Annotated in this window: 51 protein-coding genes (2 of these 51 cut by a window edge); 29 read left to right on the top strand and 22 right to left on the bottom strand. The window is 38.1% G+C overall.

What is annotated here, in order from left to right; all coding sequences use genetic code 11:
• Positions 1 to 694 carry the 3' portion of a ZIP family metal transporter gene (locus tag BLW74_RS15310; RefSeq protein ID WP_089693683.1) on the top strand. Its footprint begins 35 nt before the window's first position, so the window shows 694 of its 729 coding nt (coding positions 36–729); its start codon lies beyond the left edge, outside the window; the stop codon is at positions 692 to 694.
• A 75-nt stretch (positions 695 to 769) separates the two neighbouring features.
• On the opposite strand, the gene BLW74_RS15315 is transcribed toward BLW74_RS15310, so the two are convergent.
• On the bottom strand, positions 770 to 2,155 hold the full coding sequence (locus tag BLW74_RS15315) for an OmpP1/FadL family transporter (RefSeq protein WP_228424931.1): 1,386 nt from the start codon (positions 2,153 to 2,155) through the stop codon (positions 770 to 772).
• 54 nt (positions 2,156 to 2,209) lie between these two features.
• Positions 2,210 to 3,322, bottom strand: coding sequence for a dermokine domain-containing protein (locus BLW74_RS15320; protein ID WP_167358443.1), 1,113 nt, complete (start codon positions 3,320 to 3,322; stop codon positions 2,210 to 2,212).
• Between the two features lie 143 nt (positions 3,323 to 3,465).
• Here BLW74_RS15320 and proS point away from each other — a divergent pair, with 143 nt between their 5' ends.
• The 5 genes from proS (at position 3,466) to dnaJ (ending at position 9,834) form a co-directional block, all read left to right on the top strand.
• Positions 3,466 to 4,941, top strand: a complete 1,476-nt coding sequence (proS, locus tag BLW74_RS15325; protein WP_089693687.1) for a proline--tRNA ligase — start codon at positions 3,466 to 3,468, stop codon at positions 4,939 to 4,941.
• A gap of 119 nt (positions 4,942 to 5,060) precedes the next feature.
• Positions 5,061 to 6,392 carry an OmpA family protein gene (locus BLW74_RS15330; RefSeq protein ID WP_089693688.1) on the top strand — a complete coding sequence of 444 codons (1,332 nt, stop codon included), beginning with the start codon at positions 5,061 to 5,063 and terminating at the stop codon, positions 6,390 to 6,392.
• A 114-nt stretch (positions 6,393 to 6,506) separates the two neighbouring features.
• Positions 6,507 to 7,841 (top strand): Nramp family divalent metal transporter, encoded by a 1,335-nt coding sequence (locus tag BLW74_RS15335; RefSeq protein ID WP_089693690.1) that lies wholly within the window; start codon positions 6,507 to 6,509, stop codon positions 7,839 to 7,841.
• Positions 7,842 to 8,077: 236 nt separating this feature from the next.
• Positions 8,078 to 8,614, top strand: coding sequence for a nucleotide exchange factor GrpE (locus BLW74_RS15340; protein ID WP_089693692.1), 537 nt, complete (start codon positions 8,078 to 8,080; stop codon positions 8,612 to 8,614).
• Positions 8,615 to 8,715: 101 nt separating this feature from the next.
• On the top strand, positions 8,716 to 9,834 hold the full coding sequence (dnaJ, locus tag BLW74_RS15345) for a molecular chaperone DnaJ (protein ID WP_089693695.1): 1,119 nt from the start codon (positions 8,716 to 8,718) through the stop codon (positions 9,832 to 9,834).
• A gap of 151 nt (positions 9,835 to 9,985) precedes the next feature.
• Here the strand turns inward: dnaJ and BLW74_RS15350 are convergent, their stop codons facing one another.
• Positions 9,986 to 10,870 (bottom strand): DUF808 family protein, encoded by an 885-nt coding sequence (locus BLW74_RS15350; protein WP_089693696.1) that lies wholly within the window; start codon positions 10,868 to 10,870, stop codon positions 9,986 to 9,988.
• A gap of 155 nt (positions 10,871 to 11,025) precedes the next feature.
• Between BLW74_RS15350 and BLW74_RS15355 the strand changes: the two genes are divergently transcribed.
• From BLW74_RS15355 to BLW74_RS15365, 3 genes are read left to right on the top strand one after another with little or no spacing between them, the layout of a single operon-like run.
• A complete protein-coding gene (locus BLW74_RS15355; RefSeq protein ID WP_167358444.1) occupies positions 11,026 to 11,508 on the top strand; it encodes a tetratricopeptide repeat protein in 483 nt (160 codons plus the stop codon).
• Between the two features lie 57 nt (positions 11,509 to 11,565).
• Entirely contained in the window at positions 11,566 to 12,954 is a 1,389-nt protein-coding gene (locus tag BLW74_RS15360) for a serine hydrolase domain-containing protein (RefSeq protein WP_089693701.1), read from the top strand.
• Positions 12,955 to 13,006: 52 nt separating this feature from the next.
• Complete coding sequence (locus tag BLW74_RS15365; RefSeq protein WP_089693702.1) at positions 13,007 to 13,876, top strand: alpha/beta hydrolase; 870 nt, start codon at positions 13,007 to 13,009, stop codon at positions 13,874 to 13,876.
• A 147-nt stretch (positions 13,877 to 14,023) separates the two neighbouring features.
• Here BLW74_RS15365 and BLW74_RS15370 read toward each other — a convergent pair whose 3' ends face one another.
• From BLW74_RS15370 to BLW74_RS15385, 4 genes are all read right to left on the bottom strand, one after another.
• The gene (locus tag BLW74_RS15370; RefSeq protein WP_089693704.1) at positions 14,024 to 14,719 is read right to left on the bottom strand and encodes a DedA family protein; all 696 of its coding nucleotides are present in this window, start codon (positions 14,717 to 14,719) and stop codon (positions 14,024 to 14,026) included.
• An 84-nt stretch (positions 14,720 to 14,803) separates the two neighbouring features.
• Positions 14,804 to 15,916, bottom strand: a complete 1,113-nt coding sequence (gene prfB / locus BLW74_RS15375; protein WP_089693706.1) for a peptide chain release factor 2 — start codon at positions 15,914 to 15,916, stop codon at positions 14,804 to 14,806.
• Positions 15,917 to 16,149: 233 nt separating this feature from the next.
• Entirely contained in the window at positions 16,150 to 16,344 is a 195-nt protein-coding gene (locus BLW74_RS15380) for a hypothetical protein (RefSeq protein ID WP_089693707.1), read from the bottom strand.
• A gap of 107 nt (positions 16,345 to 16,451) precedes the next feature.
• A complete protein-coding gene (locus BLW74_RS15385) occupies positions 16,452 to 17,804 on the bottom strand; it encodes an ATP-binding protein (protein ID WP_089693709.1) in 1,353 nt (450 codons plus the stop codon).
• 116 nt (positions 17,805 to 17,920) lie between these two features.
• On the opposite strand from BLW74_RS15385, the gene BLW74_RS15390 reads away from it, so the two are divergent.
• From BLW74_RS15390 to BLW74_RS15400, 3 genes are all read left to right on the top strand, one after another.
• A complete protein-coding gene (locus BLW74_RS15390; protein ID WP_089693711.1) occupies positions 17,921 to 18,823 on the top strand; it encodes an ABC transporter ATP-binding protein in 903 nt (300 codons plus the stop codon).
• A gap of 2 nt (positions 18,824 to 18,825) precedes the next feature.
• Positions 18,826 to 19,671 carry an ABC transporter permease gene (locus tag BLW74_RS15395; RefSeq protein WP_089693713.1) on the top strand — a complete coding sequence of 282 codons (846 nt, stop codon included), beginning with the start codon at positions 18,826 to 18,828 and terminating at the stop codon, positions 19,669 to 19,671.
• 120 nt (positions 19,672 to 19,791) lie between these two features.
• Positions 19,792 to 20,421 (top strand): hypothetical protein, encoded by a 630-nt coding sequence (locus BLW74_RS15400; protein ID WP_089693715.1) that lies wholly within the window; start codon positions 19,792 to 19,794, stop codon positions 20,419 to 20,421.
• A gap of 42 nt (positions 20,422 to 20,463) precedes the next feature.
• On the opposite strand, the gene msrB is transcribed toward BLW74_RS15400, so the two are convergent.
• From msrB to BLW74_RS15420, 4 genes are all read right to left on the bottom strand, one after another.
• Entirely contained in the window at positions 20,464 to 21,561 is a 1,098-nt protein-coding gene (gene msrB / locus BLW74_RS15405) for a peptide-methionine (R)-S-oxide reductase MsrB (RefSeq protein WP_089694154.1), read from the bottom strand.
• A gap of 17 nt (positions 21,562 to 21,578) precedes the next feature.
• The gene (locus tag BLW74_RS15410) at positions 21,579 to 22,022 is read right to left on the bottom strand and encodes a DUF417 family protein (protein ID WP_089693717.1); all 444 of its coding nucleotides are present in this window, start codon (positions 22,020 to 22,022) and stop codon (positions 21,579 to 21,581) included.
• A gap of 79 nt (positions 22,023 to 22,101) precedes the next feature.
• Positions 22,102 to 22,371, bottom strand: a complete 270-nt coding sequence (locus tag BLW74_RS15415; protein WP_089694156.1) for a hypothetical protein — start codon at positions 22,369 to 22,371, stop codon at positions 22,102 to 22,104.
• Between the two features lie 5 nt (positions 22,372 to 22,376).
• On the bottom strand, positions 22,377 to 22,931 hold the full coding sequence (locus BLW74_RS15420; protein ID WP_089693719.1) for a sigma-70 family RNA polymerase sigma factor: 555 nt from the start codon (positions 22,929 to 22,931) through the stop codon (positions 22,377 to 22,379).
• A gap of 263 nt (positions 22,932 to 23,194) precedes the next feature.
• Here BLW74_RS15420 and alaS point away from each other — a divergent pair, with 263 nt between their 5' ends.
• The 6 genes from alaS (at position 23,195) to BLW74_RS15450 (ending at position 33,894) form a co-directional block, all read left to right on the top strand.
• A complete protein-coding gene (alaS, locus tag BLW74_RS15425; protein ID WP_089693721.1) occupies positions 23,195 to 25,798 on the top strand; it encodes an alanine--tRNA ligase in 2,604 nt (867 codons plus the stop codon).
• Positions 25,799 to 26,128: 330 nt separating this feature from the next.
• A complete protein-coding gene (locus tag BLW74_RS15430) occupies positions 26,129 to 27,607 on the top strand; it encodes an alkaline phosphatase PhoX (RefSeq protein WP_089693723.1) in 1,479 nt (492 codons plus the stop codon).
• Positions 27,608 to 27,672: 65 nt separating this feature from the next.
• The gene (locus tag BLW74_RS15435; RefSeq protein ID WP_089693725.1) at positions 27,673 to 29,487 is read left to right on the top strand and encodes a cytochrome-c peroxidase; all 1,815 of its coding nucleotides are present in this window, start codon (positions 27,673 to 27,675) and stop codon (positions 29,485 to 29,487) included.
• A 290-nt stretch (positions 29,488 to 29,777) separates the two neighbouring features.
• A complete protein-coding gene (locus BLW74_RS15440; protein WP_228424933.1) occupies positions 29,778 to 32,105 on the top strand; it encodes a hypothetical protein in 2,328 nt (775 codons plus the stop codon).
• A gap of 74 nt (positions 32,106 to 32,179) precedes the next feature.
• The gene (locus BLW74_RS15445) at positions 32,180 to 32,416 is read left to right on the top strand and encodes a hypothetical protein (RefSeq protein ID WP_089693728.1); all 237 of its coding nucleotides are present in this window, start codon (positions 32,180 to 32,182) and stop codon (positions 32,414 to 32,416) included.
• An 8-nt stretch (positions 32,417 to 32,424) separates the two neighbouring features.
• Complete coding sequence (locus tag BLW74_RS15450) at positions 32,425 to 33,894, top strand: M20/M25/M40 family metallo-hydrolase (protein ID WP_089693731.1); 1,470 nt, start codon at positions 32,425 to 32,427, stop codon at positions 33,892 to 33,894.
• Positions 33,895 to 34,887: 993 nt separating this feature from the next.
• Here the strand turns inward: BLW74_RS15450 and ilvA are convergent.
• From ilvA to folP, 7 genes are all read right to left on the bottom strand, one after another.
• Positions 34,888 to 36,150: a threonine ammonia-lyase gene (gene ilvA / locus BLW74_RS15455; RefSeq protein ID WP_089693732.1), complete on the bottom strand. Its 1,263-nt coding sequence runs from the start codon at positions 36,148 to 36,150 to the stop codon at positions 34,888 to 34,890.
• A 9-nt stretch (positions 36,151 to 36,159) separates the two neighbouring features.
• Entirely contained in the window at positions 36,160 to 37,206 is a 1,047-nt protein-coding gene (gene ilvC / locus BLW74_RS15460; protein WP_089693734.1) for a ketol-acid reductoisomerase, read from the bottom strand.
• Between the two features lie 44 nt (positions 37,207 to 37,250).
• Positions 37,251 to 37,532, bottom strand: coding sequence for an ACT domain-containing protein (locus BLW74_RS15465; RefSeq protein ID WP_089693736.1), 282 nt, complete (start codon positions 37,530 to 37,532; stop codon positions 37,251 to 37,253).
• A gap of 10 nt (positions 37,533 to 37,542) precedes the next feature.
• Positions 37,543 to 39,267 carry a biosynthetic-type acetolactate synthase large subunit gene (gene ilvB, locus BLW74_RS15470; protein WP_089693738.1) on the bottom strand — a complete coding sequence of 575 codons (1,725 nt, stop codon included), beginning with the start codon at positions 39,265 to 39,267 and terminating at the stop codon, positions 37,543 to 37,545.
• A gap of 5 nt (positions 39,268 to 39,272) precedes the next feature.
• The gene (gene ilvD, locus BLW74_RS15475; RefSeq protein ID WP_089693740.1) at positions 39,273 to 40,955 is read right to left on the bottom strand and encodes a dihydroxy-acid dehydratase; all 1,683 of its coding nucleotides are present in this window, start codon (positions 40,953 to 40,955) and stop codon (positions 39,273 to 39,275) included.
• 180 nt (positions 40,956 to 41,135) lie between these two features.
• Complete coding sequence (locus BLW74_RS15480) at positions 41,136 to 42,008, bottom strand: aminotransferase class IV (protein ID WP_089693742.1); 873 nt, start codon at positions 42,006 to 42,008, stop codon at positions 41,136 to 41,138.
• Positions 42,009 to 42,375: 367 nt separating this feature from the next.
• Positions 42,376 to 43,242, bottom strand: a complete 867-nt coding sequence (folP, locus tag BLW74_RS15485) for a dihydropteroate synthase (RefSeq protein ID WP_449506054.1) — start codon at positions 43,240 to 43,242, stop codon at positions 42,376 to 42,378.
• Between the two features lie 302 nt (positions 43,243 to 43,544).
• Between folP and BLW74_RS15490 the strand changes: the two genes are divergently transcribed.
• The 4 genes from BLW74_RS15490 (at position 43,545) to tpiA (ending at position 46,475) form a co-directional block, all read left to right on the top strand.
• Positions 43,545 to 44,111 carry a DUF1599 domain-containing protein gene (locus tag BLW74_RS15490; RefSeq protein WP_089693744.1) on the top strand — a complete coding sequence of 189 codons (567 nt, stop codon included), beginning with the start codon at positions 43,545 to 43,547 and terminating at the stop codon, positions 44,109 to 44,111.
• Position 44,112: 1 nt separating this feature from the next.
• Positions 44,113 to 45,222: a BT_3928 family protein gene (locus tag BLW74_RS15495; RefSeq protein ID WP_089693746.1), complete on the top strand. Its 1,110-nt coding sequence runs from the start codon at positions 44,113 to 44,115 to the stop codon at positions 45,220 to 45,222.
• An 87-nt stretch (positions 45,223 to 45,309) separates the two neighbouring features.
• The gene (locus BLW74_RS15500; RefSeq protein WP_089693748.1) at positions 45,310 to 45,657 is read left to right on the top strand and encodes a tellurite resistance TerB family protein; all 348 of its coding nucleotides are present in this window, start codon (positions 45,310 to 45,312) and stop codon (positions 45,655 to 45,657) included.
• A 59-nt stretch (positions 45,658 to 45,716) separates the two neighbouring features.
• A complete protein-coding gene (gene tpiA / locus BLW74_RS15505) occupies positions 45,717 to 46,475 on the top strand; it encodes a triose-phosphate isomerase (protein ID WP_089693750.1) in 759 nt (252 codons plus the stop codon).
• Between the two features lie 73 nt (positions 46,476 to 46,548).
• Here tpiA and BLW74_RS15510 read toward each other — a convergent pair whose 3' ends face one another.
• From BLW74_RS15510 to dnaG, 4 genes are all read right to left on the bottom strand, one after another.
• A complete protein-coding gene (locus BLW74_RS15510; RefSeq protein WP_089693751.1) occupies positions 46,549 to 47,985 on the bottom strand; it encodes a tetratricopeptide repeat protein in 1,437 nt (478 codons plus the stop codon).
• Positions 47,986 to 48,309: 324 nt separating this feature from the next.
• Positions 48,310 to 49,578, bottom strand: coding sequence for an esterase-like activity of phytase family protein (locus tag BLW74_RS15515; protein ID WP_089693753.1), 1,269 nt, complete (start codon positions 49,576 to 49,578; stop codon positions 48,310 to 48,312).
• Positions 49,579 to 49,706: 128 nt separating this feature from the next.
• Complete coding sequence (clpP, locus tag BLW74_RS15520) at positions 49,707 to 50,393, bottom strand: ATP-dependent Clp endopeptidase proteolytic subunit ClpP (protein ID WP_089693755.1); 687 nt, start codon at positions 50,391 to 50,393, stop codon at positions 49,707 to 49,709.
• A 112-nt stretch (positions 50,394 to 50,505) separates the two neighbouring features.
• Complete coding sequence (gene dnaG / locus BLW74_RS15525; RefSeq protein WP_089693757.1) at positions 50,506 to 52,494, bottom strand: DNA primase; 1,989 nt, start codon at positions 52,492 to 52,494, stop codon at positions 50,506 to 50,508.
• Positions 52,495 to 52,595: 101 nt separating this feature from the next.
• On the opposite strand from dnaG, the gene tsaE reads away from it, so the two are divergent.
• The 7 genes from tsaE to BLW74_RS15560 form a co-directional block, all read left to right on the top strand.
• Entirely contained in the window at positions 52,596 to 53,003 is a 408-nt protein-coding gene (gene tsaE / locus BLW74_RS15530; protein WP_089693759.1) for a tRNA (adenosine(37)-N6)-threonylcarbamoyltransferase complex ATPase subunit type 1 TsaE, read from the top strand.
• A gap of 68 nt (positions 53,004 to 53,071) precedes the next feature.
• Positions 53,072 to 54,262, top strand: coding sequence for an alanine dehydrogenase (locus BLW74_RS15535; protein WP_089693761.1), 1,191 nt, complete (start codon positions 53,072 to 53,074; stop codon positions 54,260 to 54,262).
• Positions 54,262 to 54,633, top strand: a complete 372-nt coding sequence (locus BLW74_RS15540) for a DUF4258 domain-containing protein (RefSeq protein WP_089693763.1) — start codon at positions 54,262 to 54,264, stop codon at positions 54,631 to 54,633. Before BLW74_RS15535 ends, BLW74_RS15540 begins: the two co-directional genes overlap by 1 nt.
• Before the next feature lie 15 nt (positions 54,634 to 54,648).
• The gene (locus tag BLW74_RS15545) at positions 54,649 to 55,422 is read left to right on the top strand and encodes a histidine kinase (RefSeq protein ID WP_089693765.1); all 774 of its coding nucleotides are present in this window, start codon (positions 54,649 to 54,651) and stop codon (positions 55,420 to 55,422) included.
• Positions 55,397 to 56,107, top strand: a complete 711-nt coding sequence (locus BLW74_RS15550; RefSeq protein WP_089693767.1) for a LytR/AlgR family response regulator transcription factor — start codon at positions 55,397 to 55,399, stop codon at positions 56,105 to 56,107. The genes BLW74_RS15545 and BLW74_RS15550 overlap by 26 nt, the downstream gene beginning before the upstream one ends.
• Before the next feature lie 110 nt (positions 56,108 to 56,217).
• The gene (locus BLW74_RS15555; RefSeq protein ID WP_089693769.1) at positions 56,218 to 56,607 is read left to right on the top strand and encodes a hypothetical protein; all 390 of its coding nucleotides are present in this window, start codon (positions 56,218 to 56,220) and stop codon (positions 56,605 to 56,607) included.
• Between the two features lie 96 nt (positions 56,608 to 56,703).
• Positions 56,704 to 57,671: the beginning of a cation:proton antiporter gene (locus BLW74_RS15560; RefSeq protein ID WP_394331232.1), read on the top strand. Its footprint extends 1,312 nt past the window's final position; 968 of the gene's 2,280 nt are visible here — the first part of the coding sequence; it begins with the start codon at positions 56,704 to 56,706; the stop codon falls past the right edge of the window.

Below are 57,671 nucleotides of genomic sequence, written 5' to 3' on the forward strand. Positions count from 1 at the left end.
AACAGGAGTATTCCTTGGAAAACACTTTGGTAAAAAAGAAAAGCTGGCCAAAAATCTGCTGATATTAAGTGCCGGTTTTTTGATTACGATCTGTCTTAACGAAGTCTTCCCGCAGGTGTATGCCTCTACGGGAAGCCACAATCTTGGGATCTTTGTAATTGGAGGCGTTCTTCTTCAGATGATTCTCGAAGCGCTTACCAAAGGATTTGAACACGGACACTTCCATCATCACAGCGAACATAATATACTGCCTGTTGCTTTAATGGTAGGATTATTTATCCATGCTTTCATTGAAGGGATTCCTCTTGCTAACGAAACACATGAGATGTCGCCTTATCTTTGGGGAATCGTATTTCACAACCTTCCGATTTCATTTATTCTGGGAGCATTTTTATTCAACAGGAAAGGAGAATCCAAAAGTTCGTCATCCTATCCGTCTATTCTTATTGTAGCTTTATTTGCATTAGCTTCTCCGATGGGCATGCTATTAGGTAATTATTTTAATCCTGATCTTCAGCCCTATTTTCTGGCTATTGTAGGAGGAATTTTCCTTCATATTTCTTCCGTTATTATTTTTGAAAGCAATAAAAATCACAATATAGACTGGGTAAAGATCGGGCTGGTTGTTTTAGGTGTTTCACTTGCACTCATGATGCATGTTTTCCATCAGCATCCCGCTGCCCATACTCATTAGAATTAAATAATAAAATAAAAAAGGCTCCGGAATTCCGGAGCCTTTTTGTTATATATAGCCTTATGCATTCAAAGCTTAGAATTTCCACCCTAAAGTAAGGAAGAAATTGTTTCTGTTGCTTTTTACATCACTCACAGCGTAAGAATCACTTTCGAAGATTTTAGTGCTGGAATAATAAGAGGAATCAAAATTATCACCCATATATCCTCTCATGAAAGGGTTGGCATACTTCGATGAGATATTCTGATAAGAGGCATCTATATAGAATGATTTGAAATCATATCCAATACCGAATGAAAGTGTATTTCTGTCGCTTAAAATCAGATTACTGTAAGACTGATCTCCTACACTTCCCGCATCATTAAATCTGCTGATGGTAAGGGCATCGAAAGGACTTGACTGATAAGAATACCCTCCTCTCAATCTGAACTGCTGTACTCTGTACTCAGCTCCTACTCTTACTTCCGAAAGATTTTTATAGTTCTCTTTGAAGAAGTCATTAAGCTCTCTTTCTGCACCTCCATATACCTTATAATCAGGTTTTGTAAGGCCAAGGGTATAATCTACGTTCAAAGAGAAGTTTTTACTGGCTACAAATGCAGCACTCACGGTTGCTTTAAGCGGTGAAGTGAATTTTCTGTTTTCAGCCCCTATATCATCTCCATATGTAGCATCGTTATAGAAATAGTAATTTCTGTCAATATTCCAGAAAGTAGGCGTTTCAATGGATGCTCCCAATCTGAAATTAGGACTCAGCTTTCCAATAACCCCTAATGAAGCAGAAAAACCTGAAGAGCGCTCTGAATAAGGAGTGTCCTGCTTGCTGAACGCTTCTGTGGAATTATTGGTTAGATTTCGGTAAAATAAAGTATCATACTGATCCAATGAAGCATTGAAAAAATTAAAACCAGCTCCTAAGTATAAGTTGTGGTTATAATTGGCTCCTACCCCAAAGCTCATCTTTGACAGGTTACCGTATCTTTCATACATATGCCCTGCCAATGCAGCATCTTTTGTGACGTCAGCTTTATCAAAAGCATACACGATATTATTATTTCCAGGTGACTGAATTACGTTATCAAGCTGCTGGTTAGAAAAGTTAATACCGATATTGATGAATTTCCATTTAGTCTCAGTCATTAAAGGAAAGGCGATTATCCCTCCTGCGTTTCCAAGATCTCCTCTGGTTTTAGTATAGTCCATTGTAGCTCCTCCTAAAGAACTGCTGTTTTTATTTCCCAAAATAGATAAAGTTCCTGATACCTCTCCTGAAATAGCCACTCCTAAACCTGCCGGGTTGGTAAGCAAAGCATTTGCATCACCACCAAGCGCACCATTAGATCCCGCCATTGCGTTAAACTTAGCAGTCCCCACCATAGGAGTATTTGAGTAAACATCCACAGTATTTCTTATCACAGAAACGTCCTGAGCCTGCGCATAAAATGCAGCAGAAATACTCATTAGTACTAAAGATTTTTTTAACATTATTTCTTAATAGTTTATTAGTTTGAACAATTATCTGAAGCCGCCTCTGCCTCCGCCGCCGGATCTCATTCCGCCACCGCCGCCGGAACCGCCTCTGAAGCCGCCGCCTCCGCCATTGAAACCTCCACTGGATCTGAAGCCTCCCGAATCATTAGATCTGAAGCCTCCATTATATCTGGGCTGTGACTGCTGATAATTATAGTTAGGTCTTGTTTGTGGAGCTGAGTTACGGAATCCACCGTTTGATTGTGAATTTCTGAAACCTCCCGAATTACTGTTTCTGAAGCCTCCTGAATTGCCATCTCTGAATCCGCCATTGCTGTTTCTGAAACCACCACTGGAATTAGCATCTCTGAAACCACCATTATTTGAGTTTCTGAAACCGCCATTTCCATTACTGTTTCTGAAACCGGAATTGTTGGTATTTGTTCTGTAAACAGCATTAGCCACTCCGGTATTCTGGAATCCGCCACCACTTACACCACTTCTTCTGTAAACAGGTCTGTTGTAGTAACCACCACCCCAGTAGCCTCCTCCGTATCCCCAATATGGGTTTCCGTAGTAGCCGCCCCAGAATGGATCATAATAACCTCCATAGCCGTATCCCCAGTATGGACTTCCCCATCCGAAAGAGCCTCCCCAGCCCCATCCGAATGATCCGCCCCAACCCCAGGAAAGGCTGGCACCCCAGCCCCAGCCACGGTTCATACCCCAGCCCCAATACGGGCTGTAACCACCATACCATCCCCATGGAGATCCCCATCCCCAGGAGTTGTCATAGTAGTTGGTTTGGGAACCTGCATAAAGCCCCCAGTCTGAATCTGTGGCATTGGTATTCCAGTTGGTATTGGTAGTACCCCAGTCATTATATCTGTTTTGCTGTTCTCTGGAATTCGCCTGTGCATTTTGAATCACATTGGAATCCTGATAATAGTCATAATATTCTCCTACTCTGTTTCCGCTATCATTAATGATAACTCCTTCAGGTAGCGTATCCTTATTGGGGTCGTAATACACCCCGTCCGTCTCGCTATACCCTCCCATCTGAGCACCACAAGACACAAGCAATAATCCGCCTGATATTGCCAATATCCCTTTGGATCTTAGCAGACCAAGCAAATTTTTATGTATATTTCTTTTCATGATAACGTAAAAATTTTTAATTTAAATTATATTTGCAATCTGTACCAAAAATGTACCAAACACTGGTAAAAAAATCTATCAAAAATAGATTTTTATTTTTAGATAACAATAATGTACAAAAGTTAAAAAAATTTTAAAAAATAATGGCAAAATTAACCTCAAGAAGCGAAGATTACAGCAAATGGTATAATGAGCTGGTTGTAAAAGCTGATTTAGCTGAAAACTCAGGCGTGCGCGGATGTATGGTGATCAAACCGTATGGCTATGCGATCTGGGAAAAAATGCGTGATGAAATGGATAAAAAGTTCAAGGAAACAGGTCACGTTAACGCATACTTCCCGCTTTTTGTGCCCAAGAGCTTGTTTGAGGCAGAGGAAAAGAATGCAGAAGGTTTTGCAAAAGAATGCGCTGTTGTTACCCACTACAGATTAAAAACCGATCCGGACAATCCATCAAAACTGATTGTTGATCCGGATGCTAAACTGGAGGAGGAGCTCATTGTTCGTCCTACTTCAGAAGCAATTATCTGGAATACTTACAAAAACTGGATTCAGTCTTACAGAGACTTACCGATACTGATTAACCAATGGGCAAATGTTGTTCGCTGGGAAATGAGAACACGTCTTTTCTTAAGAACTGCAGAATTTCTTTGGCAGGAAGGGCACACTGCTCATGCTACAAAAGACGAAGCGATTGAAGAAGCCGAAAAAATGAATAAAGTATATGCGGATTTTGCAGAGAACTTTATGGCCATTCCGGTAATTCAGGGGCTGAAAACTCCTTCTGAAAGATTTGCAGGGGCAGATGAGACGTACTGTATTGAAGCATTAATGCAGGATGGAAAAGCCTTACAGGCAGGAACCTCTCACTTCCTTGGGCAGAATTTCGCTAAAGCATTTGACGTAAAATTCACTAACAAGGAAGGAAAAATTGAGCATGCATGGGCTACATCATGGGGAACTTCAACGCGTCTGATGGGTGCTTTGATTATGACTCATTCTGATGATTTCGGACTGGTATTACCTCCTACTCTTGCCCCGATTCAGGTCGTAATTGTTCCGATCTTTAAAGGTGAAGAGCAGTTAGAACAAATCAGTGAAGTAGCGTTGGATATTCAGGCTAAACTGAGAGCGAAAGGTATTTCGGTGAAGTTCGACAATGATACTCAGAACAAACCGGGGTGGAAATTTGCAGAATACGAATTAAAAGGAGTTCCTGTAAGAATTGCCATGGGACCAAGAGACCTTGAAAACAAATCTGTAGAAATTGCAAGAAGAGATAATCTTACCAAAGAAGTTCGTTCTATTGAAGGTCTTGATTCTTATATCGAAGAATTATTGAAAACAATTCAGCAGGATATTTATAACAAAGCTTTTGAATTCAGAAAAAATAATATTACCAAAGTAGATACTTACGAAGAATTTAAAAAAGTTCTTGAAGAAAAAGGCGGCTTCATCTATGCACATTGGGACGGAACAGCGGAAGAAGAAGAGCAAATTAAGGATGAAACCAAGGCAACAATCAGATGTATTCCTCTTGACGATGACGTAGAAGAAGGAATTTCTTTAATATCCGGAAAACCTTCTAAGAGACGTGTACTATTCGCAAAAGCTTATTAAAAATTTTAATTATTTAGAATAAAATCATTAAAATCTAAAGAAATATTCAAAAAAAAATGACGTTTGGACGGATTTTTGTTTAAATTTATGTCAACATTAATCAAAAAAATTTATTTATTATGTCTTTAAATGTCATTGATTTAATTAAAGGACAATTAGGTCCCGCTTTGGTTTCGCAGGCTGCATCGCAGTTTGGGGAAAGTGAATCCGGTATTTCTAAAGCAATTGGCGGATTATTGCCTGCCGTAGTAGGTGGTCTGGCCAATAACGCAGATAAGCCTGGCGTTGTGGATGCTATTACACAAGCCTCATCAAGTGGAATTTTAGGTAATTTGTTAGGCGGATCGTCCAGTAATCCTATTATCTCTAACTTGTTAACTACAATTTTCGGAGATAAGGTAGGTGCACTGGTAAATTCCATAGCAAGTTTTTCGGGGATCAGCAACAGTTCTGCGGGTTCTTTGTTAAACCTTGTAACAGGAGCAACAGTAGGTACAGTAGGAAAATATGCGGCAGACAATAATTTGGGTGCTTCCGGTATTTCCAGCTTACTGAATGACCAGAAAGGCATTGTTTCTTCTTTACTTCCTGCAGGTCTTTCTTTGGCTTCTTTCGGATTAGGCGCCGAAAACTGGTTTGGCCAGGCAAAAGAAACGGTTTCTTCGGTAACTTCTACTGCTAAAGATAACATCGCAGAAGGTGTAGCTACAGCAAGAGAAAATGTTTCTGAAGGAGCAAGAGAAGTAAGAGAAAGATTTGAAAATAATAACAACAATAATCAAGGCGGAGGTTCAATCTGGAAATGGTTGCTTCCGCTTTTATTATTGATAGCAGCTGCTTATTTCCTGTGGAAACAGTGTGAGAAAAAACAGACAACGACTACCACTACCACCACGTCTGACTCTGCCAGCACAGGTTCAACAACAGATACTGCAGCCACAGCTACAACTACAACAACAGCTCCGGCTACCGTTAAAACCGATGAGGACATTGATCTTAACGGTGTTATGCTGAAAGGTTATAAAGGAGGAATGGAAGATCAGATGATTGCCTTCCTGAAATCCGGTGGTTACAAAAATGCTGCTGACGATTCTGCATTGAAAGATAAGTGGTATGATTTCGACCATGTTAACTTTAAAATGGGAAGCTCTACTGAGCTTGAAGCAGGTTCGCAAGGACAATTAGACAACTTGGTAGCAATCCTTAAAGCTTTCCCTGATGCAAAAATCAAAGTAGGAGGTTACACGGATAAAACAGGAAACGAAGCGAATAATGTAAAATTATCAAAAGCAAGAGCTGAATTCATTAAAGCCGCTTTAACCAAAGCCGGCGTTGGTTCACAGGTAATTGCTGCAGATGGTTACGGAAGCCAGTTTGCTAAAGTAGATGCAAAAGCTTCTGATGCTGAAAGAGCTGCTGACAGAAAAATGTCTATCCGATTTGCAAAATAATCTTTAGACTGAATAAAAATTAGATCCCGGAAAGTCATTTTCCGGGATTTTTTTACACCATGACTTTTCTGTTTACATTTATTTAATTAAATTTGTTAGTCATTTCTAACATTTATGAATTTCAATATAAAAAGCGCCTGGCGAAAAGATAAAACAACCCATTCCTTATCAGAGGTTTATTCATCAATTAAAGTACCCAAAAATGCAACCTTCTGGAGGAAATATCTTGCTTTTGCAGGCCCGGGTCTGATGATTGCCGTAGGATATATGGACCCGGGAAACTGGGCTACTGATATTGCCGGCGGTGCTCAGTTTGGGTACACGTTACTTTCAGTGATTCTTATTTCTAATATTTTCGCAGTAGTTCTGCAGCATTTGTCTGTAAAGCTCGGCGTAGTTGCAGAACGAGATCTTGCACAGGCATGTAGAGATCATTTCAGCCCTGCCACCAACTTTATACTTTGGGTATTCTGTGAGATAGCCATTGCCGCCTGTGATCTCGCCGAGGTCATCGGTTCTGCTATTGCCCTTAATTTATTATTCCACATTCCATTAATCTGGGGAATTGTCATTACAACAGTGGATGTTTTGATCATTCTTTTACTTCAGTCCAAAGGTTTCAGATGGATAGAGAGTATTGTGGGAGGACTTATATTCATTATTCTGGCGTGTTTCGTGTATGAAATTATCATTTCACAACCAGCTTTTACTGAAATTTTGGGAGGTTTGGTTCCGCAAAAGGAAATCATTCAGAATCCTGCCATGCTTTATATTGCGATTGGAATTTTAGGCGCTACGGTAATGCCCCACAATTTATACCTCCACAGCAGTATTGTACAGACAAGAGACTATACCCGTGATACAAAAGGGAAAAAAGAAGCCATAAAATTTGCCACGCTGGACAGTACGGTTTCGCTGATGCTGGCTTTCTTCATCAATGCGGCAATCCTTATTCTGGCTGCTGCCACATTCCATACAACGGGTAATGAACATGTTGCGGATATTCATGATGCCTATAAAATGCTTACCCCTATTCTGGGAGCTTCTATGGCGAGTATTGCATTTGCTATCGCCCTACTGGCATCCGGACAAAACTCCACCTTAACAGGAACTTTAGCAGGACAGATCGTGATGGAAGGCTTCCTGAATATCAGATTAAAACCATGGCTGAGAAGGCTTATTACTAGACTTATTGCGGTAATTCCGGCACTTATCGTAGCGATTCTCTACGGTGAACAGGGAACAACTGAGCTGCTGGTTTTAAGCCAGGTAATCTTATCCATGCAGCTTAGCTTTGCCGTTGTTCCATTGGTGATGTTTACCAATGATAAAGCGAAGATGGGAGAATTTGTCAATAAACCGTTTCTTAAAGTCTGTGTCTGGATTATTTCCGCTATTATCATTGTTTTAAACCTTTACCTGCTCTATCAGACGTTTACAGGAAAATAGGATAAATTATTATATTTTTAACATTGACTATTAGCCGCTATTACTTAGACGACTGATAGTCAATTGTTATTTTACAGATTCAATTGTAAAAACAGTGTCTCTAAAAGTAGCGAAGTGATTGACATATTCCGTGCTTACTGTTCCTAACTTATCTCTTCTTCAAATTTCTGCCTTAATGTCCTGATTTTATATTTGGCAGGCTCTTTGTCAAACAATCAGTAAATAAATATTGAATTATGGAAAACCAGGATATTAACGAAGAAAGCATCAATAATCAGGAAGAAAACAATGTTCAGAATGACGCAGCATCTCAGGACAATGTGACAGCAGCTCTTTCTCCAGAGGAACTTTTGGCAGAAGAAAAAGACCGTTACATCAGATTGTATGCTGAGTTCGAAAACTATAAAAAAAGAACGAGCAAAGAGAAGATGGAATTCTTTCAGTACGCCAACCAGGAGATGATGGTTTCAATGTTAGGGGTTTTGGATGATTTTGAAAGAGCATTAAAAGAAATTGCTAAAAACGGAAATCCGGCTGATCTTCAGGGTGTAGAACTGATCTATCAGAAATTCAAGAATAAACTTGCTGAAAAAGGGTTAAAAACAATGGAAGTAAAGGCTGGTGACAGCTTTGATGTTGATTTCCATGAAGCGATTACTCAAATCCCTGCCCCATCGGAAGATTTGAAAGGAAAAATCGTAGATGTTATTGAAACAGGGTATACTTTAGGGGATAAAGTGATCCGTTTTGCAAAAGTAGTAACAGGAAATTAAAATTCATAAATGATAAATGATGAGTGATAATTGATGAATGTTTCACTTATTAGCTTTACAATATCTTTTATCATTTATCAATAATCAATTATACAATTGTCATGTCAAAAAGAGATTATTACGAGGTTCTTGAGATCAGCAAATCTGCATCCGCCGACGAAATAAAAAAAGCATACCGTAAAATGGCCATCAAATTCCACCCGGATAAAAATCCCGGGGATAAAGAGGCTGAAGAAAAATTTAAAGAAGCTGCTGAAGCTTATGAAGTTCTGAGCGATGATCAGAAGCGTGCAAGATACGACCAGTTCGGTCATGCAGGAGTAGGCGGAAATGGCGGCTTTGGAGGCGGAGGCTTCGGAGGCGGAATGAACATGGAAGATATTTTCAGCCAGTTTGGCGATATTTTCGGTGGCGGCTTCGGAGGATTTGGCGGCGGCGGCGGAGGCCGCCAGCAGGTGAAAGGTTCTAATTTAAGAATCCGAATCAAGCTGAACCTTGAGGAAATGGTAAATGGTACTCAGAAAACCATCAAGGTAAAAAAAATGAAGATGGCAGAAGGTGCCACTTCAAAAACATGTCCTACCTGTAACGGTTCCGGTGTTCAGTTAAAAGTAATGAATACCATGTTCGGCCAAATGCAGACTCAAACTACCTGCAGCACTTGCCAGGGAATTGGAAAGGTTGCTGACAAAATTCCTGCAGGAGCCAACGCACAGGGACTAATCAAAGATGAAGAGGAAATCGCGATAAACATTCCGGCAGGAGCCAGAGACGGTATTCAGCTTAACGTAAGAGGAAAAGGAAATGACGCTCCATTTGGAGGGGTACCGGGAGATCTGTTGGTGATCATTGAAGAGGAAGTAGATCAGACCATCAAGAGAGAGGGTGACAATCTTCATCAGGAGCTTTATGTTTCATTTGCAGAAGCTGCTTTAGGAACTAAAAAAGAAATTCCTACTGTAGGCGGAAAAGTGAAAATTACTGTTGATCCGGGAACCCAGTCCGGAAAGATCTTAAGATTGGCAGGAAAAGGACTTCCAAGCATCGACAGCTATGGTAAGGGAGACATGTTTATCCACATTAATGTCTGGACACCGCAGAAGCTTACTAAAGAGCAGAAAGACTTCTTTGAAAAGCAGATGTCCAGCGGAGAAATGGTAGCAGAACCATCCGGAAAGGAAAAAACTTTTTTTGATAAAGTAAAAGATTTATTCAACTAATATAGAAAAAGAGACTTTTTACAAGTCTCTTTTTTTGTTTAAAGTTCAAAGTTTTATATTCAAGGTTTAAATTTATCTTTAAGGCCGATTATAAAAAATCCTGCACTCTTTCGGGTACAGGATTTTTCTGGTTATTTAATTCTAATTCTGTTTATTTTTTTGCCACTAAAGAATAGATTCCTTTTCCTAAAGTAAATACGGCAACCGCTATCAGTCCGCCTGCAATACCAAGCGTAAGCTCTTTCAAAACATCCGGCCATGTTGGAAGTACACCATGAAAGAATTCAATTCTATGCAGAAAAATTCCACCTGCAACCATTATTAAAGCAATTGTTCCTACCACTCCTAATATTTTAATAACAATAGGTAAAGCCTTCACTAAAAGATGGCCAAGCTTTCCGAAAAAACCTTTATCATGACTTTTCTTTATTAATTTAAATCCTGCATCATCCATTCTTACGATCAAAGCTACAATTCCATAAACTCCAACAGTAGCGATAAATGCAACCAAGCTCGTTACTAAAATCTGCGTAATAAAAGGATGACTTTCTTCCAATACGGTTCCTAAAGCAATAATAACGATCTCGATTGATAAAATAAAATCAGTTGTAATTGCCGATTTCACTTTCTCTTTTTCAATTTCTTCAGAACTTTTTTCGTCTTCTTCAATTTCCTCTATAACTTCATGCCCCTTTTTGTCACGGTGAAAAAGAAATTCTATTACTTTTTCAACGCCTTCAAAAGCCAGATAAAATCCTCCAAGGATCAACACATAATTAATAGCCGGAGCATACAGCCAATTAAGTAAAAAGACGATAGGCAGAATGATCAGTTTATTGATAAAAGAACCTTTTGTAATTGCCCACAGAACCGGAAGTTCTCTGGAAGAAAGAAAACCGGTGGCCTTTTCGGCATTTACAGCAAGGTCATCTCCTAAAATTCCTGCAGTTTTTTGGGTAGCAATCTTACTGGTAACCGCTACATCATCCATCAATGCTGCAATATCATCCAAAATTGCAAAAAAGCCTGATGCCATATTTTAATTTTTTTTTAATCTTTGTTAAGTCCAGCAAAAATAAATATTTAATTCCGTTTTTAGATTCATTATCTGACAATAATTTTGAAATTTATAAGAGTCGCTAAGCAATCCTTCCATTTCAATATTTTATATCTTTGTTTAAAACCTTTTCAATGGATCAGAACTGGGAAACCCAACTACAGAGGATATGGCTGCAATTTGGAAAAATAAGCAGTGAAGACTTTAATCAGCAAATTAAAAATCATGTAGAATTACTAACCGAAAAGGATTCCCGAGCTATTGGCGATTTTGAAAGGGCCTGTGCTTTTGATTCCACAGGGTATGAAATGGAAGCGGAACCTTTGTACAGATCTGCATTGGAAAATGGATTAACCGGTTTGCGCAGAAGAAGAGCAAGGATTCAGCTGGCAAGTACCTTGAGAAATAATGGCAAAATAGAAGAAAGCATCCAAATTTTAAGGGAAGAAAAAGCCCATTATTCTGATGAACTGAATGATGCGGTAGATTCTTTTTTAGCATTGTCCCTTTCTTCGGCCGGAAAACAGAAGGAAGCTTTATCCTTAGCATTGAAAGCAATATCAAAACATTTACCCAGATACGGTCATTCTTTAAACCGCTATGCTGAAAACCTTTAGTACTCCGGAAACTGACCAAAACAGGCTTACTTTTAACCATTTTTAAAACCTGATGCTATGCGACCTCAATTTCATATTTTAGCTTTGAGATATTTGTTTTTCTTTTTCAGTACAGCTTGTTCTATAAAGGCTCAGAATCAAACTAATCTCAACAGTCTTAATCAGGAAAAGAAAAGGGAAGAAATAGATGCCATTATACAAGCATTTGCAGGCATTAATAAATTTAACGGAACCGCTTTCGTTCATTATCAGAATAAAGATATTTTCGAAAAATCATACGGCTGGCAAGATGCAGAAAAGAAAATACCCAATCAGAATAAAAGTGTGTATCAGATTGCTTCTTTAACCAAATCTTTTACGGCCCTGGTTATTGTAAAGCTCAATGAAGAAGGAAAACTCACTTTCAAAGATCCCATCTCCAAATTTATTCCTGATTATCCAAGAGGAAATGAGATTACCATAGAGCATCTGCTTACCCATACTTCAGGGATTTATGAAATACTGCGCAATAAAGAGTTTTTCAATATGCTCGCTACCGGAAAATCTATAACTAAAGATCAGGAACTTTCATTTTTTAAAAATGAACCACTGGATTTTGAGCCGGGCTCTCAATTTTCGTATAGCAATTCAGGGTATATTGTATTAGGAATGATTATTGAAAAAGTAACGGGTCTCTCTTATGAAAACGCAGTAAGAAAAAACATCTTAGAACCTTTGAAGATGACTCATACAGGCTTTGATTATTCAGCTCTGAAAAGTCCGTATAAAACGGTTCCTTATTCTTATATTTCAAAGACAAAACAGGAAAGAACCCAGGTGTGGAATTCTACATTAACAGGTCCTGCCGGACAAATCTACAGTACCGTTGAAGATTTATACCGTTACTATATGGGCCTTAGGGATTATAAAATTGTTTCCAAAGAAGCATTTAAAAAAGCGACTACGCCCTATTTGAGCGGTTACGGATATGGCTGGTTCATTGATGATCTGTATGGCAAAAAACTTATTAACCATGGTGGAAATATAGAAGGATCTACAAGTTATTTTGCGATGCTTCCGGAAGACGACCTTTGCATTATCCTTCTGAACAATATCACGAGCAAAAAACTTGAAAAAGCCGGGAATACTATTTTAGCAGCCCTTTTAGGACAGTCTTATATGCTTCCTCAAACCAAAAAAGAAATAATGCTTAGCGCTGATGTACTTAAAAAATACGCAGGAGACTATCAGCTTTCCGATGAGAATATACTTCATATTTTATACAGCAACGGACAGCTTTTTATCCGGAGCAATAATGATCCCGAAATAAAAATGTTTCCGGAAAAAGAGGACGCGTTTTTCCTTCAGGATGATGACACCGAGATTTCTTTTATGTTCAAAAACGGAGAAAAAGGGGTTATTACCATTAAAAAAGGCCTTTCATCCAAAACTGCAGAAAAGCTGTAATTGCCATCATAGACAGCTTCATTATTACCTGGATTTTTTGTAAATTTAATTAATGAAAAAACTCATTCTCAGATATCATTTTTTCGTCATGGGATGCATGGGATTTCTCCTGCAGTCCTGTAATACAAAATTCAAAGTCTGGGTAGGACCCAACGGCCAGCAGAAAATCTACAATCTGAAATATGGAGACCATAAAAGACAGAAAATGGACGTCTTTCTCCCAAAGGATTATGCCGGAGACTCCCCTGTGGTTCTTATGGTTCATGGCGGTGCCTGGACATTGGGTAAAAAGGAGCATATGATTCAGATTCAGAAAATGCTTTTTCAAAACAGAATTCCGAGCATCAATATGAATTACAGGTTGGTTTCTGCCAAGAAAAAAATAACGTATAAACAACAGCTTGAAGATATTGGTCTTGCTATTGAAAAGTTCAATTCTCTGGCCGGAAAGGCCGAGCTTCAACCAAACAACTATATTCTTCTCGGTGAAAGTGCCGGTGGACATCTGGCATTGCTTTACGGATATAGGCACCCTGAACAGATAAAAAAAATTATCTCTCTAAGCGGCCCCACGGATTTTTTCAGTCAGGAATATCTTAAATCATTTTACTCAAAATACACCTCTCCTACTTTTCAAAAGGTGGTAGGAACCAAATTTGACCGTAAAAATATTTCTGAAGATTTTAAGGAAGCCAGCCCCATTGCCAATATAACGAATATTCCTACACTCCTGTTCCAGGGAAACAATGATTTTTTGGTCAACCAGCATCAGGGAATTGCTATGGATTCTGCACTTACCCATATGAATATTCCTCATAAGTTTATTTTTATGAAGGGAGCCGGACATGTACCAAGACTTTTCAGTAAAAGAAAAAGAGACCGTATTATCTATCCGAATATTCTGGAATGGATCAGGAAATAGAAGTTGATAATTTTTCTATTAAACATAAGGATAAAGAATCCACTGTTTATTTTAAAGCAATATCTATTTTATTGGGGAAAAGCTCTTTTATACGCAATAAAAAAGCCATCTCCATGAGACGGCTGTATATAATTGATACGTTATTTCTTATTCAGAATCGTTGTTTTCATATTTGGAAAAGTCATCCTTTTTTCCAAAAACAAACTTAATAATCACCGGAAGCGTTGTTACCAAAACAATGACGATAATGATATATTCCAGTTTTTCTTTTAGGTTGATCCCAAACTGTTCCATGAAAAGTTTGTCAAGATAATGCCCTGCAAAGATCAGAATAAATGACCATAAAACAGCACCGATAATGTTATCTCTTAAAAACTCTTTTTTGTCCATCTTCACAATTCCTGCTACAATAGGTGTAAATGTTCTTACAACAGGTAAGAATCTCGCCATGATTACGGCTAATGCACCATGTTTTTCGAAGAAATCGTGTGCCTGGTAAAGGTATTTCTTTTTGAAAAGCATTGAATCCGGTCTTTTGTACAAAGCTGGACCAGCTTTTCTTCCAAAGTAATATCCTACTTCGTTTCCGATAATTGCTGCCAGAGCAACTCCTGAAGCCAGCAATGTGGTATCTAAGAAATCACTTCCTGTAGATCCGAAAGTCTCTTTGATGATTTCAACGGCATAAATTCCCGAAACGAAAAGTAATGAATCTCCGGGTAGAAAAAATCCTACAAAAAGACCTGTTTCAGCAAAAACAATAAACAAAATCAGCCAAAACCCTCCCATTTTTATATAAAATTCAGGGTTTAATAAATCCTTCCAGCTATTGAAATCTTCCATAAATATCGATGAACAACAAAAGTAAGTTTAAAATGTCTGAAACAAAAATTAATTATAAGATTTTAACTAAAAAACAACATATTTCTACAATTCAAGATCATCATCGGAAACCGCCGTCCCATCGGCCATTAAGAAGGCTTTCAGGAAAGGTGTGATATTGCCGTTCATCACCCCATCCACATCGGAAGTCTCGTGGCCGGAACGTACATCTTTTACCAGCTTATAGGGATGCATGACGTAGTTTCTGATCTGGCTTCCCCATTCGATCTTCATTTTGTTGGCTTCAATCTCATTTCTGGCCTTCATACGTTCTTCCAGTTCCATTTCATATAGTCTTGAACGAAGGAGCTGCATGGCTTTTTCTTTATTCTGAAGCTGAGAACGGGATTCGGAGTTTTCAATGATAATTCCAGTAGGTGCGTGGCGAAGACGAACAGCCGTTTCTACCTTGTTTACGTTCTGTCCTCCTGCTCCTGAAGACCTCATTGTTTCAAAAGAGATATCTGCAGGATTGATATTGATCTCTATGGTATCATCCACCAAAGGATATACATATACGGAAACAAAACTTGTATGGCGCTTTGCATTACTGTCAAAAGGGGAAATTCTTACTAAACGGTGTACTCCATTTTCTCCTCTTAAATATCCAAAAGCAAATTCTCCTTCAATTTCAAGGGTAACAGTTTTCACACCTGCTACATCACCTTCCTGAAAGTTCAGCTCGCGAATTTTGTAGCCCTGCTTATCTGCCCACATCGTATACATTCTCATCAGCATAGATGCCCAGTCGCAACTTTCTGTTCCGCCTGCTCCTGCGGTGATCTGAAGAACTGCAGAAAGCTCATCCCCTTCATTGGAAAGCATGTTTTTGAATTCAAGATCTTCAATTTTTTCCACCAACTGCGGAAAGGTTTCATCCAGTTCTTTTTCAGAATCCGGATCTTCTTTTGCAAAATCAGCTAAAACCTGAAGATCTTCAAACTGTGTCTGAATTTCATCATAGCTTTCCACCCATTTTTTCTTGGAACGGAGCTGCTTTAGAAATGCTTCAGCAGTTTTCGGATTGTCCCAAAATTCAGGGGCTGCTGTTTTTTCATCATCATTGGCAATTTCAATCTTCTTTTTTTCAATCTGAAGGTATCTGTGTAAGTCTTCAATTCTGGATTGAATCTCTTTTATCTGGTCGTTATTAATCACGAATGTTTCTTTTTTGCAAAAATAAGGAATTCTTTTAGAGTGGAGAGGTACAGGTTCTTAGTTTTCGGGATTCGGGAGAAACTGTTCCTCTATAATTTCAGCTTCAAAACTTCTTCTACGGTATTTCTTCATTATTAATAATTTCATAGCCCACCCTGGGTTCAAAATCAAGGTCATCACTTTTAAAACAATACTGTATCCTCTGAAGCCCGTTAAATCTCATTTTAACAAGTTCATGTGTTTTTCTCCCACCCCATTTTCTGTGAATCGGCAATTACTTCGGTTAGGCTTCCGAAAAAGACAAAACCGGCATTTCTCGTTGAAACTCCCAGTGGGACGGCATTCCGTTCCAATAATGACCGCAGATTTTTAAGGATATTGCTCCTGTATATAGCTGTCCACGGCCCGGTAAATCCCGGATCAATCATGATGATATCTCTTTTTCTTTAGAAGGCGTGCAGTTCCCAGATGCTGTTCATAAGAAATGAGCAGTGAGTGATGAATACTTGTTGAAAAACATTAAACCTTGCACGACTTACCCTTTATCGCCTCCGTCATTATGCTGAAATCCGATGGCTCTTTGCGGTTCCTCAACAACCCTATAGGTTTCCAGTTCGGTCTTCAATGCCTGAATCCTGAATTTAAAATCATCAAAATTATTGATAATAGCATCAGCTAGGAATCGGGCAACCTGATCAAGATATTCTTCGGTAAGTTTTGAGCCTGCATCTCTTAAAGCTCCGTTTAAAAGGTTCTGATCAATCTTCAGCTTTTCATTTCGGGTTTTTTGGTAAAGGTTTTTAATTCGTTTTTTTAAGCTTTGGGTAAAGTCGATCAGCATCGTGTTGCTGAAGGCTTTCATCTTTGAAGATATTTCGTGCCAGAAAGGGATCTTATCGGCTTTGTTGTTTTTAAGTATTTTATAAAGTAAAGAATCTTCTTCCAATCCTCTTGTCATGGCGTATAAAATAATTTCTGACCGCTCGGAAGCATTGGGAGGAAAAACAGGGATCATTACATCAAATCTTCCGGGGGCAAGAATTTCTTCGTCGATCTCTGAAACGGAATTGGCAGAACCTACCATCAGAACGCCTTCTTTTTCAAATTTTCCTATATAGTGAAGAACAAGCTCCTGAACCTCGAGATTACAGGAAGCAACGTTTGTTTCTGCTCTTCTCTGCATCATGATTTCATCAAAATCATCCATGAAAAGGAGTAATTTATTTTCCTTCATCATATTCACCAGAAAATCACTGAAAGTAATTTCATTTCCGTCAATCAGTGATGTTCCCAGATAATGTTTTTTAACTTCCTTAAACTTGTAGCCAATGATTTCTGCAATCTTATTGGCCCAGAATATTTTTCCGCTGCCCGGCGGACCGTACAGGATAATTCCTGCAGGTTTGTTGATTCCCCAGTCCTTTATCTGCTGTGGATTCAGGAATGGTTCCAGAACGGTGGATGTATAAAAGAAAAGATCTCTGTATCCTATAAAATCTCTTTGCTGAAGACTGGTTTTATGTCCGAAATAATCATAAACGAACTGATAATTCCCTCCCAGCTTGTTGTCTATTCCGTAGCTAGAGATGGAGGATTTGAAAAAGCCGTTATCAAAAATATTGAGATCATGATCTTTAATCACCTTCTCCACTTTATCTTTAGGCTGGTTAATAACTTCTGCAATCTGATCCAGTGTTTTATTTTTATCCAGATCTTTTTCGTATAATCTTAAAAAGTCTACATTTTCGCGGGCAAATTTTTCAAAATCTTCCTTTACCTCAAAATTGGTACTGACACAGTCTACCAGTTCTAGATCAAAATCCTGGATAAACTGCTTTATGGCTTCTGCAGAAACATGTAATTCTTCTGCCAGTTCTATTAGCTTCATAACTGTTGATTAATTCTATCAAATTTAATGTATTTGTACATAAATTAATATTGATTTATGATAAATCTGTAACATTATCTAATTTATATAGACTACTACTATGTAAAACAAATTACATGGAAAAGATTTTATCAGTAAAAAATTTGACAAAGAAATTCAAAAGAGTTGTAGTCAACAATATTTCTTTTGATGTTGAAAAGGGAAATGTTTACGGCCTACTTGGCCCCAACGGAAGCGGGAAATCCACTACTTTCGGGATGCTGCTATCAACCATCAATCCTACGAGCGGAGACTGGTTCTGGTTTGGTAAAAAAGGAACTGATCCGGACACACTAAAAAAGATCGGAGCCATTATCGAACAGCCCAATTTTTATCCTTATCTGAGTGCAGAAACCAATCTTAAGATTGTTGCGGAAATTAAAAATGCTCCCTATTCAAGAATTGATGAAGTTCTGAAAACGGTTAATCTGTACGAAAGAAGAAAAGATACCTTCAAAACCTTTTCCTTAGGGATGAAACAGCGTCTTGCCATTGCTTCTGCGATGCTGAACAATCCTGAAGTGATGATATTAGATGAGCCAACTAACGGATTAGACCCTGAAGGAATTATTCAGATCAGAGAAATCATCAGCGACATCGCAAGGCAGGGAATCACGATTATCATTGCCAGCCATCTTCTGGATGAAATTGAAAAAATATGCAGCCATGTTATTGTTCTAAAGGAAGGAAATTCCATTTACTGCGGAAGAGTGGATGAAATGACTTCCAACAATGGGTATTTTGAACTGAAAGCGGATAATAACACCTTACTGCTAAATGCTTTGAACGAACTGCAATGGTTCTCATCCATCAATCAGGAAGGAGATCTAATCAAAGCACAGATCCGTGATGACGCATCTATTTCTGCTTCGGCAATGAATCAGAAACTAGCAGAGAAAGGGATTTATCTGTCCCATTTGACCAAGAAAAAAATGTCTCTTGAATCTCAATTCCTTGAACTTGTAAAAAGCACCCATTAATCATGATAAAATTATTAAAACTTGAATACTACAAAAACCTGAACTACAAGCCATTTAAGGTTTTCACCATACTTTATTTTGCCATTCTTATTGCTTTACTTTTTATTGGATTGGTTGACTTTGATGTTTTTGGAGGAACCATTAATTTAAAAGAACAGGGCATTTATAATTTCCCGGAAATCTGGAATTTCACTACATGGATTGTTGCAATTCTGAAGATCTTCCTGGGGCTTATTATTGTTTTTTCTATTTCACAGGAATTCAGCAACCGGATGTTCAAGCAGAATACGATTGATGGACTGAGCAGAAAAGAATTCATCACTTCAAAATTACTCACGATAAGTATTTTCACTATTGTTTCAACCGTAATTGTATTTGGGATTACCATTTTTCTTGGCTATCAATATTCCAACACAAAGGAATCTGCCAAAGTTTTTGCAGAGATTTTCTTCATTGGAAACTATTTTGTTAAGCTGTTCACTTTCTTCTGTTTCCTCATGTTTCTTTCTGTTTTGCTGAGAAAATCTGTTTTTGTATTTCTTGCGCTTTTTGTTTTCTGGATTGGGGAAGGAATTTTAGCGGCTGTTGAAGTATTTTTAAAAGTAAAAGGAATGCAGGGGCCTCAAAGAAATGATGTGCTTCAGAATGACTTTTTCGTCTCGCATCTGTTACCGCTGGAAAGCATGTCCAGCCTTATCCCTAATCCCATGATGAGATTAAATATGGCTAAAATGATGGGCGCAAAATATGAATTCCACTACCCTACAGAAAGTCTTGTTGCCTGTCTGGTGTGGTGCGCCGTTTTTATTTTCGGATCCTACTGGATTCTGAGAAAAAGAGATTGGTAGATGGAAATATTCAGAATTTAAAGATTTAAAAATTAAAATATGTAAAGATTTTTTAAGTGGTTCGTTTTCGGATCACTTTTTTTGGCTTAAAATTTTCATTCAGTAGTATCAAAACCAGCCATGAAAAAAATATACTACTTTCCCGGATTGATCAGTGCTGTGCTGATTCCTGTTTTATTCTGGTATTACGGAAGTCAGAGAGTTCATCCACCATATACCGTAATAGATCTGGGAATTCCAGCTAAAACACGGCCTAACATCCCCTTAGACAACACTTTTGAACCCTATAGAAACTGGAATTACAAAAAAATCACAGTTAAACCCAATACAGCACTTCAAAATCAAAGCTTTTATGTTTCAGAACTTAAAAAACTGCAGAAAAGAAACGAGAAACAATCGGGAATCGAATTTATAATCAATAATGAAAACAACTATCAGGATTTTATTGCTCTGATCGATGCTATGGCACTTTCCAAACAAGAAGCTTACGGCGTTGATCTGGAAAAAACGGGACATTTTTTTGCGGTTTACAGCTATGTCAATCCTAAGGTGCAATATCCTGAATACGAAAATTTATTTTATAATGATACTATAGATTGGGGATCAGCAGACACCGATAGCTATTATGGAAAAATATCAACAGCTTTTACAACGCTTCCAAAAGAGGACTATTTCTTTATATTCGGATTTCTTATATTTCTGAATATCTCCATGCTCAGTATCAAAGAAAGATTTCAGCTGAACTATTAATTCAAAATAAAAAGGCTGCCAAATGGCAGCCTTCCTTTCACATTACTTTTTATCTAACAACGGAAGATATTTTCCGTATCCTTTGCTTTCCATTTCGGCTTTTGGAATAAATTTCAGCGAAGCACTGTTGATACAGTAACGAAGTCCACCTTTATCCTCCGGTCCGTCTGTAAAGACATGTCCTAAATGGGCATCACCGGTTTTACTTCTTACTTCCACTCTTGTCATCCCGTGGGTACGGTCCATTTTTTCATCAATTAATCCTTTCGTAATAGGTTTTGAGAAACTTGGCCATCCACAGCCGGATTCAAATTTATCTGTAGAGACAAACAGCGGCTCTCCTGTTGTGATATCCACATAAATTCCTTCGCGGGTTTCATTCCAGTATTCATTCTGGAAAGGTCTTTCTGTACCGTTTTCCTGGGTAACATTATATTGCTCAGCGGTCAGTTTTTCTTTTAAAACTTTTTTATCCTGTTTCTGATAGGTTGGTTTTGGAAGCGGATTGGCTTTTTTAGCTAATTCAAAAAGCCCCGGTTCAATATGGCAGTATCCGCCAGGATTTTTATCCAAGTAATCCTGATGATAATCCTCCGCTCTGTAGAAGTTTTTCAATGGAATGGTTTCTACTAATAATGGTTTGCTATAATTTTTCGCCAGTTTCTGAACCTCATCTTTTACCAGCGCTTCATCGGTTTTATTGGTGAAATAGATTCCTGTTCTGTATTGGTTTCCTCTGTCATTTCCCTGCTGATCTTTACTGGTAGGATCAATGGTTTTAAAATACAGATCAATCAACAGCTTCAGATCTACCTGTTCAGGGTCATACTGTACTTTAACGGTTTCTGCAAAACCGGTGGTATGGCTTACTACTTCTTCATAAGTAGGATTTTGGGTATTTCCGTTGGCATAGCCCACTTCTGTTCCTACTACCCCGCGAATTTGTTGAAAAAAATGTTCTGTTCCCCAGAAACATCCACCTGCAAAATAAATCTCTCTAACGTTTTTGTTGTCCATAATTTTCTCATTTTCTTTTTTTACTTCCGCTGCATGAGGCTTATTCTTTTTAAAAAGCCCGGATCCCGCAGCAAATACTGCTATACCCAGAATGATTCCGAGTACAATGAATATATTTTTCATTTTTACTTTTTTATTCATTACTTATTATTTTGAACGATCATGAATCCAAATCCTAAAAGCATAAGATCTTTTAAAATAAAAAAATCCGTCACAGGCACTCCGTCTACGATTTTCCAAATTCCCGGCGTTGTAAACAAATAGCTTAATGTCACCAGAAAAGTTATTATCATACCTATCCCTGCATACTTTCTCAGTACAGCAAATTTCGCACTAAATATCAGGAGTAATGCAATGATAATTTCTATCGCTCCGATAAGATTTGACATTGCCTGGACGCTTATAATTTTATATACGAAAAAAGTCAGGAAATGGTTTTCCACCAAAGGTTTTATGGCTTCTGCTTCTGTGGGGGTAAATTTGAAGATACCGATCCACAGCAAAATAAGCGCTGCTCCGAAAAGGGAGATGTAATATCCGGTTCCGGATAATAGATTTTTAGATTTCTGTACTGTTCCGACCATGTTTTTAAGATTTTAATAAATACTTTATTGTTTTCAAAAGTATAGTCGGAGCTATTTGACAATCCTGACAGAAATTTTTCTAGAAATTTAATTTATCAATCATTTTATTTTTAAAGTCCTGAATTTCAGATTCATTTATTTCTGTTTTTTCTTCAGAAAATTTCTTTTTAAACACCTTATCCAGAAGTGCAAGTTTTTCATTGTACATCCTGCACCATTTGCAGATCATAAGATGCATGCTGAGCATCCTGTTTTCCTTGGGAGAAATGGATTGGGCATTCCTTTTTTCCATCAGCAAAGTAGCCTCACTGCATGGTAAAAATAATAGATGTAGTATTCTTCTTATCATTTCATTTATGATTTTGAAAACCAGTTGAACTCCAGACATTCTCTGAGCTGCATACGGCTTCTCTGCAAAATCTTCCAAAGATTAGTCGTAGAAACATTCAATTCCTGACTTACTTCCGGCGCTTTTTTTTCTTCTATATAATACATTTTAAGCAGGATCTTCCATTTAGCAGGCAGTTCCTCAATACATTCTTCCAATGTCTTGTTAAAATCTGCACTGTCTAAAAGCTCATCTTCTTCTCCGGATACATTCCAGTCATTCAAAACGTCATTATGTCTCCATGAACCTGTCTCATCAAAAAAATGGTCAAGTCTGATATTGCTTTCAGCTTTATATTTTTTCCTGTAAAAATCTGCCACTTTTCTGTTGAGAATAGCCATCAGCCAGGTTAGCGCCTGGCTTTTCCCTTCAAAAGAATCATAGGCTGAATAAGCAGCGAGAAAAACTTCCTGAACAACATCCTGTGCATCTTCCTTATTCGAAAGTATGTACAGCGCCCGTTTCAGGAGCGGTCCTGAATATTGTTCTATCCAGCTTTTCAGCTGTTCATCTTTTGTCATAGGAAGTTTTTTTGTCTTAATTCAGATCACAACGAAGGTAGTAAGTTAAACGGAAATTGCAAAATCAGATAGATTATTATTAATTATAACCATCTCAAACCTTACAGGTTTTGAAAACCTATAAGGTTTCATAAAAGAAATTAAAGAATGATCTGCCCTCCACTCCTCATTCAAAACATAGCATAAAATTATTACAAATCGCCTAAAAATCTTAAATTTGCATCTTATCAAAATTTGATATTAAAAAAAGCAAAAGCAATACTATGACATCACAACAGATACGTCAAAAATTTTTAGATTATTTTAAAAGTAAGGAGCACTTGATCGTTCCTTCAGCTCCTATTGTGCTGAAAGACGACCCTACCCTTATGTTTTCCAACTCCGGCATGACGCAGTTCAAGGATTTCTTCCTTGGCTACAAAACACCTACCGCCCCTAGAATTGCAGATACCCAAAAGTGTCTTAGAGTTTCGGGGAAGCACAATGATCTGGATGATGTAGGTAGAGATACTTACCACCACACCATGTTTGAAATGTTAGGAAACTGGTCTTTCGGGGATTACTTCAAAAAAGAGGCTATTGCTTTTGCCTGGGAATTACTGACCGAAGTATACGGAATTCCAAAAGAAAATTTATACGTAACAATTTTTGAAGGGGATGCTTCAGAAAATCTGGACAGAGACCAGGATGCATATGACTTCTGGAAGTCTCATATTTCAGAAGACAGAATCATCAACGGAAATAAAAAAGATAACTTCTGGGAAATGGGTGAAAGCGGACCGTGCGGACCGTGTTCAGAAATACATATTGACCTGAGAACTCCTGAAGAAAAAGCGGCAGTTCCTGGAATTTCCCTCGTGAATCAGGATCACCCACAGGTAGTGGAAGTATGGAATCTGGTTTTCATGGAGTTCAACAGAAAGGCAGATAAGTCTCTAGAAAAGCTTCCAGCTCAGCACGTAGATACGGGAATGGGCTTTGAGCGTCTTTGTATGGCGCTTCAAGGGAAGTCTTCCAACTATGATACCGATGTTTTCACGCCGCTTATTGCTAAAGTTGAGGAACTTTCCGGTAAAAAATACACCGGAATCTTAGAAGATGAAAAAGATATCGCGATCCGTGTTGTGGTAGACCACATCAGAGCGGTTTCTTTTGCTATTGCAGACGGACAGTTACCATCAAACGGAGGTGCCGGTTATGTAATCAGAAGAATTTTAAGAAGAGGAATTTCTTATTCTTACCGATTCCTGGATATGAAAGAACCTTTCCTTTATAAACTGGTGGGTGTTCTGCAGGAGCAAATGGGAGCTTTCTTCCCAGAGCTTGAAAAACAGGGAAAACTGGTAGCTGAAGTGATCAAAAGTGAAGAAGATTCATTCTTAAAAACAATTGAAAACGGTCTGATCAGAGTAGAAAAGCTAATCCAGCAGACTATGGCAGATCATAAGAAAGTATTACCAAGTGAAGAAGTTTTCGAGTTGTATGATACTTATGGTTTCCCTGATGATTTAACAAGAATTATTGCTGAAGAAAAAGGATTAACGATTGATGAAGCTGGTTTCAAGGCTGAAATGGAGAAACAGAAACTTCGTTCAAAGGCAGATTCTGCTCAGAAAGTATATGACTGGGTTACTTTAGAAGAAAGAGATGAAAACTTTGTAGGATACGACCAGATTGAATCTGAAACCTATATTACAAGATACAGAAAAGTAGAAAATAAAGACGGAGAATTCTATCAGGTGGTATTAAGCAGCTCTCCTTTCTACCCTGAAGGAGGTGGACAGGTTGGTGACAAAGGGGTTCTTGAAAATGCTGTAGAAAGCTTCGAAGTACTGGAAACTAAAAAAGAAAACGGATTGATTATTTCATTGATCAACGGCCTTCCAAAAGATGCAGGCGCTGTTTTCTATGCTAAAGTAAATGCTTCCGAGAGAAAAAATTCCCAGGCTAACCACTCTGTAACTCACCTTCTGCATGAGGCTTTAAGAGATGTTTTAGGAACTCACGTAGAACAGAAAGGTTCTTATGTAGGTCCGGATTATCTTCGTTTCGACTTTTCTCATTTCAACAAAATGACAGAGGAAGAACTGGCATTAATTGAAGAAAAAGTAAATAAAAAGATCAAAGAAAGTATTGCTTTACAGGAATTCAGAAATATTCCAATCCAGGAAGCTCTGGAAAAAGGAGCGATGGCTTTGTTTGGTGAAAAATATGGTGACAGTGTAAGAATGATCCAGTTCGGAAGTTCAAAAGAACTTTGCGGAGGAACTCACGTAAAAAATACCAGCGAAATCGGTCATTTCAAGATCACTTCTGAAGGTTCTGCTGCTGCAGGAATCAGAAGAATTGAGGCTATTTCAGGAGACAAATCTGAGGAGTATTTCAACAATCTTGAAAAGCAGATCACTGAACTTTCTCAACTACTCAAGTCTAAAGATGTGGTAAGATCTATCGAAAAGCTTATCGAAGAAAATACATCATTGAAGGCTGAAGTAGACGCTCTTAAAAAGGAAAAGGCAAAAGGAGAAATCGGAGAATGGAAGACGGCTTATGAGCAGAAAGGCAACAAGCAGCTTCTTGTAAAGAAAACCTCTCTGGATGCAGGTTCTGTGAAAGATATTGTATTCCAGCTGAAGAGAGAAATTCCAACTTCGGTAACGATTATTCTTTCTGATGCGGACGGAAAACCAATGATTACCGTTGGAGTTTCTGATGATCTTGCTGCAGAATATCAGGCCGGAGCTATCGTAAAAGATCTCGCTAAAGAAATCCAAGGCGGTGGTGGTGGAAATCCAGGCTTTGCAACAGCAGGTGGTAAAAACCTTGAAGGTTTAGAAAACGCTTACCAAAAAGCTTTGACTCTCTAAAATAGAAACATCTATTATAAATTTTAGCCCCGGCTGTCTCGATTACGAGACAGCCGGGGCTTGTTTTTGCTGTATGTCATAGTTTTTTTAACGCAAAGTCTTCCTTTATAATACCTCATATTAAAAAGAGCAAAGAAAGGAATCAACTTTTGCGTTTAATCCTTATTGCGAACGTTTTCATCAAAGTCGCTTTATTTATATCCGTTCTAATTATTGACTTTATCTTAACAAATCATCACATAATCTTAAACTATTTGTTTTGTCCTCGTAAAACTTAGTTAACAATAGACCTTTAGTTTTGCCATAATCGAAATTCAAAAAAATATAATTATGAAAATTAACCAGACTATTGGAGCTCTGTTCCTTGCAGCCCTTGTTTTTCAGGGTTGTAATGATGACAATAACGGGGATTCCAATACCCCTGTCAATGACAAAATCAAGATTGAGAATTTTTCTAAAGAATCGGCTTTCGTTTTTGGAATGCCAGGTTTTGAAAATTTAAATATTACGACCCTTATTTCCAGTTCAGATGTTCTTCCGGGATCGCCCGATTTCGTTTTCGGGGGTCAGCCGGACGGAATGGGGATTATGAAAGATCCTAACTCAGACGGGTATCTGATGATCACCAACCACGAGATCAAACAATCGGTATCCAGAGTGTATTTAGATAAAACTTTTAAGCCTGTAAAAGGAGAATATATCTTAAACGGAACCGGAGGAATGACAAGACTGTGTTCTGCAACTTTGGCTACTCCGGAAATCCATGGCTTCAGTGCATTTCTTACTGCCGGAGAATCAGGGGAAGAAAGTATGGTTCATGCTCTTAATCCGCTGGCGCCAGCCTCTCAGGCATCCGATAAAACGAGAGTAAAGCCAGCTTTAGGAAAGGCTTCTATGGAAAACGCTGTTCCGCTTCCTAAAGATGTTTCTAACGGAAAATCTTATATCATTATTGGCGAAGACCAGTCTTATTCTTCTTCCCACCAGTCTGCGGGACAGCTGATCATGTACGTAGCCGATACACAGGGAGATCTTGATAACGGTAAGTTATATTCTTTAAAAAGAACCAACAACAATTATACTGAAACGGATATGACGAAAGGAAGCAGCTACGATGTAGAATTCGTAGAAATTCCGAACGCTAAAAATCTTACAGGAGCTCAGATCAACCAAAAAAATATTGATAATAACGCCATCCGCTTTTCAAGAGTGGAAGATGTAGATTACAGAAAAGGTTCAGGAAAAGGAAGAGAAATCTACTTTACCGCTACCGGAGAATCTTCTGACGGTGTGAATCCAAAAGCCGGATTAACAATGTGGGGAAGAGTATACAAACTTGTTCTGAACGCCAATAATATGCTGACAGGAAAACTGGAAGTGGTAGCTGAAGGAGATTCTAATCCAGGAAACAATCTTATCAACCCTGATAACTTATGTGTAACTGAAAACTACGTATACATTCAGGAAGACGGTGATTCCTATTATAAAAATGCCAAGCATGATTCTTACATCTGGCAGCTGAATATTGCCACAAAACAGTACAAACCATGGTTAAACATGAAACATAACAGAAATGATTCTGCATGGCAGACGGCTTACAACCAATCCGGAGATCTTCAGAAATTCGGTTCATGGGAATTCGGGGCAATGGTTGATATCTCAGACATCATTGGAATTCCTAATACATTTGCTGTGAATATTCATTCTCACACATGGCAGCTTGATAAATTCAAAAACCCTGACGGTTCCGGCATCAACACCAATAAAGAAGGTGGGCAGACCGTCATTATCAGAAACGTAGAAAAATAGTTTTAATTCCTTCATATCAAATTAAAGTATCAATAGAAAATATCTGTTGATACTTTTTCATACCTATGAATAAGCTTTCAAAATACCCGATACTCCTTTTCCTGTACTGTGCAGCAGCGCTTTTCACACTCTACTACTGTAAAAACGATAAACAGCAGCCCGTGTACGAAGATCTTGGTTCTGTAAAAAACAGAATTATCAAAACCAATACTGATTTTGAAAAAAAAATCCATGAACTGAAAACACTGGTTTCTAAAAATACTGATGAAAAACTACTTCAGAAAAAATTTCAGGACATCAGAAAAACCTATAAAAAAATGGAATGGGCTGTAGAATATTTCCTGCCCCACTCCGCAAGGTTGATCAACGGGCCGGCGCTTCCCGAAATAGAAATGGATGAGCATACAGAAATAGAGCCCGAAGGACTTCAGGTCTTAGAAGAAATGCTCTACCCTTACGATAAAGATAATAAAGAGGAAGTGATCAGAATGCTCAGTAAACTTATCAATAAAAGTAACACCATAAAAACTAATTTTCAGGTTATCACCATCAGTAAAGATCAGGTTTTTGATGCCTTGAGGCAGGAAGCTTTCAGAATTTCCAGCCTGGGAATTTCAGGTTTTGACACTCCGGTTTCGGGAACCTTTTTGCAGGAAATGCCTTTTTCCCTGGAAGGAATAAAAGAAACTCTGCAACAAATCTCCACTCGCCGGTCAAAAGATAAAGCTTTAAAAAATATTGTTGCAGAAATCAATTCTGCCACTGAAGTTCTGAAGAAAAACACAGACAAAAATACATTTGATTACGTCAATTTTATTCCGGATCATCTGAATAAGATCACGGCAATGATGCTGGATTTTAAGAAACAGGAAAAGATTCCGGATGTAGACGTAACGACTGCCTTACACAAAAATGCAGCAACTTTTTTCAGTAAAAATGCTTTTAATCCCAACGCCTTCACTCCCGGAAAAGAATATTCATATTCGGAAGAAAAGGCAGCATTAGGACATCAGCTTTTTAATGACAATCTTCTATCTGACAACAATAACCGAAGCTGTGCAACCTGTCATATTCCCGAAAAAGCTTTTACGGACGGACTTGCCAAAGCCATATCTCTTAAAAATTCTGAACTGGCAAGAAATACACCTTCACTCAACTATGCAGGTTATCAGCACGGTCAGTTTTGGGATATGAGAAAAGACGATCTGGAGGGGCAAAGCTCAGATGTCATTTCCAATAAAGAAGAAATGCATGGTGACCTGAATGTGATTCTTAACAAAATCAATCAGGATAAAAATTATCAGGCTGCATTCAAAAAAATTTATCATTCTCAAAAAACTGAGGTGTGGCAGCTGCAAAATGTACTGGCAAGCTATATCCGTTCTCTTGCAAAATTCAATTCAGGTTTTGACGAATATATGAGGGGAAATAAAGCGGCAATGACGGAAAGTCAAAAGCGCGGTTTTAATCTTTTTGTCGGGAAAGCGCAGTGTGCAATCTGCCACTTCATTCCTCTGTTCAACGGTACCGTTCCTCCTGATTTCAAAAAAACTGAGCAGGAAATATTGGGTGTGGCTACAAACGCAGATAACAAAATGTTTGACCATGATCCGGGAAGAGGAAAGTTTCATGAAACGGTTGCTTCGTTACAGCACTCCTTCAAAACTCCTACTCTCCGAAACATTCACAAAACCGCACCATATATGCACAATGGAGGATACAAAACATTGAAGGAAGTGATGAATTTCTACAACAAAGGCGGAGGAAAAGCTTTTGGATTTAAAGTAGAAAACCAGACCCTTTCTGACGCGCCTTTACAGCTTACCGATAAGGAAACAGATGATATTATTGATTTTATGAAAGCCCTGAATGATCAGTAATTCATTTTAAAACAAAAATTAAAACTCCTGAAAATAATTTATCCGGGAGTTTTTTTATTGGAAATTTACCGGAAAAACAGAAAGACTATCTAAGTGAATTGCCTATCGGTTTTTATGGACAGAACATCCATGAAAATATTAGATTAAATCAATGTTATACTGTGTTAAAAACTTTTTTACAACAATAAATATTATTAATTTTGACCTAGTTTTTTTACATGAAAAGGGTATTACTGTTATTATTTTTTCTGCTCAGTTTTTTGGGGTATTCACAATTAAAAATTAAAGTTGTGGATGACGCCAGTCAAAAACCTGTTTTCAACGCGAAAATATCATGCGGCAATGCAATTATTGGTTATACGGATCAGCAGGGTATTCTTGAATTCGAAACCGGCTGCAAAGACATTGATATTGATGCCGATTCTTACCAGAAAGAAAACATTAATGTGGAAAGCAGTATGGAAGTTTCCCTGATCAGAAAATCCTCAAAAACTACCGATATTGAAACGGTAGTGATTGAAGATAAAAGTGATCCAAGAGCTCTGGAAATTCTGAGAAAAGTAAATAAACTCTTCAAAGAAAACTCACCGAAAAGCTTAGGGTCATATTCTTATAAATCTTACGAAAAAATATCTCTGGATATTGATGAAGACAGCCTTTCCCAGTTTAATCAGTATTTCAATGATCTTAATATCTTCAAGAAAAAAAGAGAAAAAGACTCGCTGAATAACATTAACGCCAGAAAAATATTTTCAAAAAGCAAACTTTTTCTTTGGGAGAGAGCGCAAGAATTTTTATACTCCAAAAAATATGGGGAAAAGATCAATATTCTGGACAACAGAATCTCCGGCCTGAAGCAGCCTATCTATGAGATGATCGCTCTTCAGCAGAGTAACAGGGATGTTGTGCCGGAACAGATAAAACCGGAAAACAGAGGACTGTACAGATTCTTCCTTTCAGACACTGTCACCCTTGACGGGAGAAAAAACTTCGTTATCCGTTTCCGTGAAGTGAATTATAAAAAACCGGACAGAAAAAGAAAGTACAACGGTGCCATTTATATAGATACCGAAACTTACGGACTCAAAAAAATTGAGAATTTCAGTAAAAATAAAAATGACGGAATTATCACCAGTACCTGGGTATTTTATCATAACAAATGGTTCCTTGCCCACGAAAAAGCCAAGCTTAAAATGGGTAAAATGGCTATGGATGATAAAGCCCATCCAGACGATAAGAAAGACAAAAGAAGCTTTGGCACTTATGCTTTTCTGACCTCAAAATATTTTGATTTTGAAGCTCCTATTGAAGAAAACGCAAAAGATTTCAAGGGCTATACTTTCTCCGTAAAAAATATTGACGGCCATTCTCTGGATCAGTACAGAACAGATCCTCTTACCGAAAGGGAACAAAATACCTATAAAACCATCGACAGTTTAGGTAAAAAATATAAAATTGATACCAAAGCCCAGATTTTATCGGGATTACTGAACGGACAGATCCGGGTAGGTTCTGTAGATTTTGCAGTAGATGAAATTGTCAATTATAACTCCTACGAAGGGTTCAGATTAGGTCTAAAAGCCAAGCTCAATGAAAACTTCAACCCTTATTTTTCACCGGACTACTATTTTGCGTATGGGGTAAAAGACAGAAAATGGAAGTACGGAATGGGGCTGGATATGAAGACCACCCTGGAGAAAAACTCATTTTTCAGATTTGAGGTGTATGATGATGTGACGGCCTCAGGAGAATTCAACCGAAAGCTCTGGAATTTCAAGATGAGAATGATGAATTTCGGGAATAATTTAAATAATGACCGGTACTTTCACTTCAGAGGAATGTCATTATCTTACCTGAACGATGTTACCAACGGACTTACCGTTGCCCTTGCCGTAAGAAGAAATACGGAAGAGGCTGAGTTCGATTATCAGTTCAGAGACCGGGGAACATCCTACCGAAATTTTAATACGCTTTTCACCCTAAAATATTCTCCTAATTCCACGAACATTATGACGCCGCAGGGGAAATCTCTGATTGATCAGAAATACCCTGAGCTCTATTTTAATTACGAGCAGAGTTACAAAATATTGCAGGGAGACTTTAATTATTCACGTTTTGATGCCCTTTTTGTTCATAATTTTAAAACCCCTATCGGGACTACAGGCTTCCGTCTGTATGGAGGTCTTGTTCTGGGCGGAGCTCCTATCTGGAAGAACTTTACGATGAACGGGCTGGCCTCTCCGGGCAAAGACTTTAATTTTAACCTTACTTCTTACCTTGGTTTTGCAACGCTGGAAGGAGGAAAATACTATAATGACAGATTCGTAGCATACTACTTTACACACAAACTTCCATGGTATTTAAAGAGTTTCGGACACAATATTTCCAGCTTTGATTTTGTTCTGAGAGGAACCATCGGAGATATGAAACATCCTGAATACCACCAGTTTAAATTCAGAAAGCTGGACCATCTTTATCAGGAAGTGGGTGTGGAATGGAATAATTTTCTTTCGAGCTATTTCAATCTTGGACTGTTCTACAGAGTAGGCTATTACGCAACACCACATTTCAAAGAAAATTTTGCCATCCAGTTTAAGCTTAAGTTTCTTGAGTTTTAATACTCCGGGAAGTACAAAATCTTTATTTTTGAATCAGAATTCAGAAATATTCAACGATAATATATAAAAAGAACATGCAGAAAATCGAAATCAAAGCAGAACAGTTTTTTGAATTATTAAAATTAAAAGACACTCCGATGTGGGAGATTTTCTCACAGATGATTGATGGAAATGAAAAGGAAATTATCTTTTTAGACCAGGAAGACAAAATTCTTTTTACTTATATTTTACCTTCTACACAGGAAAAACTGGAGGAGGACAGAAAAGAGTTTTCAAAACAGTTTTCAGAAAAATTAGCTCACTTTAACTAAGCGTTCTTATGAATAAAAATTATGTTTTTTCTCTGATTGGACTCTTCTTATTTGCCTTTTCAGGGGCTCAGAATTATAAAAAACCTTTGGTTTCTGCCATCAAGGAAGCAGATCTCCGTACCGATATGTATCAGCTTGCTGCAGATCAGTTTTGGGGACGTGAAGCCGGAACGCTGGATGAATTGAAAGTTTCCATGTGGCTGGCCGACAAAGCCAAAGAAGCAGGAATGAAACCCGCGGGAGACAACGGAACTTTTTTCCAGTTTTTTGATATGTACAGACATCAGGTCATTCCTCAAAGCAGCCTAAAAATTGGTGATACCAGCCTTAAGCTATGGAAAGATTTTCTGGTTGCGGAACCTGTAAATGCCGCTGTAGATGCTGAAATAGTATATGCCGGAAATGCAGAACCCGAAGACCTTGCCAAACTGAATATCAAAGGAAAAGTTCTTGCTGTAAATGCTTCTGACAAAAATATTTCAAAGGATATGACGCTTTTTGTAAGAAGATATCCGGGATTTGTAAGAAATAAATATTACAATAAAGCGGCTGAACTGGGGGCGAAAGCTCTTATTTTCATTACCGATGACATCTCTGAGCAAAGCTGGGTAGAAGTGCTGCCGCAAATGACAAGAGGAAGCTACGGTGTGGAAGGATTAAGAGAGAAAATTACCAATAATATTCCTGTTTTATGGATCAAAAGAGAGAATGCGGGCTGGGTAAAAAACAATCCCAAAGCTTCCCTGAACCTGATCACTGAAACATACAAATATCCATCCGTTAATATTATCGGGAAAATAGAAGGTACAGACCCTGTTCTTAAAAACGAATATGTTTTGCTGAGCGGGCATCAGGATCATGACGGTATCAGACATCCGGTAAAGAATGACACCATCTACAACGGTGCTGATGACAATGCAAGTACCTGTGTTGCCATGCTGGCAATGGCCAGAGCTTATAAAAAACAGCCGGGAAAAAGAAGTATTTTATTTGTTTTTCATGGAGCTGAAGAAAGAGGATTACTGGGTTCAAGATGGCATGCTGCCCACCCTGTTGTTCCTAAAGAAAACATTGTGGCTGTTCTGAACGGTGATATGATCGGGAGAAATGACAACAATGAAGCCGCTTTATTAGGAGGAAACGCTCCTCATAAAAATTCTGAAGAGCTTGTAAAAATGGCTGAAGATGCGAATAACGAAAGTACAAAATTCAAATACCTGAAAGATTGGGATTCTCCAAGCCATGCAGAGTATTTCTACTTCAGAAGTGATCATCTTCCGTATGCTAAAATCGGAATTCCTGCGGTATTCTTCACCAGTGTGCTGCATGACCAGTATCATACACCGCAGGATGAATCTGAAAACATCAATTATAAAAAGCTGTACAAAATGACTGAATGGATGTACAGAACATCCTGGAAAGTAGCCAACGAAACTGAACGTCCGAAAGTAATTTCGAATTTTTCGCTTGAAAGATAGTTATATGGGAAAAGAATTGAACCATTAAGATCAATTCAGGGTTTAAGGAAATTTAAGATTCAAATTAATTTGAGTGAAGCAGCTTGCTTACTCAATATCGGACGATATTATTCTTCACTATTCTTAAAAACTTAATCATCCTTAATGGTTCAAAAAATATTTTTAATTAATCATATTTCTTTTGTCTTGAAACAAAAGAATCAAAAATTCAAGACTTAGAAACTTCCGCTAAAAATGAAATCTGTTCTCTAAAAACTCTAAACTCGTGCGGAAACACTCTATGTTTAGAATCACCTATTGACCCGCACTCAAACAGTAGAGTTTTTTTAACGTTCACAGAATTCATTTTCTTAACGCTTCAGTTTCTTATGTCGTTTTATATTATTGAAAACAATTTGGAACCGTAAGAAGAGTTGAGGATTTAAGACAAGTTAAGAAGCATTCTGCCTAATCAATATCGGACGATATTATTCTTCACTGTTCTTAAAAACTTAATCATCCTTAATGGTTCAAAAAATATTTTTACTTAATCATATTTCTTTTGTCTTGAAACAAAAGAATCAAAAATTCAAGACTTAGAAACTTCCGCTAAAAATGAAATCTGTTCTCTAAAAACTCTAAACTCGTGCGGAAACACTCTATGTTTAGAATCAAATATTGTCCCGCACTCAAACAGTAGAGTTTTTTTAACGTTCACAGAATTCATTTTCTTAACGCTTCAGTTTCTTATGTCGTTTGATTTATCAAAAAAACAAAAAAGCTTCACAGATTGTGAAGCTTTTCTCGTCATTGTGTTTTTAGAATCTGTCTTTAAATGCGAAATAATTTACTTTTGGATATGATTATGTGATTGGGAACCGTTAAGATCAATTCAGGATTTAAGGAAAGTGAAGATTCAACTCAGTTGAATGAAGCAGTTTGCTTAATCAATATCGGAAGATATCCTCCTTAACTATTTCTTAAAAACTTAATCATCTTACTGGTTTAAAAATTTTAAATAAGTAAATTCATCAGTGAAGGATCATTGTTCAGGTAGTTGACAAAAAAATCGTATTGTTTCATTTTATCAATTAACGGAGTGAAATCTTTGTTTTGCTTCAGGGCAATTCCTACGACTGCAATTCCTTTTTCTTTCGAATTTTTTTGGGTGTATTCAAAGTAGGTAATATCATCATCAGGACCTAAAACATCCATTACAAAAGCTTTCAAAGCCCCCGGACGCTGTGGAAATCTAACCAGGAAATAATGCTTTAATCCGGCATGAAGCAATGCCTTTTCCTTGATCTCTTCCATACGGGTAATGTCATTATTGCTCCCGCTAATGATACACACTACGTTTTTCCCCTTTATCTCATCTCCGTACTTTTCCAATGCAGCTACAGAAAGGGCTCCTGCCGGTTCTACTACAATGGCATCTTTATTATAAAGAGACAGTATGGTCTCGCATACAAGACCTTCATCTACCGTTGCCATATCATAAAGTATATTTTTACAACGGTCAAAAGTAAGATCTCCCACTTGCTGTACCGCTGCTCCATCTACGAAACGGCTTATCTTTTCCAGAAGAACGGGTTTCCCTTTTTCAAGGGCTTTTTTCATGCTTGCTGCTGCAGAAGGTTCTACACCGATAATCTTTGTCTGCGGAGACAAATGCTGAAATACAGTACAAACTCCTGCTGCCAGCCCCCCGCCGCCTATCGGAACAAAAAGATAATCAACCATTCCTTCTGCCTGCTCCAGAATCTCCAGTGCTGTGGTAGCCTGCCCTTCAATAATCGCCGGATCATCAAAAGGATGAATGAATACGCTGTTATGGTCTTTGCAAAACCTCAGCGCTGCATCTTTTGCCGCATCAAAAGTGTCTCCGAAAAGAATAACTTCTATGTATTCACCTCCGAACATTTTCACCTGTTCCAGCTTTTGTCCCGGGGTTGGTAAAGGCATAAAAATAGTACCTTTCACCTTCATTGTCTGACATGCAAAAGCAACGCCCTGTGCATGATTTCCGGCGCTGGCACAAACAACACCTTTTGATAGTTCTTCTTCAGACATCGTTGCCATCTTGTTATAGGCTCCTCTTATTTTATAGGATCTAACCCTTTGAAGGTCTTCTCTTTTAAAACAGATATTTGCATCGTAAATAGCTGAAAGATTATTATTGACAGCTAAAGGTGTTTTTACCACTACATTTTTTAATCGTTCCTCCGCTTTATAGACATGCTCTAAAACGGAGGAACTTACTCCCTCTTTCATCATCTGTACGGATTAATTGTTTTCGGGTCTCAGGCTTCGTACCGTCTTACCCGCTTTCCACATTTCGCTTTCTCTCAGTTCAGTAAGTTCAGCTTCTAATTTTTCACGATAATCCGGTTTGCTGTTACTGTCAATTGAGCGTTGGGCTTCATTTCCCTTCGCTACGTTGTCATACAATTCTTCAAACAAAGGCGAAGTAGCATCTCTGAAACGTTTCCACCAGTCTAAAGCTCCCCTCTGAGCGGTTGTGCTGCAGTTGGCATACATCCAGTCCATTCCGTTTTCTGCCACTAAAGGCATTAACGACTGTGTCAGCTCTTCTACGGTTTCATTAAAAGCTTCGGAAGGGCTGTGGCCATTTTTTCTCAATACATCATACTGAGCGGCAAATATTCCCTGCACGGCTCCCATCAATGTTCCACGCTCTCCGGCAAGATCGCTGTATACTTCTTTTTTAAAATCAGTTTCAAAAAGATACCCGCTTCCAATTGCGATACCTAATGCGGTTACTCTTTCTCTGGCTTTTCCGGTAGCATCCTGATATACGGCAAAACTGCTGTTCAGACCTCTGTCCTGCAAAAACATTCTTCTCAATGAAGTTCCAGAACCTTTGGGTGCCACTAAAAACACATCTACATCAGCTGGAGGAACAATTCCTGTACGTTCGCTGAACGTGATTCCAAAACCGTGAGAAAAATATAACGCTTTCCCCGGGGTAAGATGCTGTTTTACTTTTGGCCAATATTCGATCTGTGCGGCATCACTCAAAAGATAGCAGATGATTGTTCCTTTTTCTAATGCTTCTTCAATTTCAAATAAAGTTTCTCCCGGTACAAATCCGTCTGCTACTGCTTTATCCCATGATTTGGAGTTTTTTCTCTGTCCTACAATCACATTGATTCCGTTATCTTTCTGGTTCAAAGCCTGACCGGGTCCCTGTACTCCATATCCAATTACTGCTACCACTTCGTTTTTTAATACTTGCTGAGCTTTTTCCAACGGAAATTCTTCTCTTGTAACTACGTTCTCCTCTACTCCTCCAAAATTCAATTTTGCCATTTTTGTTGATTTTATTTATTGTTGATTGTGATTTAATTGATATGTTAACTTGCATATTCTACTGCACTCAGGTATGGATTTCTGTGATAATGTACTTCGAGAACGTCTACCTGCTTTTCCATTTGTCTGCTGATCTTCTGAACAGAATCTTCCGTTTCTCTGATTACAATGACAAACTTTTTTACTTTTTCTATTTCTGAGGGACCTACATTAAAAGTTACCATAGAAACTCTTCTTCTCGAAAATATAGCATTGATGCGGCTGATCAATCCTAAATAATCTTCTGTGTACGCCGTAATGGTGTATTCTTTATGATCTGTTTTCATCTATTTATTTTTAAACTTTATTATTTAATACAATTTCCGAAACACTTTTTCCCTGGGGAATCATCGGAAATACGTTGTGTTCTTTTCCTGTCATCACTTCAAGGAGGAAAGATCCTTTGTGATCAAGCATTTCACGGAGTGCCCATTTAAGGTCTTCCCTGTCAGATACTTTCTTTCCTGAAATGCTGTATCCCTTTGCTACCTGAACAAAATCAGGACTTTGGATATCTACTGAAGAATATCTTTCTTCATGAAACAGTTCCTGCCACTGTCTTACCATTCCCAGATAGCAATTATTCAGTATTAAAATCTTGACCTCGGGGTGGTACTGCATAATGGTTCCCAGCTCCTGAATATTCATCTGCGCTCCGCCATCACCCATCACCGCAATAACAGGACGGTTGGTCTCTGCATACGATGCTCCTATGGCAGCGGGAAGACAGAATCCCATTGTTCCGAGTCCACCGCTGGTAACATTGGTTCTGGAATGTTTGAAATGAGAGTATCGGCATGTTGCCATCTGGTGCTGTCCCACATCGGTTACAATCACCGCCTCACCTTTTGTCAATTCATTGAGGTAACGGATCACTTCTCCCATTGTAATTTCTCCTTCTTCCGGGTAAAGCTCTGTATGGATCAGATTGATACTTTCAATTTCATGACATTTTTTAAACCTTTCATGCCAGTTATGATGTTCTCTTTTTGTAATTCTTTCTGTAATAAGAGGAAGTGTTTGTTTGCAGTTTCCCAGAACCGGAACATCCACTTTTACATTTTTATTAATCTCTGCGTTATCAATATCTAGATGAATAATTCTGGCTTGTTTTGCGTATTGATCCAGCCTTCCGGTCACACGGTCATCGAATCTCATTCCGACAGCGATTAAAACATCACATTCGTTGGTTAAGATATTCGGGCCATAATTTCCGTGCATTCCTACCATTCCCACAGCTTGTGGGTGGTTAGTAGGGATAGCACTCATTCCTAAAACCGTCCATGCTACCGGAATCCCTGATTTTTCTGCAAACTGTAAAAATTCTTTTTCAGCTTTTCCCAGCATAATCCCCTGTCCTGCAATAATGAATGGTTTTTCTGCATTATTGATAAGCGCTGCAGCCTTTTCAATATTTTGCATACTGGGATCCGGATTCGGTTTATAACTTCTCAATGAATGACATTTTGAATACCCTTTGTAAGCAACAGACTGCAATTGAGCATTTTTGGTCACATCAATCAGTACCGGACCGGGCCTTCCAGATTTTGCGATATAGAAAGCTTTTGCCAATACTTCCGGAAGCTCATTGGCATCGGTCACCTGATAATTCCATTTGGTAACGGGGCTGGTGACGTTCATTACATCAATTTCCTGAAAGGCATCGGTTCCCAGAAGGTGTTCAAAAACCTGCCCTGTAATGCAAACCAAAGGAGTATTGTCCAATAGCGCATCTGCAAGCCCTGTCACAAGATTGGTCGCTCCGGGTCCGCTGGTAGCAAGAACAACCCCAACTTCTCCTGAGACTCTTGCCAGCCCCTGTGCGGCATGTACCGCTGCCTGCTCATGGCGAACGAGGATATGTTTCAGGTTCTCTTTATAGTCGTAAAGGGCATCATAAATAGGGATAATAGCACCTCCCGGATATCCGAAAACGGTTTTCACTCCTTCCTGAAGAAAAGCTTCAAGAATGATCCGGCTTCCGCTCAGTTGTATTTCTGTTGATATATTCAGGTTTTCCATATTTTTTATTGAGTGATTTCGTCTGTTACACAGCCTTCTGCCGCTGATGATACTGTAAGTGCATATTTATAAAGCAATCCTTTCTGTACTTTAAGAGGCGGTTTTTGCCATCCTTTCTTTCTTCTTTCTATTTCTTCTTCTGAAACTTTGAGCTGTATGGTGTTGTTTACAGCGTCAATTTCAATCAGGTCATCATTGTTTACAAAAGCGATAAGACCCCCTTCATGGGCTTCCGGTGTGATGTGTCCTACTACAAAGCCATGGGTTCCTCCGCTGAATCTTCCGTCTGTAATCAGGGCTACACTGCTTCCCAGGCCTGCTCCAATCAGTGCGCTGGTAGGTTTCAGCATTTCCGGCATTCCGGGAGCTCCTTTCGGTCCTTCATGACGGATGACAATGACATCGCCATGCTGTACGGTTCCATCCTGAATTCCTCTGATCAGATTTTTTTCGCCGTCAAATACACGGGCTTTTCCCACAAAACGTTCACCTTCTTTTCCTGTGATCTTGGCTACACTTCCTTTTTCGGCAAGATTTCCGTATAATATTCTCAGATGTCCAGTCTCTTTTACAGGTTCTGCTAATGGTTTAATAATTTTTTGAGTATTAAAATCCAGATCGGGGACATTTTCTAAATTCTCAGCTAATGTTTTTCCTGTTACCGTTAGACAATCGCCGTGTAATAATCCCTGGTTTAAAAGGTATTTCATTACAGATGGTATTCCTCCGTGTTCATAAAGGTCCTGCATCAGGTATTTTCCGCTGGGTTTCAGGTCTGCAAGTACCGGCGTTTTATCACTCATCATCTGGAAATCATCCTGAGTAAGCGGCACTCCTACGCTTTTTGCCATGGCTATAAAATGTAAAACCGCATTGGTACTTCCTCCGAGAATAACAATCATACGAAGTGCGTTCTCGAAAGCTTTGCGGGTCATAATATCCGAAGGTTTAATATCTTTTTCCAGTAATACTTTCAGGTATTTTCCTGCTTCAAGGCATTCTTCCTGTTTTTCTTTGCTTAATGCCGGATTGGAAGAGGAGTACGGAAGGCTCATTCCTAAAGCCTCTATAGCGGAAGCCATTGTATTGGCCGTATACATTCCGCCGCATGCACCTGCTCCTGGGCAGGAATTTTTTACCACACCATCAAAATCTTCTTCAGTAATTTCTCCTGCAATCTTTTTACCTAATGCTTCAAAGGCCGAAACGATATTAAGCTGTTCTCCTTTGTAGCAGCCGGGAGCAATGGTTCCTCCGTACACCATGATGGACGGCCTGTTGAGTCTTCCCATGGCGATGATGGTTCCAGGCATATTTTTGTCGCAGCCGGGTAAAGCAATCAGACCATCATAGTACTGTGCTCCACAAATGGCTTCTATACTGTCTGCAATCACATCACGGCTTACCAGAGAATAGCGCATTCCATCTGTTCCGTTGCTCATTCCGTCACTTACTCCAATGGTGTTAAAGATCAATCCGGCTAATCCATGATTCCATGTTCCTTTTTTTACCACCTGAGCCAGATCATTCAAATGCATATTGCAGGTGTTTCCGTCATAACCCATACTGGCAATTCCGACCTGAGCCTTGTGCATATCTTCTTCTGTAAATCCTATCCCGTACAACATCGCTTTGGCTGCGGGCTGTTCACTGTTCTGCGTGAATGTTTTTGAATATTTATTTAACATATTTTTCCTGCATTTTCTGTTCTTTTCCTCGTCTTAAAATGAAGTTCTTTACTAAATTCCGATCCAAAACTACATTTTGTAATATTCTTTTTATTTCCGGTTTTTCTAAAAACTACAATATTCAACTGTTCATGAAATACATGTATTTATTTAGTTATCAAATATTTAAATCTTAAAAATTTACAATGACAGAACTCTTACCAATTTCAAATAGGCCTGCTGTACTCTTCCGCTAGCGGTCTCTTCCCAGTTTCCTGTAAATGGAACATCATCAAGAGAATCCAGGGCAACAATTTCGGCTGCTGTACCACAAAAAAAACCCGCATCTGCTCCACGCATTTCTTCCGGTTTAAAAAAGGTTTCTTTCACTGGAATATCAAGCTTTTCGCAGATTTCAAAAACGGTCTGCCTTGTGATTCCCGGCAGAATACTACCTTTCGCCGGCGTATATAAACCCCCATCTTTTTCATAAAAAACATTGGCACCTGAACTTTCGGCTACATTTCCGTTTTCATCCAGAACCAGTGCCTCATCATACCCTTTATCTTTGGCATCCTGGCAGGCTAAGATGGAGTTTACATAATGCCCTCCTACCTTGGCTTCAACTTTAAAGGCTTTAGGATTAGGGCGTTGAAAAGGAGAAGTCATAATTTTCATTTTATCTGCCAGATATCCGTTATTCCATTCCCAGGCAAGAAGTGACAGGTAAGATTTTTGTCCTTTTGAAAGTGACATATTGGGTGAACACGTAACCAGCGGACGGATATAAGCATCTGTGAAACCGTTACGTTCCAGAAGTTCATAGGTGAGATCTGTAAGCTGCTCTACAGAATAATCAAAGGGAATGTGCATGAGTTCTGCTGATCTTTTCAGCCTCTCATAGTGTTCTTTTGCTTTGAAGACCTTGGTTCCCTGATCTGTGCTGTAGGATTTAATTCCTTCAAAAACAGAGTATCCATAGTGAAGTGATTGCCCATAAAGATCGGTTCCGGCATCTTTCGCTTTCATAAATTTTCCGTCAAAGTAGATGGTCGTGTCGTCGTTGTAATACATGTTATAAGGTTTAAAAAAAAATTAAATGGGAATAAAAAAAGCCCTCTCACGTTGTGAGAGGGCTCAATATATGTACGGTCATACACTTTCCTTCTCACAAACGCAAGGGAATAATAATGACGATAATAATTACTGATAATAACTGATACATACTTTTTACTATAAAAATTAAAACAAAAAAAAACGTTTCATCATGTGAAACGGTTTCATATATAATTTAAATTTAAATCTATTTAAAATGCCGTTTCCTTACTGTTGCTAATGACAACAGCAATAATAGAAATGACAATACTATTTTTCTGATTCGTAAAATTCATATTGCAAATGTATAAACTTTTTAATTACTCACAAGTTTTTTTAACACTTTTTATTTTTTTCGTAAAAACCGGGTTACAGTTTCCTTTGCTGCAGCTGCATCATGAACCCTTAAAATCTTTGCGCCCTGCTCCAATACTTCCCAATGAAGCTTCTGTGTTTCTTCATTGATGTCCAGCGGTGATTTGCCAAGTGGTTTGTAAATAAATGACTTCCTGGAAATCCCTATCAAAAGTGGAAATTTTCCGAATCCAAGGTATTCAACTTCGTGGATCATTTTCATCTGGTCATCAACTGTTTTTCCGAAACCAAAACCGGGATCAAGAATGATATCTTTCACTCCTTTTTCTAACAGTTCTTTCGTTTTTTCAGAAAAATACCGGTTCACTTCCAGCGTAATATCTTCGAATTTTATTTTATCATGCATGGTTTGATAGGAAGGATTCACATGCATTAAAATGTAAGGAAGCTTTGTTTCCGCAGCCGTATCAAACATTTTGGGATCATACTGACCTCCTGAAATATCATTAATCAGATCTATCCCTTCACTGAATCCGAATTGTACTGTTTCTGCATAAAAAGTATCCAGAGAAATCAGGGCCGCCGGAAATTCTTTTTTGATCAGGGAAATGAGATTTCCGATTCGTTTTATTTCTTCTTCAGCGGTCAAAAATTCTGCATTGGGACGTGTAGATTGGGGACCGATATCCAATATTTCTGCTCCGTCCTTCAGTAATTTTTCGGCATGTTTCAGTGCAGATTTTTCAGTATTGAATTTCCCGCCATCAGAGAATGAATCTGGTGTCATATTGAGGATTCCCATAATTTTCGGGGTATCCAGCTGTACTAAACGACCATTGCAGTTGATTGAATGAGCTGGAGGGTTTGAGTTTGGAAGAGTCTGAGGGTTAGAGAGCATGGGTTTATAATTGATGAATGATTCCGGCTATCCTGCAAAATTAGTGATTTATGAGTTTTTAATGAGAAATAGATTCTGGAAATTATGAATTATAAGTTATGAATTAGAATCCTAAACTTTTAAAGACTCCCACCCTAAATCCCGAATCTCGTTCCCACAAACCCTAAAAATTATTACACATTAACTCTCAACCCTAAAACCCTCAGACTCTTCCACCCTCAAACCTTCAGACTCACAAACTCAGCTCATCAAACTCAAAAATCTGAAACCGAATTCGTATATTTGGAAGATTAAGAAAATTTATGCTAAAAACATCAGTACAGTTCGGGAAAGTTATCAGTCAGTGCCGTGATCTTTTCGGTAAAAAATTACAGGATTATGGTGCAGCATGGAGGGTTTTACGGCCAAGCTCCATTACGGATCAGATTTATATTAAAGTGAACAGAATCCGTACGCTGCAAATGACTGATACAAAGATGGTGGATGAGAGTGAGGAAGATGAATTTATCGCCATTGTAAACTATTCTATCATTGGACTTATTCAGCTGGAGAAAGGGCTTTCCAATGATTTCAATGAAAATAAGGAAGAAATTTTAGGTCTGTATGATCAATATGCCAATGAAGCGAAAGCTTTAATGGAGAGAAAAAACCATGATTACGGTGAGGCATGGAGAGATATGAGAATTTCTTCGATTACTGACCTGATTTATCAGAAAGTTTTAAGAACTAAACAGATTGAGGACAACCAGGGAAAAACGATCGTTTCGGAAGGGCTTGATGCCAATTATTTCGATATGCTGAATTACGCGGTTTTTTGTTTGATCAAGTTCTCAGAAAAAGAAAATCAATTCGAACCCAAAAATATTTAATATGCTCAAAGGTTTATTACGCTTTATTATTGCTGTTATTTTTATCCTTTCAGGCTTTGTAAAAGCTGTGGATCTGGTAGGTTTTTCTTTCAAAATGGAAGAATATTTTGCTCCTCCGGTCTTCAATATGCCATTTTTAGAAAAGTTTGCCCTGCTGTTTTCCATTATTGTAGTGGTACTGGAACTTTTCTTAGGATTCATGCTGCTGCTTAAATTAAAGCTTAAATTTACCTTATCCGTATTAATTGCACTTTGTGTTTTCTTTGGATTTCTTACCTTCTATTCTGCTTATTTCAATGTGGTAACCGACTGCGGATGTTTTGGAGATGCCATCAAATTTACGCCTTGGCAGAGCTTCTTTAAAGACGTTGCCCTTCTGATAGGACTCATTATCCTTTTTGTTCTGTACAGAAAAGATTTTCGTAAAAAAGACGACTACGGGATTGCTCAGAAGGAGCCTTCCGGCACATTTAAATACATCCTTTTAGCAGTCTTTTCTTTAGGAATGATCTATGTAATGGCTCAGGGAATTATGCACGAGCCCATCATTGATTTCCGTGATTATAAAATAGGAACTGATATCAGGGCAGAAAAGGGAAAAATTGAAAAAAATCCTTCCGAATACAAGACTTTCTATTCTCTTAAAAACGAGAAAACAGGAGCTGTTATAAAACTGAACCAGGATGATTACATCAAAAAAACAGAATACTGGGCAGAAGGTTCTCCGTGGAAAATTGAAGAGGGAAAAAATGAATCTGTGATTACCAAAGAAGGCTATAAATCTGAAATTGTGAAATTTAAGATTGAAGATCCTACCGGAATGGAAATTACGAATGAGATTATCAACGCTCCAAAAGCGGTTCTGGTATTCTCCTATCATCCGAAAGATGTTCCTGCTGATCTTCTTCAAAAAGTGGAAGCAAAGGTAAATACCCAGAAAGGCGCTCTTATCTACGGAATTTCCACCTATCCGAATACATTTAAAACTATTAAAAATGCAATGATGGATGCCACTGCTATTAAAACCATCGCCAGAAGCAATCCGTTTGTGCTGATCCTCGAAAAGGGAAAAATTATAGACAAACAGCCTGCAAAAGACTACATTAATTAATTATAAATAATGGGTAGTTACAAGGAATATTTTTATCCAATTATCAATTATCGAATTTAAACACTAAACTTAAACATACAACAACTCATGCAAAAATCAAATAAATCAATCGCCGGTTATCACTTATTAATGATCCTTTCTTCTGTGGACGGAGAGTTCGCACCTGAGGAAGGAATGCTGGTACAGCAATATCTGGCGGATGAATTTCCCTTTAGAATGAACCTTGACAACGAGCTGGATACTCTGGCTCTTTTGCAGCCTGAAGAATGGAAAGACCACTTTGAATTCCATGCAAGATGTTTCCAGGACGATTCTACAGAAGATGAACGTGTAAAGTTTGTTCAGTTTGCAAAATCACTGATCAAAGCTGATAATAAAGTCACTGAAGAAGAGCATACATTCTATGTTCTGCTGAAAAATCTTTGGGGATTGTAGACGTTAAACAAATTTCACGACTTACATTAAAGAATAAATAAAATCTATATTAAAATCTTATGAGAAGAAAAATAGTTGCAGGAAACTGGAAAATGAACAAAAATGTAATTGATGCACAACAATTGATGATTCAGTTACTAAGCTATAAAAATAATAATGCTTCCAATTGTGAGGTTTGGATTGCTCCTCCGTCATTATACTTGATGATGGCAAAAGACATCTTTGAAAAAGATGAAATTGGAGTATTTTCCCAAGATATGAGTGAGCATGAAAGCGGTGCTTATACAGGTGAAATTTCTGCAGATATGCTGGAATCTATTGATGCAACAGGTTCACTAATCGGGCATTCTGAAAGAAGACAATACCACGGCGAAACTGATTCTCACTGTAACAGAAAAATCAAATTAGCGCTTGACAAAGGGCTTATTCCTGTTTACTGTAATGGAGAAACTCTTGAGCAAAGAAAAGCAGGACAGCATCTTGAGGTGGTAAAAAATCAGACTGAAGTAGCTCTTTTCACGCTTTCTGCAGAAGAGATCAAAAAAGTAGTGATTGCTTACGAACCGGTTTGGGCTATTGGAACAGGAGAAACAGCTACTCCGGAACAGGCTCAGGAAATCCATGCTCACATCAGAAATATTATCGCTGCAAAATACGGACAGGAGGTTGCTGACGAGGTATCTATCCTTTACGGAGGGTCTGTAAAGCCGGATAATGCTAAAGAAATTTTCTCTCAGCCGGATATCGACGGAGGTCTTATCGGAGGTGCTGCTTTGAAGCTGGAGGATTTTGCTAAAATCATTGAAGCATTTAACTAAGATCAGTAAAATAAAAATAACATAGGCAGCATCTAAGATGCTGCCTATGTTATTTTTTAACAGTGTAAATCTGTTATCTATTTTCATCAATACTCTTCATCCAGGTATAAATATCCTGATCGGAAGGAATATTAAGACGTTTTCTTATCCTGTTTTTTCGGGTTTGTACAGATTGAGGCTGTACATAAGTATACGCTGCAATATCTTTCGTGGAAAAGTTCAGAAAGAGCAAAGCACAGAATTTCAATTCACTTCTCTGCAGGTCTGGAACCATTGCCAATAATTTCGGAAAGAATGTTGGATAAACTTCTTCAAAACGGATGTAAAATTCAGAATCATTATTTTTAGCTAACTGTATGATTTCTTCAAAGGCAAAATTTAATCTTTGATTCAATATTTTAGCTTCCTGTTCTTTTACATTCAATATTTTATCTTTATTTCGTATTCTGATGAGAATGAATGCAGCCGAACCAGTCACCAATACCATCCCCATCAGTATGCTGTACAGTAAAAAGTTATTTTTATTCTTGAGGGGCTTTTGCTTTTCTTCGACCAGAAGATTCACTGTATTTTCCAAATTCTTTGACTCTATGATCTTCAGGCTGTCATTAAGGGCATTATATTGAGACAAATAATCTTCACTGGCATCCATCTGGCCGGCTTTTTCATAGGCTTTAGACATCAGAGCATATAATTCTGATATTTTTTTAACAGCTTTTGATTTTCTGGCAAGAGCCAAAGATTTTGTATAATCTGCTATTGCGGTCTTATATTCTCTTTTTGCCTCATGAATTTGCCCTGAAATCTTAAAAGTCTGATCTTCACGATCACCCATTGTTACTGGAAGAGATTGTGCGGCCTTCAGATAAAATTCTGTAGAATCAATTTTATTCTCTGAAAACTTTACTTCTGCCAGATTGAGCAGGGTTATTTTTAAATTGGTACCCAAAATTGAATTTATAATTTTTTTGGATTTCAATTCGTCCAGTGCTCTTTTATTATAGTAAGTCGCAGAATCATAGTTTTCTTTTTTATAGTAATTCCTGCTTATATTGATGAGGGAGAGGCTTTTTATATAACTTCTTACTGAATCTTCTGCGATTCTGTCAGCCAAATTTAGATTTTTCTTTAATTTTTTTATGGCCTCATCATACATTTTAATCCCGTAATAATTATTACTGTACAATACATTCATTGCAATTTCCTGATCATCCTCCTGTAAATTGCTGAGCTCAGATTCCATTAATTTTAAATAGTGATTGCTTTTGCTGAAATTATACTTCAGATTATAGCCGGTAGCCAGATTATAAAAGGCAACCGCCTTACCTTTCGGGTAATTTGCAGACTGAGAATCTTCCAGAATAGAATGACTCAATTTAATAAAATGATCAGTTTGCCCTTTGGAAATAAGCATTTCTGCATTTTTAAGTTTCAGATCAATACTTTGCGGAGTTATTCTTTGCTGTGAAAGAAGGAACAAAGGAAAAAAGAAAATAAAAAATTTCACCATATATTGAATTATAATTCATGCGTATGTCCATACCATATTACATACTGCTTTAAACAAAAATATAAATAAATCAATGAGTAATATCACCGGATATTGAAATACAAAGCCCTACTTATACACGGATAAATACACTTATTATCAAAACTTTATCACTCCATCTATGGTCAAAATTTATTCCAAAACCGATCAGGCAGATTAGAATTTTATCGACAGAACTATGACAAAAGGAAAACCTTGAAACAAATCATCTTACCGGAAGTTCGTTTCAAGGTTTAAGGATCACTTCAAACGACTGCTTATCGCTGAAAGTTGTAAAAAAACTAATTATTGAATATCGACTACATACATTGTTCCTTTGTCTACTTTACCTGTTTTGGGTAAAATTTTAGCTTTCGGATTTCCGTTTCCATCATCCACCACACCAAAATCATCGTCATTGAAAACGGCAAGCTTATTATTTCCCAAATACACAATTCCTTCAAACTTATCATGCTCATAGCCCAGCTTTGCTACCAGATCTACGGCTAATGTTTTGGTAACCGCTTTGATGCCTGCATTGGTAATTTCATCCCACGTACATTGTTCCAAAGCTTTTCCATTCACTTTCATCCCATCTACAGCAGTAAGATCAGCACCATTTACATCAGTAGCATTGTTCAGGTTAATTCGATATACTTTTTTGATCCCTCCCTGAGAACCGAAATTACCGTCTCTTTCAATTACTAAAAATTCATTGTTGCTTAATGCCGTGATATCGCAAACGGAATCAGATGCTCCACCATCCTGTCTGTACAGAAACTGTTTGGTCTGCCCTGTAATAATATCAAAAGTGACAATTCTTGTTAAAGTGGTATTTGTAGCCAATGCTTTGCTGGGTACCAACATCATAGACTGTATGGTTCCTACCAGCGTTCTTCCATCGGGCGTCATACAAAGTCCTTCCATTCCTCTGTTGGCTCTTCTTTTGGCTAACACAGCGGGTAGCTTTCTTGGTCCTGTATTTACACCAACCGGGCTTATTCTTTCCATTTCCATACCCTCTGCGCTGTAATGCACAATGTGCGGACCATATTCGTCAGAAACCCAGAATGTACCGTCAGCCGCAGCAACAATACTTTCACTGTCTAACCCATATTTATCCGTACCCAGGACATTTCCGGAAGCATCGTAAGCAACTTCTCCGGTACTTCCCATTCCTACAGGGTTTGGAAGGCCGGTAATAGGCTGTCCGGATGGATTTTTAAGCTTAATATATTTGATTACTTCAACATTTCCATCAGCATTAATTCTGAAGTGCATAATGGTTGGGGTAAAATTCGGGACAAGAAACTTTTTTCCGTTTTGGAAATCAGTATTTGGTCCTCTGTCTGTAATAACATAGAATTCGCCTTTTTTTGTAGGATGAGCGGCTGCTCCGGAACCAAATCCACCGTTAATGACATCTACTCCATTGATAGTAGCAAGTTTTGTAAATGGAAATTCCTGAGGCAGTTTGGAATAATTAACATCCTGATTGATTATTGCTGTCTCATCGTCAGTTTTACATGAAGCCAGCACCGCCAGTACTCCCACAGACCATAGTAATTTTTTCATAAGCTATTTTATGGCTGCGAATGTATCAATTGATTGTAAACTGATCTTGAATACAATGATAATTGTATTTTAACATTAAACAAAAAAACCGCACCAGATCGGTGCGGTTCTTATGATTTTGCAATCAATTATTTTTTCTCTGTAGATCTTTGTAAAACTTCATCTACCATTCCGTAGCCTTTTGCTTCTTCAGAAGTCATCCAGTAATCTCTGTCAGAAGATTTTTCTACCCAGTCATAAGTCTGTCCTGAATGGTGAGCAATAATCTCATAAAGCTCCTGCTTCAATTTCAACATTTCTCTCAGGTTGATCTCCATATCAGAAGCCACTCCCTGAGCACCTCCTGAAGGCTGGTGGATCATTACTCTTGAGTGCTTAAGTGCAGAACGCTTTCCTTTTTCTCCTGCCACTAATAGCACAGCGCCCATAGAAGCAGCCATACCTGTACAGATGGTCGCTACATCCGGCTTAATGATCTGCATGGTGTCATAAATACCTAAACCGGCATATACACTTCCTCCCGGAGAGTTGATATAGATCTGAATATCTTTGGAAGGATCCGCACTTTCCAGGAATAAAAGCTGAGCTGTAACGATGTTTGCCACCTGATCATCAATACCTGTTCCCAGGAAGATAATTCTGTCCATCATCAGACGGGAAAAAACGTCCATTTGAGCTACGTTTAATCTTCTTTCTTCCATGATGTACGGAGTAAGGTTCGTTGGACCATACATTCCCATATACTGATCGGTAACCAGACCGTTGTTTCCTAAATGTTTTACAGAGAAGTCTCTGAATTCCTTTTTAATGTCCATATTTCTATTATGTATTATTTTTATACTATTCTCAAAGTTTAAATTACAATATTTATTCCTAAAATTTTATAGGACTTTTTGTCACAGAATACAAAAAAGATCTGACGTGAAATTATCTCTTACGGTCTACATAAATTCCTTTGATAGGCGAATATTCTATGATATTGCTCAGACGCATGGAAGCCTGTTTCAACAGTGTAATCTTTTTGATCAGCTCATAATATTTCATTTCATCCGTACTGCTGTACTTGTCAAGCTCTTTAGCTGTTTCTTTGATCAGATAATCAATGTACCTGTATTTATGTAAAAGAACATCACCTTTGATCTGATCTGCCACTTTATCTCCGTAATTGGGAGGATAAATATTTCTGGACGCCCAGTTTTCCAGTTCATCCAAAGGGATCAGGGCATCTACAACCTTTGTGGTTATCTCTTCATCCATAAAAGTTACAAAAAAGTTTCCACTTCTGAGCTCGTCTTTTTGAATTCCCTCCCTTACCTGATTGATAATGATCTCATTTTCCTTCACCAAAAATGAATATTGCTCTTCTTCAAAATGATGAAGGATTTCTTCGATAACGGTGATCTCGTAATCTTCACCCTGTTCATTTCTTCGTTTCAGAACAATATCTCCAAACATCAGCATATGATCTACAAGCTTGTTTTCCATAAACAACACATCGTACATGAAAGGATCTTCCTTTTCCTGATCGAAAGGAACAATCTCCATCTTCGGAGCAGCGGCTTTTTCTTTCTGCTGCTGCTGAACATGGTGCGTCTGGTTCTGTGTGATCTGCTTCTGAACATCCAGCTCATTGAAAAGGCTTTGCTCAGAAAGTCCGAATTTATTGGAAACTTCTTTCAGATAAACTTCCCTTTTCAGGGCATTTTGTACAAAAGAAACCGATTTTACGATATCTCTTATGGCTTCTGCCTTTTTAATCGGGTCATTTCCGATGTCTTTTAAGAGAATTTCCGCTTTAAAGTCGATAAAGTCCATCGCTTCATTTTCGATGTACTTTTCCACATATTCCTGAGGATGTTTTCTGGCAAAGGAATCGGGGTCATCTCCATCCGGGAAAAGCAGAACACGAATGTTCATTCCTTCTGTAAGGAGCATATCAATACTTCGGAAACTGGCTTTGATACCGGCATTATCACCATCAAAAAGAATGGTTACGTTCTCAGTAAGCCTTTTAATCAGTTTGATCTGCTCGGTTGTCAAAGATGTTCCTGAGCTGGCTACCACATTTTCGATCCCGGACATATGAAGTGAAATCACATCCATATACCCTTCCACCAAAAGGCAGGCATTCTTTCTTGAGATCGCCTGTTTACTTTGGTTTAATCCATAAAGAACATTGGACTTATGATAGATTTCTGTTTCAGGCGAATTGAGGTATTTCGCTGTTTTGACATTATTTTTAAGAATCCTAGCTCCAAAACCTAAGACCCTCCCGGAAAAACTGTGAATAGGGAAAATAACTCTTTCTCTGAAACGGTCTACTCCTGCCGGCGTATTTTCGGGAAAAATAGAAAGCCCGGATTTTTCAAGAATTTCTTTGTTATACCCTTTTTCCAGTGCATATGCTGTAAAAGCATTCTTCTTTTCCGGAGAATATCCCAGCTGGAATTTTTTGATGATATCATCCTTCAGTTCTCTCTCTTTGAAATAAGAAAGTCCAATGTTTCTGCCTTCCTGATCATCCCAAAGAATTTCCTGAAAATAAGTATTGGCAACCTCATGAATTTTATATAAAAGATCTTTCTCCGTCTGGGCATTTTTAGCTTCTTCAGAAATTTCACGAAGATCTTCTTCAATTTCAATTCCGTATTTTTTTGCAGCGTGGCGAAGGGCCTCAGGATACGTAAAGTTTTCAATTTCCATCAGGAAGGAAATCGCCGTTCCTCCTTTTCCTGTTGAAAAGTCTTTCCAGATCTGTTTGCTTGGTGAAACCACAAAACTCGGAGATTTTTCTTCATGAAACGGACTGAGCCCTTTATAGTTAGACCCTGCCCTTTTCAGCTGCACATATTCACCCACAATCTCTTCAACGCGGATCGTGGAGAATATTTTATCAATGGTCTGTTTGGAAATCATAATACAAAAATACACATAAAAAAAAACCTTACAATTATATAATACAAGTGCATTATATTTAGTAAGTTTTATCATTATTTTTGCAAAATAAATTTGGTATTATGCAATTCACTATAGATAAAATCGAAGACTGGCAGGAAGTTGTTGACAGCATCATTCCTCAGCTAAAACATAATATTTTCTTATTAAAAGGAAATCTGGGAGCAGGTAAAACAACTTTCACCCAATTTCTGCTTAAAAATATGGGGAGCAGGGATGAAGTAAACTCCCCTACTTACTCCATTGTCAATGAATATACTACTGAAAGAGGAAAAGTATACCATTTTGATCTTTACCGCCTGAAAAACATTGAAGAAGTCTATGATATCGGGATCGAAGAATACCTGGACAATTCTTTTTTATGCATTATTGAGTGGCCGGAAGTCTATGAAGAGGAGCTTTACGGGCTTAACTACCACACAATGAGTATTGTGAACACGGGTGAAAACAGAGAAATTTCATTCGATTAAATATTATGTATCTTTGCTTCTTAATTGAGTGTAAAAAAACAATCTGTAAGACATAATTTAATTTAAGGATGAGTACAAATATTTTTACTCCTTTCACAGAAGAAGAATTAATGCCGAAAGAGGAAAAATTGGAGGTTATAAAGAAAGGAAAACAGTTCAGTATCGGTATTCCTAAAGAAACCTGTCTCAACGAGAGGAGAACCTGCATTACTCCTGACGCCGTACAGGTGTTGGTAGAGCACGGCCATGAGATCATTATTGAAGCTGGTGCCGGGCAGGGTTCATTTTTTACAGATTTGCAATACTCCGAATCCGGAGCGAAGATTACCACGGATCCTAAGGAAGCCTTCGGACAGGATCTTATCCTGAAGGTGAATCCTCCCACAGAAGATGAAATTGAGTACATGAAGCCTAATACGTATCTGGTTTCGGCACTTCAGATCAATCTCAGGGATAAGGAATATTTCTTAAAGCTTGCAGAGAAAAAAATAAATGCTATTGCTTTTGAATTTATCGTAGATGAATACAAACAGCTGGCTTTGGTAAGACTGGTTGGAGAAATTGCAGGAACCGTTTCCATATTATATGCTTCAGAATTATTAGCCTTATCAAATGGCTTAATGCTTGGAGGGATTACAGGAGTACGGCCAGCTGAAGTAGTTATCCTGGGAGCAGGAATTGTAGGTGAATTTGCTACAAAAGCAGCGATCGGTCTCGGGGCAAGTGTAAAGGTTTTCGACAACTCTTTATCCAAACTGAGAAGACTTCATACCATTGTAGACAGCCGCGTTCCTACTTCTATCATCGACCCTAAAGAACTCAGCAAAAGTTTAAGACGTGCGGATGTAGTGATCGGAGCACTTCCAAGACTCAACATGACGCCTATCGTTACAGAAGATATGGTGATGAAAATGAAGAAAGGCAGTGTCATTATTGATATTACCATAGACAACGGTAAAGTGATTGAAACCTCAGAATTGACTACCATGGAAGACCCGTATATCATCAAACATGGTGTTATCCACTGCGGACTTCCGAATCTTACCTCAAGAATGCCGAGAACAACCACCAAAGCCATCTCGAATTTCTTCCTTTCCTATATTTTAAATTACGACGAGGAAGGCGGTTTTGAAAACATGCTGATCCGCAAAAATGAAATGAAGCAGAGCTTATATATGTACAAAGGAAGACATACCAAAAAGATCATCTGCGACCGTTTCGGACTCACGTACCATGATATCAATCTTTTAATTTTCTAATGAAGAAACTGAAATTTTATGCAATAGGCTTCGTTCCGGGGCTTTTGATCGTATTTTTTATTTTAAACAAAAAAGGAGCAAGCTGCAGCGGATATTTACCGAACAGCCGCGTCATCGCAGAGAGCCTTTCCAAGGAATTCAAATATTCTGAAGAAGCTAAAAATGCAATGACTGCCTATAAGATTGATGAAAAATTTGTAAAAGACAGCATTATTACCAACGGAAAAGTAGATTTTGAACGCAGCCATGCACAAAAGAAACCATGTCCTGACTACCTTCTGACCTATCCCGAAAAAAATCCGTCTTACGAGATCACTTTTGAAAAATGTGAAGAAACTGTGACGGTAAGCGGTCTTAAAAAACTTAAATAGTTTCAAAAACAGACTATGGAAGGCAATTATTACATGATTCATGATTATCTGATATTCATCGGAGTTTTTGCCATTTTCCTGTTTCTTACTGTCAGCATTTATCTCTTCAGCCAAAATCAGAAGCTGAAACAGAGAAACTCCCAATTATCAGACACTAACAAACTTATTGAGCAGCGTCTGAATGAAGTGCGCCTGGAACATATCGGCACCAAGCTGAATCCGCATTTGTTTAAAAATATTCTGAATTCTGTACAGTCTCATGCCTATCAGACTTACATGTCACTGGATAAACTGGCTAATGTGCTGGATTATATTTTGTATGAAAGCAATAATAAATATGTGAGTCCTAAAGAAGAACTCAACTTTGCGCTCAGTCTTATTGAGATCAATAAAATCAAGATCAATCCACTTTTTGATTTCAGAATCAAATCAAGAATTAATAAATCTGACGCTTTGTACGAAGAAAAAGTGTTTGCACCACTGATCTCCGTAGACCTTATCGAAAATGCTTTCAAACATACCGACTTCCTGGCTCAGGACTCGTTTATCTCCGTTTATATGGAGCTTGAAGACAGGGTTTTCACCATGAAAGTGAGCAATAAAGCATCGTTGAAGAACATTCTGGAAAAGGAGAAAAGCGGTTTTGGAAGCCAGTCTTTTGACCAGAGACTTAAAATGATCTACAGCACCTATTACCAGCTGGAAAGAGGTTCAAAAAACGGAATCTTTACTGCAGAATTAAAAATAAACTTAGGAGAGTTCTATGATAAAATGCGTTATTCTGGATGATGAACTGCTGGCTATCAGCTATTTAAAACTTCTATGTGAACAGATTGACGATGTGGAAGTGGTAAAAGCATTCAATGATCCTAAAATCTTTCTGAACGAAATAGACCGCCTCGACTGCAATCTGTGTATTCTGGATATTGAAATGCCGGGAATGACAGGTCTTCAGGTGGCCGAAATTATCTCTGGTTCCAAAAAAATCATCTTTACAACGGCTTACAAAGAATATGCTGCTGAAGCTTTTGATCTGAATGTGGTAGATTATGTGAGAAAGCCCATCAAAAAAGAAAGGCTGATTCAGGCCTTCGAAAAAGCTAAAGAACTGGTCGAAAACACTCCTAAGAAACCCTTTATTGAGTGGAATACCAATATTGGAAAAACAGTAATATTCACAGAGCAGATTTCCTATATCAAAACCTCTGAAATTGACAGCAGAGATAAAGACATCATTCTCAGCGATGGAACAACGATCGTATTAAAAAACCTGAATTTTAAAAATCTTCTGGAAATGCTTCCTGCCAAAGATTTTGCTCAGGTGAACAAAAAAGAAATTATAGCGCTGTCCTCCATTAAAGTATTTTCCACTAATGAAATTATCACTACTATTCCTACGGAAGATCACAATTTCCTGAAACTTCAGATCGGAGATGCTTACAAAAATTCATTAATGGAGCTCTTCGGAAAATAGATCTTTTTCAAATCTTTCCGGTTTCGTTACAGAATATAAGCCCTTTATTACAGCAATCCTTTTTCAGTATTAAATGCATTTAATTTTGCAGTGAATTAATTGATTGTATAATGAAAGAATTTTTCTATGCTGCAGGACTTCTCATATCCGGCTTGTGTTTTTCCCAGGAAGCCTCTTCAAAACTGAAGGTCTCTTTTTTTGACGGAATAGCAATAGGCGGATATGTAGATCATGGTGCTTATATCAACTTTACAGGTCCAAATGTAAATCTTACCCATAAAAGCGTAAAATTCATTGTTGGAATGCTTCCTTCTCTGAGAATTAAAGAAGACCATTCTTCCGGAACCAAAAACAGTCCTATTATGCCTACGCTGGGAGCAGGTCTTACTGTGGTCTATAAAAAAATAGCCTTTCAGATTCCTGCCTACTATAACGCTAAGACAGCAGATCTGAATGGGAACTGGAAAATAGGATTTGGAATGGGTTATTCGTTCAAATAGATTTTATTACATTTTTTAGAACATTCATTACATTTTAAAAAAAAGAGTATTTAACATAACTATATTCTTTTCAACTTTGCATAAAATATTGGAATCATGAATTTGGGGAAATACAAAAATTTAATTTTCTACATTACCACCATCGCAGTCTTTTCTGCTCTGATGTACTTTTTCATCATAGAAGGACAAACACTGGAAGTAAAGGAAAATATCGTTGCTCATACCAGCAGTGGCTCAACCTGGGAAAATTTTCTGGAATCCTTTAAAACCAACCTGCATCATCCGCTGGCTTTATTGCTGGCACAGATTGTCACCATTATTATGACGGCAAGGCTTTTTGGATGGATTTGCATGAAAATAAAGCAGCCTACCGTAATCGGAGAAATGATTGCCGGTATCGTGCTGGGGCCGTCTCTCGTGGGAATGTATTTCCCTGAGTTTTCAGCATTTCTTTTTCCAAAAGAATCATTAGGCAACCTTCAGTTTCTGAGTCAGATAGGCTTGATACTGTTTATGTACATTGTAGGCATGGAGCTTGATCTGAGTGTATTGAGAAAAAAAGCTCATGACGCTGTGGTCATCAGCCATGCGAGTATTATCATTCCATTTGCTTTAGGAATAGGACTCTCTTATTTCGTTTACCGGGAATTCGCACCGGACGGTATACAGTTTACTTCTTTCGCTTTGTTCATAGCAATTTCTATGAGTATTACAGCGTTTCCGGTACTGGCGAGAATTGTACAGGAGAGAAATCTTCAGAAAACCAAACTGGGAACTATTGTGATTACCTGTGCTGCTGCAGATGATATTACGGCATGGTGTATTCTTGCTGCTGTAATTGCTATTGTGAAAGCAGGCTCTTTCACCAGTTCTATTTATGTCATCATCATGGCAGTTGCCTATGTATTTTTAATGATTAAAATTGTAAGACCATTCCTTAAAAGAATAGGAGATCTGCAGGCAGGGAAAAATACCATCAGTAAACCTATGGTAGCTATTTTCTTTCTTACTCTTATTTTGTCGGCATATGCTACAGAAGTAATCGGTATTCATGCTTTGTTCGG

The organism is Chryseobacterium culicis, assembly GCF_900108365.1.
GTDB classification, from domain to species: Bacteria; Bacteroidota; Bacteroidia; order Flavobacteriales; family Weeksellaceae; genus Chryseobacterium; species Chryseobacterium culicis.

Bases quoted from the DNA above. Each gene is read 5' to 3' on its own strand.
- BLW74_RS15315 (WP_228424931.1), bottom strand. From the start codon at position 2,155: ATGAGTATTTCTGCTGCATTTTATGCGCAGGCTCAGGACGTTTCTGTG.
- BLW74_RS15320 (WP_167358443.1), bottom strand. From the start codon at position 3,322: ATGAAAAGAAATATACATAAAAATTTGCTTGGTCTGCTAAGATCCAAA.
- proS (WP_089693687.1), top strand. From the start codon at position 3,466: ATGGCAAAATTAACCTCAAGAAGCGAAGATTACAGCAAATGGTATAAT.
- BLW74_RS15330 (WP_089693688.1), top strand. From the start codon at position 5,061: ATGTCTTTAAATGTCATTGATTTAATTAAAGGACAATTAGGTCCCGCT.
- BLW74_RS15335 (WP_089693690.1), top strand. From the start codon at position 6,507: ATGAATTTCAATATAAAAAGCGCCTGGCGAAAAGATAAAACAACCCAT.
- BLW74_RS15340 (WP_089693692.1), top strand. From the start codon at position 8,078: ATGGAAAACCAGGATATTAACGAAGAAAGCATCAATAATCAGGAAGAA.
- dnaJ (WP_089693695.1), top strand. From the start codon at position 8,716: ATGTCAAAAAGAGATTATTACGAGGTTCTTGAGATCAGCAAATCTGCA.
- BLW74_RS15350 (WP_089693696.1), bottom strand. From the start codon at position 10,870: ATGGCATCAGGCTTTTTTGCAATTTTGGATGATATTGCAGCATTGATG.
- BLW74_RS15355 (WP_167358444.1), top strand. From the start codon at position 11,026: ATGGATCAGAACTGGGAAACCCAACTACAGAGGATATGGCTGCAATTT.
- BLW74_RS15360 (WP_089693701.1), top strand. From the start codon at position 11,566: ATGCGACCTCAATTTCATATTTTAGCTTTGAGATATTTGTTTTTCTTT.
- BLW74_RS15365 (WP_089693702.1), top strand. From the start codon at position 13,007: ATGAAAAAACTCATTCTCAGATATCATTTTTTCGTCATGGGATGCATG.
- BLW74_RS15370 (WP_089693704.1), bottom strand. From the start codon at position 14,719: ATGGAAGATTTCAATAGCTGGAAGGATTTATTAAACCCTGAATTTTAT.
- BLW74_RS15380 (WP_089693707.1), bottom strand. From the start codon at position 16,344: ATGATTGATCCGGGATTTACCGGGCCGTGGACAGCTATATACAGGAGC.
- BLW74_RS15385 (WP_089693709.1), bottom strand. From the start codon at position 17,804: ATGAAGCTAATAGAACTGGCAGAAGAATTACATGTTTCTGCAGAAGCC.
- BLW74_RS15390 (WP_089693711.1), top strand. From the start codon at position 17,921: ATGGAAAAGATTTTATCAGTAAAAAATTTGACAAAGAAATTCAAAAGA.
- BLW74_RS15395 (WP_089693713.1), top strand. From the start codon at position 18,826: ATGATAAAATTATTAAAACTTGAATACTACAAAAACCTGAACTACAAG.
- BLW74_RS15400 (WP_089693715.1), top strand. From the start codon at position 19,792: ATGAAAAAAATATACTACTTTCCCGGATTGATCAGTGCTGTGCTGATT.
- msrB (WP_089694154.1), bottom strand. From the start codon at position 21,561: ATGAAAAATATATTCATTGTACTCGGAATCATTCTGGGTATAGCAGTA.
- BLW74_RS15410 (WP_089693717.1), bottom strand. From the start codon at position 22,022: ATGGTCGGAACAGTACAGAAATCTAAAAATCTATTATCCGGAACCGGA.
- BLW74_RS15415 (WP_089694156.1), bottom strand. From the start codon at position 22,371: ATGATAAGAAGAATACTACATCTATTATTTTTACCATGCAGTGAGGCT.
- BLW74_RS15420 (WP_089693719.1), bottom strand. From the start codon at position 22,931: ATGACAAAAGATGAACAGCTGAAAAGCTGGATAGAACAATATTCAGGA.
- alaS (WP_089693721.1), top strand. From the start codon at position 23,195: ATGACATCACAACAGATACGTCAAAAATTTTTAGATTATTTTAAAAGT.
- BLW74_RS15430 (WP_089693723.1), top strand. From the start codon at position 26,129: ATGAAAATTAACCAGACTATTGGAGCTCTGTTCCTTGCAGCCCTTGTT.
- BLW74_RS15435 (WP_089693725.1), top strand. From the start codon at position 27,673: ATGAATAAGCTTTCAAAATACCCGATACTCCTTTTCCTGTACTGTGCA.
- BLW74_RS15445 (WP_089693728.1), top strand. From the start codon at position 32,180: ATGCAGAAAATCGAAATCAAAGCAGAACAGTTTTTTGAATTATTAAAA.
- BLW74_RS15450 (WP_089693731.1), top strand. From the start codon at position 32,425: ATGAATAAAAATTATGTTTTTTCTCTGATTGGACTCTTCTTATTTGCC.
- ilvA (WP_089693732.1), bottom strand. From the start codon at position 36,150: ATGATGAAAGAGGGAGTAAGTTCCTCCGTTTTAGAGCATGTCTATAAA.
- ilvC (WP_089693734.1), bottom strand. From the start codon at position 37,206: ATGGCAAAATTGAATTTTGGAGGAGTAGAGGAGAACGTAGTTACAAGA.
- BLW74_RS15465 (WP_089693736.1), bottom strand. From the start codon at position 37,532: ATGAAAACAGATCATAAAGAATACACCATTACGGCGTACACAGAAGAT.
- ilvB (WP_089693738.1), bottom strand. From the start codon at position 39,267: ATGGAAAACCTGAATATATCAACAGAAATACAACTGAGCGGAAGCCGG.
- ilvD (WP_089693740.1), bottom strand. From the start codon at position 40,955: ATGTTAAATAAATATTCAAAAACATTCACGCAGAACAGTGAACAGCCC.
- BLW74_RS15480 (WP_089693742.1), bottom strand. From the start codon at position 42,008: ATGTATTACAACGACGACACGACCATCTACTTTGACGGAAAATTTATG.
- folP (WP_449506054.1), bottom strand. From the start codon at position 43,242: ATGCTCTCTAACCCTCAGACTCTTCCAAACTCAAACCCTCCAGCTCAT.
- BLW74_RS15490 (WP_089693744.1), top strand. From the start codon at position 43,545: ATGCTAAAAACATCAGTACAGTTCGGGAAAGTTATCAGTCAGTGCCGT.
- BLW74_RS15495 (WP_089693746.1), top strand. From the start codon at position 44,113: ATGCTCAAAGGTTTATTACGCTTTATTATTGCTGTTATTTTTATCCTT.
- BLW74_RS15500 (WP_089693748.1), top strand. From the start codon at position 45,310: ATGCAAAAATCAAATAAATCAATCGCCGGTTATCACTTATTAATGATC.
- tpiA (WP_089693750.1), top strand. From the start codon at position 45,717: ATGAGAAGAAAAATAGTTGCAGGAAACTGGAAAATGAACAAAAATGTA.
- BLW74_RS15510 (WP_089693751.1), bottom strand. From the start codon at position 47,985: ATGGTGAAATTTTTTATTTTCTTTTTTCCTTTGTTCCTTCTTTCACAG.
- BLW74_RS15515 (WP_089693753.1), bottom strand. From the start codon at position 49,578: ATGAAAAAATTACTATGGTCTGTGGGAGTACTGGCGGTGCTGGCTTCA.
- clpP (WP_089693755.1), bottom strand. From the start codon at position 50,393: ATGGACATTAAAAAGGAATTCAGAGACTTCTCTGTAAAACATTTAGGA.
- dnaG (WP_089693757.1), bottom strand. From the start codon at position 52,494: ATGATTTCCAAACAGACCATTGATAAAATATTCTCCACGATCCGCGTT.
- tsaE (WP_089693759.1), top strand. From the start codon at position 52,596: ATGCAATTCACTATAGATAAAATCGAAGACTGGCAGGAAGTTGTTGAC.
- BLW74_RS15535 (WP_089693761.1), top strand. From the start codon at position 53,072: ATGAGTACAAATATTTTTACTCCTTTCACAGAAGAAGAATTAATGCCG.
- BLW74_RS15540 (WP_089693763.1), top strand. From the start codon at position 54,262: ATGAAGAAACTGAAATTTTATGCAATAGGCTTCGTTCCGGGGCTTTTG.
- BLW74_RS15545 (WP_089693765.1), top strand. From the start codon at position 54,649: ATGGAAGGCAATTATTACATGATTCATGATTATCTGATATTCATCGGA.
- BLW74_RS15550 (WP_089693767.1), top strand. From the start codon at position 55,397: ATGATAAAATGCGTTATTCTGGATGATGAACTGCTGGCTATCAGCTAT.
- BLW74_RS15555 (WP_089693769.1), top strand. From the start codon at position 56,218: ATGAAAGAATTTTTCTATGCTGCAGGACTTCTCATATCCGGCTTGTGT.